Source organism: Streptomyces yaizuensis, assembly GCF_034961445.1.
Classification (GTDB): domain Bacteria; phylum Actinomycetota; class Actinomycetes; order Streptomycetales; family Streptomycetaceae; genus Streptomyces; species Streptomyces yaizuensis.
On sequence record NZ_BSBI01000019.1, the window covers coordinates 56,281 to 112,976 of the forward strand.

The following is a 56,696-nucleotide window of genomic DNA, read 5'->3' on the forward strand; positions in this document are numbered from 1 at the left end:
GTAGCCGCCGCGCACGGTCTTGAGGACGACGGGGTAGCCGTCGCCCTCCGCCGCGAACGCGCTCACATCGGCCGGGTCGCTCACGATGCGGTGGCGGGGGCAGGGCACCCCCAGTTCGCTGAGCCTGGCCCGCATCCGGCCCTTGTCCTGCGCGTACAGCAGGGCGTCCGGGCCGGGACGGACGGCGACACCGTCCGCCTCCAGGGCGCGCAGATGCTCGATCGGAACGTGTTCGTGGTCAAAGGTGATCACATCGCAGCCGCGGGCGAACGCGCGCAGCGTCTCCAGGTCGCGGTGGTCGCCCACGACGACCTCACCGGCGACCAGGGCCGCGGAATCCTCCGGGGTGTCGCTGAGGAGCTTGAAACGGATGCCGAGGGGGATGCCCGCCTCGTGCGTCATACGGGCGAGCTGACCGCCGCCGACCATACCGACTACCGGGAACGTCACCCCCTTAGAGTATCCGTCGGCCCCCGGACGGCTCCGGGCCGTCCGCGCGTCGCCGAGTGTCACGGCTCCGCCACACCATCGTTCAGGTGATCGGGCGGGGGTCCTGGCGGCTGGTTAGCATTGCGGGGTTGGCGGTGTCGAGGTGATGGGGCTGGACTCTCACGATGAGTGAACTTGGCGGAGCGCTGCGCATGCGGTTCGACCGGCTCGTGCGCGAATTCGCCAGGTTCGGGGCGGTCGGCGGCGCCGGGGTCGTGGTCAATCTCGCGGTCTTCAACCTGGTCCGGGCGACCACCGAGCTGCCCGTCGTCCGGGCCTCGCTGATCGCCAACGCCGTCGCCATCCTCTTCAACTACCTGGGGTACCGGTACTTCACCTACCGTGACCGGGACAAGAGCGGGCGCACCCGCGAGCTGTCGCTCTTCCTGCTCTTCAGCGTCATCGGCAGCGTGATCGAGAACGGGATCCTCTATCTGGCGACGTACGGCTTCGGCTGGGACGGTCCGCTCCAGAGCAACGTGTTCAAGTTCATCGGCATCGGGGTCGCGACGCTCTTCCGCTTCTGGTCCTACCGGACGTGGGTGTTCCGGGCGCTGCCCGCACGGGAGGCCGTGCAGACGGCCGAATCGTTCCTGGAGCAGGGGCAGGCGCAGGGGCAGGGGCAGGCGCAGCAGGGCCATGGGCCGGGGCCGGAGCAGGAGCGGCTGCCCGCGACTCCGCCGGCTCCCGCCACCCCCTCGGACCCGCTGACCGCGCCCAACCACTGACCCGGCGCCCACGCACGGCACCCGCACCCCCACCCGCTTGCGGGGTCAGCGGACGGTCGGCGGGTCGTCCGGCCGCTTGCGCGCCACCCTGCTGAGGAAGAGCGCGAACACCGGCGGATGCTGCTGGAGCATCTCCAGCCGGCCGCCGTCCGCCTCCGCGAGATCCCGGGCGACCGCGAGCCCGATGCCCGTCGAGTTCCGTCCGCTGATCGCCCGCTCGAAGATCCGCGCGCCCAGTTCGGCGGGGACGCCGGGGCCGTCGTCGGTCACCTCGATCACCGCCTGGTTCCCGGTGACCCGCGTCCGCACCGCGACCGTGCCGCCGCCGTGCATCAGCGAGTTCTCGATCAGCGCGGCCAGTACCTGCGCCACGGCGCCCGGGGTGCCGATCGCGCTCAGCCCCTGCTTGCCGGAGCAGACCAGCGCCCGGCCCGCGCTGCGGTACGCGGAGCGCCACTCGGCCAGCTGCTGCTGCACCACCTCGTCCAGGTCGAAGACGATCGCGGAGCCGGTGCGGGGGTCGCGGGAGTTGGTCAGCAGCCGCTCCACCACGTCCGTCAGCCGCTCGACCTGGGTGAGAGCGATGCTCGCCTCCTCCTTCACGGTCGCCGGGTCGTCGGTGGCGGAGATCTCCTCCAGCCGCATGGAGAGCGCGGTGAGCGGGGTGCGGAGCTGGTGCGAGGCGTCCGCCGCGAGCCGGCGTTCGGCGGTGAGCATCCGGGCGATCCGCTCGGCGCTCGAATCGAGGACGTCGGCGACCCGGTCCAGCTCGGGGACGCCGTAGCGGCGGTGGCGGGGGCGCGGGTCGCCGGAGCCGAGGCGTTCGGCGGTCTCCGCGAGGTCGGTGAGGGGCGCGGCGAGCTTGTTGCCCTGGCGCACGGCGAGCAGGATGGCGGCGGCGATGGCGATGACGGCGATCCCGCTGATGATCAGCAGGCTCTGGCCGACCTCGTGGGTGATGGTGGAGCGGGGCGCCTCCACGGTGACGGTCTCGCCCTTGGCGCCGGTCTCGTCGGCGGTGATGACCCCGCCCTCGGGGCGTTCGCCGATCTCTATCGGGGGCCGGCCGGGGATCTCGATCAGCGCGTAGTACTGGGTGCCGCTCTGCTCGGTGAGGATGGCGGGGTTGACGGGCTCGCCGCCGATGAGCCGGCCGTCCACGATGGCGGCGAGGCGGACGGCCTCGGCCTCCACCGTCTCCTTGGCGCTGCTGCTGATCGTGCGGGTCTCGACGATGACCAGGGAGACGCCGAAGACGGCGATGACGACGAGCACGACGGCGAGCGTGGATTGGATGAGTCGTCGGCGCACGGGCCCTCCGGGCGGGGTGGGATGTCTCCGGGGTCTCCGGGGTCTCCAGGTTCTCCGGGGAGCCTACGCGCGCGGGCGCCTGACAAACGGGTCCGGGCCGGTCCGGCCGGAGTACGGCGGGACCGGGAAGGTGTCAGCTCTCCTCGAAAAGGTGTCAGCTCTTCTCGAAGCGGAAGCCGACGCCCCGCACCGTGGCGATGTAGCGCGGGTTCGCCGCGTCGTCCCCGAGCTTCTTGCGCAGCCACGAGATGTGCATGTCGAGCGTCTTCGTGGACGACCACCAGGTGGTGTCCCAGACCTCGCGCATCAGCTGATCGCGGGTGACGACCCGGCCCGCGTCCCGCACCAGGACCCGCAGCAGGTCGAACTCCTTCGCCGTGAGCTGCAACTCCTCCTCGCCCATCCAGGCGCGGTGGGACTCCACGTCGATCCGTACGCCGTGGGTCGCCGGGGCCGGGGTCGGCTCGGTCGCGCCGCGCCGGAGCAGGGCCCGGACCCGGGCCAGCAGCTCGGCCAGGCGGAAGGGCTTGGTGACGTAGTCGTCGGCGCCCGCGTCCAGGCCCACGACCGTGTCCACCTCGTCCGCGCGCGCGGTGAGGACCAGGATCGGCACGGTGTGGCCGTCCGCGCGCAGCCGCCGGGCGACCTCCAGACCGTCCATGCCGGGCAGCCCCAGGTCGAGCACGACGAGATCGATCCCGCCGGCGAGCCCGGCGTCGAGCGCGGCCGGTCCGTCCTCCCGCACCTCGACCTCGTACCCCTCGCGCCGCAGTGCGCGCGCCAGCGGCTCGGAGATGGATGCGTCGTCCTCGGCGAGCAGTACTCGGGTCATGGCAGTGATGGTAGTCCGCGGGAGGGACCCGTCGGGGCGTGATCCACAAGCCCTGCGGGTCTCAGGTCGATCATGACTACGACCTTGGATTCAGGGCATACGGTTCCGAGTCGCCCTGTGATCCATGTCTCAAGTCCTTCCATATCCGACACTGTCGTGTCGTATGGTGTCGAGTACGCCTGTAGCACTACACGGAGACCTTTGGCCTGCCGCCCAAGCAGCTAGTAGGAGCGAGCCGCAGCGGCAGATATGCCAGGGGTCTCTTCTGTGCGCGGGCCCGGTGAACCCGGGTCCGATGACAGTGAATGACCTGTGGGCCGGGCCCCGGGCGCAATGACGCTCCCGGGGTGTGGATCCCGGTACGAGATGTCCTTCCGTCCCCGTTCGACGTCGAGCGGGGACGAGCCCCCGGGGCGTGGGGTTGGACAGTTCGCGTACCGGTGCCGGTCACCCCCACCGGGCGCGTCCCGCCGACCGAGCGGCGCGTCCCGACAGCAAGGAACGACCATGGCGTCAACCCTGACGAAGGATTCCGCGGCTCCGGCCGAGAAGACCTTCCTCGGCCACCCGCGCGGCCTGGCCAACCTCTTCCTCACCGAGATGTGGGAGCGGTACAGCTACTACGGTATGCGTGCCCTCCTCGTCCTCTACCTGGTCGCCAACGTGGCCGACGGTGGACTCGGGATGAAGGACGCGACCGCTGTCGCGATCTACTCCGTGTACAACGCCATGGTGTACCTGCTCGCCCTCCCGGGCGGCTGGCTCGGCGACCGCGTGTGGGGCGCCCGCAAGGCGACCGCCATCGCCGGCGTGATCATCATGATCGGCCACTTCCTGCTGGCCATCCCGGTGGACGGGCTCTTCTTCGTCGGCCTCGGCTTCATCGCGGTCGGTTCCGGTCTGCTGAAGTCCAACATCTCCACGATGGTGGGCCAGCTCTACACGGACAAGAACGACCCGCGCCGTGACGGTGGCTTCACGATCTTCTACATGGGCATCAACCTCGGTGCCTTCGTCGCCCCGCTGACCATCGGCTGGGTCGGCCAGAAGGTCGACTGGCACCTGGGCTTCGCCCTCGCCGGCGTCGGCATGGCGATCGGTCTGCTCTTCTACTTCCTGGGCTTCCGCCACCTGGCGGAGGAGTCCTCCAAGGTCCCGGCCCCGCTGTCGGCCGAGGAGCGCTCGTCGCTGATCCGCAAGGCCCTGATCTGGCTGGGCATCGCCGCCGGCGGTTACGCGATCGTCGGCCTGGCCGGTGTCTTCAACGAGGACTGGGTCCTGTGGCCGCTGACCATCATCGGTCTCGTGCTGCCGATCTGGTACCTGTTCAAGATCAAGCGGGACAAGGACCTCTCGGAGCTGGAGCGCTCCCGGATGTCCGGCTTCATCTGGTTCTTCGCCGCCGCCACCGCGTTCTGGACCATCTACGACCAGGGCGGCTCGGTCCTCTCGCTCTTCGGCAAGAACGACACCCAGGACTCGCTGTTCGGCTTCGAGTTCCCGACCACCTGGTTCCAGTCGCTGAACCCGCTGTTCGTGATGGCGCTCGCGCCGGTCTTCGCGATGCTGTGGGTCGCGCTCTTCAAGCGGAACCGGGAGCCGAGCACGATCTCCAAGTTCGCGATCGCGCTCGTCATCATCGGTGGCTCCTTCGGCGTCATGACCGTGGCCCAGATGATGGCCTCGGGCGACACCAAGGTCTCCCCGATGTGGCTGGTCTCCGTCTACTTCCTGATGACCGTCGGTGAGCTGTGCCTCTCCCCGGTCGGCCTGTCGCTGACGACGAAGCTGGCGCCGCAGAAGTACGCCTCGCAGATGATGGGCGTCTGGTTCCTCGCGATCACCACCGGCAGCTCCATCGTCTCCCTGCTCCAGCTGGTGGGCGCGCCGACCACCCACCCGGTCTGGTTCGCCGGCCTGGGCGTGATCGCCGCTCTCGGCGGTGCCGCGATCTTCGCCTCGCGCGACAAGGTCAAGGCGCTCATGGGCGGCGTCAACTGACACCGGTGCCGGGCTGACCGGCCGGGCCGGATCCACCGGATCCACCGGATCCACCGGACTCACCACCGCATCGACAGGGCCGCTGCCCCGGTACACCACCGGGGCGGCGGTCCTTCGCCTTTCCGGCGGCTGTTGTTTCGGCAGGTCCGGCGGGCCGCAGGTGGTCGACCACCGCCATCCCCACCCGGAAGACGGCGGCGGGCGCCACGAGCGCCAGCAGCACCCAGAAGGCCGTCACCCCCCAGGGCCGGCCGACGTCCCAGGGCCGGTCGGCGATGGTCCGCCCGGCGTACCGGACGGCGATCCCGTAGTCGCCGTGGGCGCCCGCCGCCAGTTCCACGTCCAGCGTGATCCTGGCCTTGGCGCCGGGGGCGATGGTGCCCCGCCAGCGGCGCTCCTCCCAGCGCGGGGCGTAGACGCCGTGCGAGACGCCGAGCCGGAAGACGGGGTTCTCGACGGGGGTGGTGCCCAGGTTGCCCACGGTGAGGGAGAGCCGCCGGGACGGCGGGGCGCCGAAGAGGACGAGCAGCCCCGAATCGCCCTCCAGCCGGGCGGTGGTCAGCGCGGCGAGCTTCCCGGGGCCCCGGGGGCGGGGCAGCGGGGCGGTCGGATGGCCCGCGACGGCGAGCACCGCGTTCTCCGCGTGCCGCTCGCCCGTCACGGTGGCGACATGGACCACGCAGGGGCAGGGCCTCGGCGGCGCGACCACGGGGAGCCCCGCGCTGAAGGAGCCGGAGGCGTCGGTGGTGACGGCCCGGCCGTCGGCGTTGGCGCAGGCGTTGGTGCCGCCGATCATGTTCTGGCCGCAGATCAGCAGGGTGAGCAGGGTGCCGGGGCGCCAGCCCGCGCCGCTGACGGTGAGGGTGGCGCCGGGGGCGGCCCGCTGGGCGGAGAGCAGAACGCCGGGCCCCTGGCGGGCGGCGGCCGGCCCGGCGGGACCGGCCACGAGCACGGCGGCGACGGCGAGCACGGCGAGGGCCGCGAGGGCGGCGGCGGTGACCCGCCGGCGGGCGGGGGTGCCCCCGGGCCCGTACCGCCGTAAGTGCTCCGGCGCGGCCCGCCGGTCCGTCCACGTCCGCACAGGCACGGCCCCTCTCCTCCGTACTCCTTCGTACGTACTCCTTCGTGCTCCTTCGACTCTTCGGGCCCCGGGGATACGACGGTGGGGGCTCAGCCCGTGGTCCGCCGGCCGCGCCGGGTCAGCCAGAGCACACCCGCCGCCCCGGTGAGCAGCACCGTGCCGCCGAGGGTGCCGAGCGCGGTGGCCGAGTCGAGCGGTCCGGTACGGGGCAGCTCGCCCCCGCCGGAGGCCGCGCCGCCGGACGCGCTCCCCCCGGACGCGCCGGAGCCGTTCGTACCGCTCGATCCGTTCGATCCGTTCGTACCGCCGGATCCGTTGGCGCCGCTGGAACCGTTGGCGCCGCCCGGGGAGCCCGATCCCGTGACGTCCAGTTCCAGCGAGGGCCGCGGGTTGTTCTTCGGCGTACAGGTCGTGGTCGTCCCCAGGGCCTTGATCGTCAGTACCCCGGCGGTGAAGGTGACCTTCCCGGCCGCCCGTGGCGTGTACGTGCCGGAGAGATCGCTTATCTTGATCGGCGTATTGGCGGGGACGGCCTCCGCGTTGGCCGGGCCGGTCACCGCGACGCTGCCGGTCTCCGCCCCGCCCACCACGATGCTGGCGCTGGGCTTCATCGCGCCCCGGCCCAGCTCCACCGGGCTGGACGAGACGCCCTTGCGGAACGACATCGTCAGCCGGTAGCCGCTCCCGCTCCGCACGGACACGATGTCGATCGGCGACACCGCGGACCGGGGTCCGATCGGGGTCACGCACTGGTAGTCGACGTCCACGACGGCGGCGTGCGCGGCCGGCGCGGCGACCAGCGCCGTCCCGGCCGTCGCCGCCGCGAGTGCGAGAGCCGTCCGATTCCGGTACCTCACCTCACATCACCTCACGTTCCTGCGTACCCGGTACCTGGGTGCCCGCGTCCCTGGGTCCCTGTCGCACCGATTCTGCTGACGTGCCATCAGATCGGGGCTCAAGGTACGCCGGGGGGCCCGGGGAGGGAAGACACATCACGCCCCTCGCCGAATGCTCCACAAGAGATTCGTACGCGCGGGCAGAAGGGGGCCTCGGGCGTGCGCGGGCGCGTCCCGGCACGCCCGGGCGCGCGGGGACGGTGAGGAGAGAAGAGGAAGAGGAGAGAAGAGGAGGAAGGGAGGAAAGGGAAAGGAGACGGGGGCGGGCGGCGGGCTACTCGGGGGCCGCCAGCTCCGCCCAGACCGTCTTCCCGGGCGCCCCCGGGACCCGGACGACCCCCCAGTCCAGGCAGAGCCGCTGGACGATGAACATGCCGTGGCCGCCGGGCCGGCCGGCCCGGTGCGGGGTGCGGGGCGCGGGCTGCCCGGCGCCCCGGTCGGTGACCTCCAGCCGGAGCACCTTGCCGTCGCAGCCGACCCTCAGCTCCTCGGGGCCCTCCGCGTGCAGACACGCGTTGGTGACCAGCTCGGAGACGACCAGCAGGACGTCCTCGGCGGCGGCCCGGCGGTCGGCGGTGGCGGCGGGCAGCCAGCCCCAGTCGTACAGCGCCTGCCGGGTGAAGTCGCGGGCGAGCGGGACGATGCCGCTGGCGCTGCCCAGGGCGATCCGGCGCACCGGGCCCCCGCCCGACGGCGCGCCGGAGGCCTCGGAAGGCCCGGAAGTCTCCGATGTGCCCTCGGTCTCGGGCACGGGCACGGGCACGGAAGGGGCGACGGACGCCGGAGGGGCACCGGACACGGACGTGACGGCGGGCGCGGCCGGGGGCGCGGGCCGTTCGGGCACCGTCCGCCCGGCCACGGACCGCTCGGACACGGGCCGCTCGGACACGGGCCGCTCGGACACGGGCCGCTGTGGTGCGGATGGCGGCAGGGGCCTCCCGGCCCGCACGGCGGGCACGCCGTCAGCGGCCCGCGGTTCGGGACCGCGGTCGCCCGGCTGCTGCGGCCGGGTGGTCATCAGCGCTTCACCTCACCGAATCACCAGTACACCTGTCTGTTCTCTGTCTGTCACCGCGCGGGCCGCCGGACGGTTCCGTGACGGTCGCCACAACCCCGGCATCGGAGTGCCGGAGCGTGCGGGCCCGCGAGGGCCGTGCGGTGGTTCTCCTGCCCGGACGCGAGGTGACAACACTCACGGGGCACCGATCGAACCGGAGCGGCACTGAAGGCCGGTCCGCCGAGCGGGGGGATACGGGTCAGCCGGAGAGGGCTTCGTCGAGGGAGGGGTGGACGGTGAAGACCGCCTCCGCCCCGGTGATCTCCAGCACGCGTGCCACGACGGGCCTCAACCCGGCCAAATGGACCCCTCCCCCGGCCGCGTCCGCCTTCAGCCGGGCGGCGAGCAGCACATTGAGCCCGGTGGAGTCGCAGAACTCCAGCCGCGAACAGTCGATGACCAGACGGGAACGCCCCTGCGCGAGCGCCGCGTCGAGAGGCGTACTGAGCACGTCGGCGGTGTGGTGGTCCAACTCCCCCGCCGGGGTGACGACTTCGCTGTCACCCACGGTCCGCACCTCGACCTGGAGCCGGCCCCGATGTGCGCTGCCGGCCGTCGCGCGGTCCATGTCCGTCCCTCTTCGCCATGTCGTCGTACGCCTGGTGTGACGTTTCTGGTCCATCGCACACTACGCCCCTCCGACACGGACGGGCCAGCGAACTCCCTTATCAAAGCCTTATTCCGGTCAAATGCCACTTGCCAGGGGGCAGGGGGAACAGGTAGCCCTGATAGGGAACGAAACGAGACAGCCACCCCTCAACCGGCTTGGAGGCGCCGCTCACCGCAGCGCAGGCACGGCTTCGGCGGCCCTACGCCGAGCACGATGGAGGAGACCCATGTCACCCCGGCTGGACACCGCCACCACCGACATCCGTACGGACCCCCAGCGGACGGCGTCCGCCGGATCGCCCGCCCCCGATCTCCACTCCCGTCCCGGCCCCGGCACCGGTCCCGACACCGCGCTCGGCACCGGCCTCGGGCCCCTGCCCGGGATCCCGCCCCTGGGCACGATCGGCGCGGTCGACGCGCGGGCCCTCTCCCGGACCCTCTTCGAGCGGCTGGCCCGCCTGGAGGAGGGCACCCATGAGCACGCCTACGTCCGTAACACCCTGGTCGAACTGAACCTGTCGCTGGTCCGGTTCGCCGCGTCCCGCTTCCGCTCCCGCAGTGAGCCGATGGACGACATCGTGCAGGTCGGCACGATCGGCCTGATCAAGGCGATCGACCGGTTCGAGCTGAGCCGGGGGGTGGAGTTCCCCACCTTCGCCATGCCGACCGTGATCGGCGAGATCAAGCGCTTCTTCCGGGACACGAGTTGGTCGGTACGGGTGCCGCGCCGGCTCCAGGAACTGCGGCTCGACCTGGCGCGCGCCGGTGACGAACTGGCGCAGCGGCTGGACCGGGCCCCCACCGTCGCCGAACTCGCCCGCCATCTCGGCATCGGCGAGGACGAGGTGGTCGAGGGGATGGCCGCCAGCAACGCGTACACGACCAGTTCACTGGACGCCCGCCAGGAGAACGGGACCATGGACGGCGCGGACGGCACCCTCGCCGACCGGATCGGGTACGAGGACAGCGGCCTCGAAGGGATCGAGTACATCGAGTCCCTGAAGCCGCTGATCGCCCGGCTGACCGCGCGGGAACGCCGGATTCTCTCGCTCCGCTTCGTTGCCAACATGACGCAGTCGGACATCGGCGAGGAGCTGGGCATCTCCCAGATGCAGGTCTCCCGGCTGCTCTCGCGGACCCTGGACCGGTTGCGCCGGGGACTCACCGCGGACAGCTGAGCGCGCCCCCCGGAACGACCCCTTCCACCCGTCGCCCTGCCCCGCCGCCGGCCATCTTTAGCACGAACGGCGAACGAACGCAGTGACATTCTGATGTGACGTGCCCAACTCATATTCGAACACGGTCCGTTGATCGTAGGATTCGGACTGCTCTCGACACGTCCACGGGAGTCCGGCGCGGGGCCCGCTCCCCAGGGGCCCGGACGCCGTGCAAGCCCTCGTGAAAGGCTCGGTCCTCGTGCTCCTGGTTCACGTCGTGGTCACCCCGGGCGGCGCGGCGCTCCGTGGGCGGCGGTTCCCGTGGTGAGCCCGGACGACGGGAGCCCCGCACCGTCCGGCCCGTCCGGGCTCGCCCTGTGGTGGCCGCCGCTGACGGGCCTCGCGGCCGTCGCCGGCGGAGCGGTCCTCGCCGACCAGTACACCGCCGCGAGCTGGCGCCGGATCCTCGCCTGGGCGTGCGCCGCCCTGGTCCTGATCACCCTGGTCTGGGCGCTCGCCCTGCTGCGGCTGCTGCGCGTCGAGCGCCGGCTGCGCGCCGCCGACCGGCGCACCGCCCGCGCGCGGGGCGCCGAGGTGGAACGGCTCGTGACGCTGCGGCTGCCCGCCATCGCCGACCGGTTGCGCTCCGGCGGGCGGCTGGACACCGTACCGGGACCGCTGGCCCCGGCCGCCGACACCGGGGACGGCTTCGCCCGCGCGCTCGCCACCGTCGTGGACGCCCTCGGCTCCGAGGACGCGGTCCGCAGGGAACGGGCGCTCCGGGACGCCGTCCAGGCCGCGTTCGAGTCCGTCGCCCGCAATATGCACGCCATGGCGACCGTGCAGCAGCAGGTCCTGGACCGGGTCGAGCGCTCCATCGAGGACCCGGCGCTGATGGCGGAGGTGATGAAGGCCGACCACGCCGCCGCGCAGATGACGCGCAAGGCGCAGACGCTGCTGGTGATGTGCGGGGTCTGGCCGGCCCGCCGGGAGACCCGGCCGGTCTCGCTGTACGACTGTGTACGGGGCGCCCAGTCCCGGATCGTCGAGTTCAACCGGATCGAGGTGCACGGCGGTCAGAATCTGTACGCGGTGCCACCGGCCGTCGAGGGCCTGATGCACGCCATCGCCGAACTCCTGGAGAACGCGACCGTGTTCTCCCCGTCCAGTACGCGGGTCATGGTGACCGTGCGGGAGGTCGGCGCGGGCGCGGTGGTCGAGATCGACGACGCGGGCCTGGGCATGCCCCCGGACGTGCTGAGCCAGTCCACGGCCCGGCTGCGCAACGGGCTCGACCTGGCCGAACTGGGCGCGGTGCCCCGGCTCGGGCTGGCCTGCGTGGGCCGCTGGACGCGGGAGCTGGGATTCAGCGTGGAGCTGTCGGGGGCGTCCGCGTACGGCGGCACCCGGGCGGTGGCGTTCGTACCGCACCGGCTGCTGACCGAGCCGCTGCCGCCGCTCCCGGGCCGGGGGCTGCCCCGGCGGGACCAGCGGCGGGAGCCGCACCCGGAGCAGGCGCCGCGGCGGCACCGGGATCCGCGCCCGGCGCACGGCGGTACGGAGCGGCCGGGACCGCCCGCCGCCGCGCGGGAGCGGACGGTGCCCGGCTACCCGTACGACCGGCCTGCTGTCCCGGGCCCGTCCCCGGAACCGGGCCCGGCACCGGCACCGGTCCCGTCGCCCGCGTGGGCCGACCTGCCGGCCCCGGCGCCCGCACCGGATGCGCCGAACGCTCCGTACGCCTCGGGCACCCCACACACCCCGTACACCTCGCACACCTCGGACGCGCCGCAGCACTCGACCGCGTACCAGGAGCCCCACCACCGGCCCCCCGGCGCCGGGCCGTCCCAGCACCCCTCGCCCCAGCACCCCTCGCCCCAGCACGCCTCGCCCCAGCACGCCTCGCCACCGCCCCTCTCGCCCCGCCAGCCGCTGCCGCCCGAGCAGCCGGGGCCGGGGCAAGGTCTGGGTCCGGGGCCGGGGCCGGCGGGGCCCGCCGGCCGGAGCGGGGGCGCCCTGCCGCGCCGCCAGAGCCGCCGGGGTGCCGCCGTCGAGGCCGCCGCCCGGACCGCGCTCCAGCCCGAACCCCCCGCCGCGCCCCCGCTCCCCGTCGACCGGACCGCCTGGACACCCGAGGCGGCACGGGCGTCCATCACCAGCGTGGTGTCCGGCTCCCGGCGCGGCCGGGCCGCCGTCGCGGGCCCCACCGCCCCCGACAGCCCCTTCCGTCCCACCCCAGCCGATTCCCCCGAACCCGACGCGCACCATGGAGGCCGGTCATGACCGGGACCATCACCCGACTCCCCGACCTGGGCTGGATGCTCCGCCCCCTGACCGAGATCCCGGGCGTGCGGCACGCGGTCGTGGTCTCCGAGGACGGTCTGCGCCTCGGCCACGCCTCCGCCGTGAACCTCGGCGGCCCGGTGGCCTCGCTCAGCGTCGCGGAGGCCGAGGCGCTCTCCGCCGCCTGCGCCGCGATGAACATGACGGGCCGCTCCACCGCCGCGCTGCTCTTCGGCCGGGGCGCGGGCGTCCGCCAGCTGATGCTCGAATCCGAACACGGCTTTGTGCTCTTCACCCATGCGGGTGTCGGGGCGCATCTGGGGGTGGCCACCGATACCGAGGCCGACGTGGGGCTGGTCGCACAGCAGATGCAGCTGCTGGTGGCGAAGATCGGCGCTCACCTGTCCACGCAGCCCCGGGATCCGGTCACCGGATCCTCATGACGGACCGTCCGGAGGACCGGACGCCGTCGGCGGTACGTCCGTATGTGATCACCAGGGGACGCGCCGGGGCGGGCGGTGAGCCGCTGGCCTGGGAGACCCTGGTGATGGCGACCGACGCCGCGTTCCCGCCGTCCCTCCAGCCGGAACACCATCAGATCCTGACCCACTGCCAGGGTCTGTTGTCGGTCGCGGAGGTCGCGGCCCACCTGGGCCACCCGCCGTCGGTGGTCCAGGTGTTGCTCGCCGACCTCGTCGAGTGGGGTCTCGTGGTGACCCGCCCGCCCATTCCGCCGGCCGAACGCACCGATGTGACCATGCTCAGAAAGGTCCTCCATGGCCTCGAAAGCCGTCTCTGACGCCCACGAAGGGGCGTCGGGACCACCGGGTCCGCACATAGCGCGGGGCGGCCCGGCCCTCCGGCCGGCCCCGGTCGGACAGCTGCCGGATCCCGGCCCCGGCCCCGTACGCGCGACGGCCCCCGCACACGCGACGGCCCCCGGCCCCGAGCGCGCAGCGGGCCCCGGCACGGCCCCCGTGCCGGGCAAGTACGTCAGCTCCAGCGTGGCAGGCGCGGCGAAGATCCTGGTCGTCGGCCCGCTCGGGGTCGGCAAGACCACCCTGATCGGCACCGTTTCGGAGATCAAACCGCTGTCCACCGAGGCGATGATGACCCAGGCGGGCGCCCGGTTCGACGCCCTCGTGGACAGCGGGAAGACCACCACGACCGTCGCGCTCGACTTCGGCCGGATCACCATCGACGGCGCGCTGGTGCTCTATCTCTTCGGCACCCCGGGCCAGCAGCGGTTCCTGCCCGCGTGGCGGGACCTGGCCCGGGGCGCCCTGGGCGCGCTGGCCCTGGTCGACACCCGTGACCTCGCCTCCTCCTTCGACGCACTGGGCAATCTGGAGGAACTGGGGCTGCCGTTCGCCGTCGCGGTGAACGTCTTCCCCGGCAGCCCCCGCTACCCGGAGGACGAGCTGCGCTCCGCGCTCGACCTGCTGCCGGGGACCCCGCTGGTCGAGTGCGACGCGCGGGACCTGCGTTCCTCGGTACGGGCGCTGATCGCCCTGCTCGGCCATCTGATCGACACCGCGCCCTCCCCTTCGGACGGCGCCGCGCTGACGGAGCGGGCATGAGCGCCCGCCGCTGCCCGATGGGGACAGTGGGTACGGCGAGTACGGCGAGTACGGCCGGGACAGCGGGGGCGACAGGGGTGGCGCTGCACGGCCCCGGGCCCGGCGGGGACGGCCTGGCCGCCTTCCAGGAACGGCTGCGCCGCGACCACGGCCCCGTGGTCCCGGTGACGATCGCCCCCGGCATCGGCGCCTGGCTGGTGATCGGCCACCGGGAACTCCTCCGGCTCACCCGCGAGGAAGGCGACTTCTCGCACGACCCGCGCCGCTGGTCGCTGCTGCGCGAGGGCCGGGTGCCGCCCGACTCGCCGATCCTGCCCATGGTGGGCTGGCGGCCCGCACTGCTCTACGCGGACGGACAGCGCCACCGCCGGATGCGGGCGGCCGTGACCGACGCGCTCGACCGGATCGACGGGCACGAGCTGCGGCGCGGGGTACGGGCCGCGGCGGAACGGCTGATCGCCTCCTTCGCGGGCCGCCGCAAGGCCGACCTGGTCGCCCACTACGCCCGGCTGCTCCCCGCACAGGTGATCACCGAGCTGCTGGGCCTGGACACGGCCACGGGCCAGCGGCTGGAACAGGCGATCGCGGGGCTCACCGCCGTCAACGCGGACTCCGCCGGATCCAGCGCCCGCATGGACGCCATCCTGCGCGAGGTGATCGTCGCCAAGCGGCGGCGGCCCGGCTCCGACCTCACCTCCGCGCTGCTGCTCCACCCGGCGGGGCTCACCGACGAGGAAGTCCTGCACAACCTGGCCGTCGTCTTCGTCATGGGCCGCCAGACCACCGTGAACTGGATCGCCACCACCCTGCGGATCCTGCTGTGCGACCCGGCCTTCCGCTCCTCCCTCGCGGTGGGGCACCTCAGCGTCGACGACGCCCTCGACCTCGTGCTGTGGCGGCATCCGCCCGCGCAGAACGTGCCCGCCCGGTACGCCACCCGCGATCTGGAGCTGGGCGGCCGGCGGATCACCGCCGGGGACATGCTCCTCCTCGGCCTCGCCGGGGCCAACCAGGACCCGGCCGTCCTCCCCGACGACGGCACCCCCGTGGTCGGCAACCGCTCCCACCTCGCCTTCGGGGCCGGACCCCACACCTGCCCGGCACAGGACCCGGCCCGGCTGATCACCCGTACCGCCGTGGACACGGTCCGCCACCGGCTGCCGGATCTGGAACTCGCCGTCCCCGAATCGGAACTGACGTGGGTCTCCACCCCGTGGAGCACCCGGCTGGCGGCCCTGCCCGTACGGTTCACCGAACCCCAGCTGCCGCACGCCGACCTCCTCTGAACGGTCGGGACCGGGGCCCGTGCCGGTGGCGCCGGTTACGCTGAACGGGTCCCGCACAGCATCCCGGTCGTCATGCCGGCCAGCGTCGAAAGAGCCCGGCATGCCCCAGCTCCTCCTGAGCGCCGTCCGGCACGCCCGCGCCGCGCTGCTCCTCTACGCCGGGATCCGCGCCCTCGGCCTCGCCGCCCTCTTCCTCTGGGCGCACCTCGCCGACCGGGATGCCCTGGTGCTGCTCTCGGGGCGGTGGGACTCGCTCTGGTACGTCCGCGTCGTGGAGCACGGCTACGACTTCACCCTCACGGCGCCCGACGGCCGCGTCCTGTCCGACCTGGCCTTCTTCCCGCTGCTGCCCTGGCTGGAGGAGGGCGTCTCGGCGCTCACCCCGCTCTCCCCCGGGCACGCGGGCGTGGTGATCAGCGCGCTGGCGGGGCTCGCGGCGGCCTGGGGGATCTTCCTCCTCGTGACCGAGGTCGCCGGGGAGCGCACGGCCCTGTTCACGGTGGGGCTGTGGGCGGCGCTGCCGGTGGGGATCGTGCAGTCCATGGCGTACAGCGAGGCCCTGTTCACGGCGCTGGCCGCGTGGGCGCTGTACGCGACCGTACGCGGGTCCTGGCCGCTCGCCGGGGCGCTCGCGGCACTCGCCGGGCTGACCCGGCCGGTGGGCATGGCCGTCGCGGCGGCGGTGTGGGCGGGCGCGTATCTCGCCCTGCGCCACGGCACCGGCCGGCGGGCACCGGTGCTGTGGGGCGCGGCCCTGGCACCGCTGGGCGCGGCGGGCTACGTGCTGTGGGTGGGCCACCGCACCGGGAACCTGATCACCGGCTACCTCGATGTCCAGGGCGCGTGGGGCAACGGCTTCGACGGCGGTCTTGCCTTCGGCCGCTTCATCGCGGACCTGCTGCTGGGCCCGGCCTTCCCCGCGGGGCTCGCGCTGCTCGCCGGGGTGGTGCTCCTGGGCCGGCTGTACTGGGCGGGCGTCCGCCAGGGCCAGCCGCCGCCGCTGCTCGTCTACACCGGGATCGTGCTGCTCCTGGCGCTCTGCTCGTCCGCCTACTTCGGCTCCAAGCCCCGGCTGCTGATGCCCGCGTTCCCGCTGCTGATCCCCCTGGCGGCGGCCCTGGCCCGGACAACGGCGGCGCGCGCCCGCGCGGTGCTGGCGGGGATGGCGGCGGGGGCGGCGGTGTACGGGGCGTTCTGGCTGCACGGGTCGGGTCCGCCGTAGATGTCTTCGGGGGAGCAGTCCCCGGGCCCCTGCGCCTCAAGCGTCGGCGAGGCTGGATTTGCTCGGGTTGCCGGTGCCCCCAGGGGTGGGGGTGCGGCTGTTGTGTCGGTCACCCCGGGCGGGGTGGGGGGTCCGTCCTCAAACGCCGGACGGGCTTGATTTGTGCGGGTGATCGTCGGGGACCAGTCCCCGAGCCCCTGCGCCTCAATCGCCGGCGGGGCTTGTTTTGTGCGGGTTGCCGGTGCCCCCAGGGGCTGGTTTGTGCGGGTGATCGTCGGGGGCCAGCCCCCGAGGCCCCCGCGCCTCAATCGCCGGCGAGGCTTGTTTTTGTGCGGGTTGCCGGTGCCCCCGGGGGTGGGGTGCGGGTGGTTGTCCGGTGGCGGGTTGGCGGTGGCCTCCGGGCTCACCTCCTCGGGGTCGGCGGACCGAAGGCCATCCGTCAGCGCGAGCCGGACTTCCCGCCGATCCCCTGCGGGGGCGACCCTGCACCCCCCACCCACAGACCCCAGGAACACTCACCAGCTCACCGCACACAGTGTCATCGGCCCGAACGGGGGGAAAGAACACGGCCAGGCCCTCGTCCGAAGCCCGCCCGGGACGACCCGGGACGAAACCGGGACCCGCACCCCTTTTCCCCCCAGCTGGGGTACCGGCCGCCCTCCGGCTGGTCCGTGGGCGGGGGTGCAGGGTCGCCCCCGCAGGGGATCGGCGGAGACCCACCCGCACAGGACTTGGTGAGTACGCTCGCCGACCCCGAGGAGGTGAGCCCGGAGGCCCCGCCAACCCGCACCACACCCGGACCCGGAACCACCCGCACAAAACCGCCCCGCCACCGTCGACCCGCACACAACCCGCCTCGCCGACGATCACCCGGCAAAATCCAGCCCCGCCGGCGATTGAGGCGCAGGGGTTCGGGGACTGGTCCCCGACAACGGACCCGCACCCCCCGGGTGCACAGACGAACAACCCGCACAGCCCGGCAAAAGGACGGTCAGACCTCCTTGCGCCCCCCGCGCCAGACGTCCGTGACGAGCGGAACCCCCGGCCGGTACGCCAGGTGCACGGTGCTGGGCGCGTCCAGGAGCACCAGGTCGGCGCGGGCGCCCGGGGTGACGCGGCCGATGTCGGTGCGCCGCAGGGCGGCGGCGCCGCCCGCCGTGGCCGACCACACCGCCTCGTCCGGGGTCATGCCCATGTCGCGGACGGCCAGGGCGATGCAGAACGGCACGGACGACGTGAACGACGAGCCCGGGTTGCAGTCCGTGGACAGGGCGAGAACGACCCCCGCGTCCAGCAGCCGCCGGGCGTCGGGCCAGGGCGCCCGGGTGGAGAACTCGGCGCCCGGCAGCAGCGTGGCCACCGTCGAACCGCTCGCGAGCGCGTCGATGTCGGCGTCGGTCAGATGCGTGCAGTGGTCGGCACTGGCCGCGCCCAGCTCCACGGCGAGCCGCACCCCCGGCCCGTGACCCAGCTGGTTGGCGTGGACGCGGGGGGTCAGCCCCCGCTCCATCCCGGCCGTGAGCACCGCACGGGCCTGGTCGCCGTCGAAGGCGCCGCGCTCGCAGAAGACGTCCACCCAGCGGGCGTGCGGGGCGCAGGCGTCGAGCATGGGGCCGGTGACCAGGTCGACATAGCCCGCCGGGTCGTCGGCGTACTCGGGGGCGACGATGTGCGCCCCGAGATAGGTGACCTCGTCGGTGTGACGGGCGGCGATCTCCAGTGCGCGGGCCTCGTCGTGGACGGTGAGCCCGTACCCGGACTTGGTCTCGACGGTGGTGGTGCCCTGGCGCAGCGCCTCGGCGAGATAGCGGGTGAGCCCGGCTTCCAGCTGGGTGTCGGAGGCGGCCCGGGTGGCGGCGACGGTGGTGCGGATGCCGCCGGCCCGGTAGGGCTGTCCGGACATCCGGGCGTCGAACTCGGCGGTGCGGTCGCCGGCGAAGACCAGATGGGAGTGGGAGTCGACGAAACCGGGGAGGGCGGCGCGGCCGCCGGCGTCGTGGACGGCGTCGGCGGCGGGGGCGTCCCGGGCGGGGCCCGCCCACACGAAGCGGTCGCCGTCGATGACGACGGCGGCGTCCGGGACGGGGGCGAGGGGGCCGGGCCCGCAGCCGGGGACGCCGGGGTCGTTGGTGACCAGTACGCCGATGTTGGTGATGAGGGTGGTGCTCATGTGGTCCTCTCGCCGGCCGGTTCCCCACCGGGCCGCCGTGGTCCGGCGGGCCCGTCCAAAGTCACGTCGTCTTCGCCCTCGCCCAGGATCAGGCGCCGGTGCGCCTCCTGGAGCCCGTCGGGGAGTTCGTCCGGGCGGCACCAGCGGGCCTCCAGGATCTCCATCGGATCGATCCGCAGTTCGCCGCCGACGAGCCAGGCCTCGTAGGCGACTTCCGCCCGCAGCCGGTACCCGCTGGTCAGCCGGAGCAGCCGGCCCGTACGCACATCGAGCCCCGTCTCCTCCTTGACCTCCCGTACGACCGTGTCGTGGAACTGCTCGCCCTTGACCGCGTACCCGGTCGGCAGCCCCCAGGGGCGGGACGCGGACCACAGCCGGTGGCGCAGCAGCAGCACCCGCCCCTCGTCGTCCCGGACCAGACCGGTCACGCCGACCATGAACTTCGCGTGGGCCAGCCACATGATCCGCCACTGCGCCGGGCCTCTGATGCCCCGCCACATCCGGGCGATGAGCCGTTTCACTCCGCCGCCGCCTCTCCGCCGGTCGTCACCGCCGCCGTCGTCACCGTCGTCACCTTGTGCGCCCAGCATCACCGCAGGGAGCGGTACGGGTCCAACCGGGGGAACGGGATCAGTCCTTCCGCAGGGCGGCGACGGCCGCGACGAGGGCGCCCGCCGGATCCGGGACGGTGGTGTGCGCTCCGGAGCGGACGACCCTGCGGCCCGCGACCACCACATCCGTCACGTCGGCCGCCGTCGCCGCGAAGACCACCGCCTCGGCCGCGAGCCGGGGGACGGGACCCGCGGTACGGACGGAGTCCAGCGCGACGGCGGCGAAGTCGGCGGCGGCCCCTGGTTCCAGCCGGCCCGCCTCGGGCCAGCCGATGGCGGTGTGCCCGGCCCCGGTCGCGGCCCGCAGCAGGGCGGCGGCGGTCCAGTGGCCCCGTACCCGCGTCCGCAGCCGCTCGTCCAGTTCCAGCGCGCGGGCCTCCTCCAGCAGGTCGATCACGGCGTGGCTGTCGCTGCCGAGCGAGAGCGGACAGCCCGCACGGGCCAGGTCGGCGGCGCGGCCGATGCCGTCGGCGAGGTCGCGTTCGGTGGTGGGGCACATGCACACGCCGGTGCCCGCGTCCCCCAGCAGCCGGATGTCGTCGTCGGTGAGATGGGTGGCGTGGACGGCGGTCACCGTGGGCTTCCAGAAACCGGAGTCGGCGAGCAGCCGGGTGGGGGTGCGGCCGTGGACCGCCCGGCACGCCTCGTTCTCGGCGGGCTGCTCGGAGAGGTGGACGTGGACGGGGACGCCGTCGGTGCGTTCGGCGAAGCGGGCGTAGTCGTCGGCGGCGGAGAACGCGCGTACCGAGTGGACGGCCGCGCCGATCCGCGCGTGCCCGCCGGGCGCGGGCCTCAGCCGGGACCAGCGCTCGTACCAGGCGTCCGCGTCGCCGTCGCCGAAACGGAGCTGCGGGCCCGCGAGCGGGGTGTGGCCGCCCGGTCCGAGACCGCCGTGGAGATAGACCGTGTCGAGGAGGGTGATCCGGACGCCCGCGTCGGCGGCGGCCGCGATCAGGGCCTCGCCCATCGCGTTGGGGTCGGCGTACGGGACGCCGCCGGGGCCGTGGTGGAGATAGTGGAACTCGCCGACGGCGGTGATCCCCGCGAGCGCCATCTCCGCGTACACCGCCCGTGCGAGGGCGTGGTACGCGTCGGGGGTGAGCCGCCCCGCCACCTCGTACATCACCTCCCGCCAGGTCCAGAAGGTGCCGGAGCCGACCTGCACGGTGCCGCGCAGGGCCCGGTGGAAGGCGTGCGAATGGGTGTTGGCGAGGCCGGGGACGGTCAGTCCGCGCAGGATCTCCGCACCGGGCGGAGGCGCCTCGGCCCCGGTCCGTACCGCCTCGATCCGCCCGTCGCGGACATCGAACGCCACACCCGGCTCGACATGGGTGCCGAGCCAGGCGTGTTCGGCCCAGTACGTCGTCAGCGGCACGCCAGTCCCTCCAGTACGTCGGTGAGCGCCGCCACCCCGGCCAGGCAGTCGTCCTCCGTCGCGGACTCGGCCGGGGAGTGCGAGACACCCGTGGGGTTGCGGACGAAGAGCATCGCCGTGGGGACGGAACCGGACAGGATGCCCGCATCATGCCCCGCGCCGGTGCCGAGGACGGGGACCGCGCCGCCCAGGATGCGGTTCAGCTCGTCCCTCAGGGTGTGGGCGAACTCGACCACGGGGGTGAACGACTCCCGTACGACCGCGAGGTCCACGCCCTCGCGCCGGGCGCTCTCCTCGGCGGCCTCCCGCACGGCGGCGACGAGGGCGTCCAGCGTGTCCTGGTCGGCGGCGCGCGCGTCGAGCCAGCCCCGCACGAGGGACGGGATCGCGTTGACGCCGTTGGGTTCGACGGCGACCTTCCCGAAGGTCGCGACCGCGCCCGCCAGCTCCGCCCGGCTGCGGGCCGCCAGCACGGTGGCGGCATAGCCCAGCATCGGGTCGCGGCGGTCGGCGAGACGGGTGGTGCCCGCGTGGTTCGCCTCGCCCGCGAAGTCGAACCGCCAGCGGCCGTGGGGCCAGATCGCGGACGCGATCCCGACGGCGTCACCCGTCAGCGCCAGGGCACGGCCCTGCTCGACGTGCAGCTCCACGAACGCGCCGATCCGGGAGAGCCGCTCCGGGTCGGGTCCGATGGCGTCCGGGTCCTGCCCCGCCGCCTCCATCGCCCGGGCGAGCGTGACCCCGTCCGCATCCGTGAGCGCGTGCGCCGCCTTGCGCGTGAGCCGCCCGGCACTGAGCCGGGAACCCACGCAGGCGAGCCCGAAGCGGGCCCCCTCCTCATCGGTGAAGTTCACGATCCCCAGCGGGCGCACGGGCCGCGCCCGCAGCCCGTCCACCGCCGCGAACGCCGAGACGACACCGAGGGGCCCGTCGAAGGCACCGCCGTCGGGCACGGAATCCAGGTGCGACCCCGTCGCCACGGCATCCCCGTCGGCCGGGTCCCCGAGCCAGGCCCACTGATTGCCGTTCCGGTCGACCTCGTACCGCAGGCCCCGGGCCAGCGCCTGGTCCCGGAACCAGGCGCGGCAGTCGGCGTCTGCGCCCGTCCAGGCGTGGCGGCGGTAACCGCCGCGGGGGTGGCGGCCGAGGGGGGCGAGGTCGCGCCACATCTCGACGAATGTTTTCATGCGGGCTCCTTGTGGTGCGGGTCCCTGGCGGGCGGCGGTGCGGATGCGGTGCGGGTCGGTTGTGCCGGTCACCCCGGGCGGGGTGGGGGTCCGTCCTCAATCGCCGGACGGGCTGAATTTGCTCGGGTTGTCGTCGGGGACCAGTCCCCGAGCCCCTGCGCCTCAATCGCCGGCGGGGCTTGTTTTGTGCGGGTTGCCGGTGCCCCCCGGGGGCGGGGGGCGGGTGGTTGTCCGGTGGCGGGTTGGCGGTGGCCTCCGGGCTCACCTCCTCGGGGTCGGCGGACTACGGGTCATCCGTCCAGCGCAAGCAGGACTTCCCGCCGATCCCCTGCGGGGGCGACCCTGCACCCCCCACCCACACACCCCAGGAACACCCACCAGCTCACCGCACACAGTGTCATCGGCCCGAACGGGGGAAAGAACACGGCCAGGCCCGACGCCTCGTCCAGAGCCCACTCGGGACAACCCGAGACGAAACGCGAGCCCCGGCCCCTTCTTCCCCCAGCGGGGGTACCGGCCACCTCCGCTGGCTGCGTGGGCGGGGGTGCAGGGTCGCCCCCGCAGGGGATCGGCGGAGACCCACCCGCACACAACCCCGTGAACACGCTCGCCGACCCCGAGGAGGTGAGCCCGGAGGCCCCGCCAACCCGCACCACCACCCGCGCCAGGGACAGACCCGCACAAAACCAGCCCCGCCGGCGTTTGAGGCGCGGGGGCCTCGGGGGCTGGCCCCCGACCACCACCCGCACAAAACAAGCCCCCCGTCACGCCCCCCGCCCGGCCACCCCCGGCGCAGGCCCGTCCCCTTCCGCCATGGGGATGCGAACCCCCAACGCCGACGCCACCCCCTCCGCCGCCTCATACCCCGCGTCCACATGCCGCACCACCCCCATCCCCGGATCGTTCGTCAGCACCCGCCGGATCTTCTCCCCGGCCAGCTTCGTGCCGTCCGCGACGGTGACCTGTCCCGCGTGGATGGAGCGGCCCATGCCGACGCCGCCGCCGTGGTGGATGGAGACCCAGGACGCGCCGGAGGCGACGTTCACCATGGCGTTCAGGAGGGGCCAGTCGGCGATGGCGTCGGAGCCGTCGCGCATGGCCTCGGTCTCGCGGTAGGGGGAGGCGACGGAGCCGCAGTCGAGGTGGTCGCGGCCGATGGCGAGGGGGGCCGTGAGTTCGCCGCTGGCGACCATGTCGTTGAAGCGTTCGCCGGCGCGGTCGCGTTCGCCGTAGCCGAGCCAGCAGATCCGGGCGGGGAGTCCCTGGAAGTGGACGCGTTCCCCGGCGAGGCGGATCCAGCGGTGCAGGGATTCGTTCTCGGGGAAGAGGTCGAGGACGGCCCGGTCGGTCCTGGCGATGTCGGCGGGGTCGCCGGAGAGGGCCGCCCAGCGGAAGGGGCCCCTGCCTTCGCAGAAGAGGGGGCGGATGTAGGCGGGGACGAAGCCGGGGAAGTCGAAGGCGCGGGCGTATCCGGCGAGTTTCGCCTCGCCGCGGATGGAGTTGCCGTAGTCGAAGACTTCCGCGCCGGCGTCCTGGAAGCCGACCATGGCTTCGACATGGCGGGCCATGGACTCGCGGGCCCGCAGGGTGAAGTCGGCGGGCTTCCCGGCCGCGTAGGCCGCCATCTCTTCGAACGGAATGCCTACGGGCAGGTAGGCGAGCGGGTCGTGGGCGGAGGTCTGGTCGGTGACGATGTCGACGGGCGCGCCCAGTTCCAGGGCGCGCGGCAGGAGTTCGGCGGCGTTGCCGAGGACGCCGATGGAGAGGGGCCGGCGGGCGTCGCGGGCCTCGGTGGCGAGGGTCAGGGCGTGTTCGAGGGAGTCGGCGCGGACGTCGAGGTAGCGGTGCTCGATGCGGCGTTCGATGGCGCGCGGGTCGCAGTCGATGCAGATGGCGACGCCGTCGTTCATGGTGACGGCGAGCGGCTGGGCGCCGCCCATGCCGCCGAGGCCGGCGGTGAGGGTGATCGTCCCGGCGAGGGTGCCGCCGAAGCGTTTGGCGGCGACGGCGGCGAAGGTCTCGTAGGTGCCCTGGAGGATGCCCTGGGTGCCGATGTAGATCCAGGATCCGGCGGTCATCTGGCCGTACATGGTGAGTCCGAGGGCTTCGAGCCGCCGGAACTCCTCCCAGGTGGCCCAGTCGCCCACCAGGTTGCTGTTGGCGATGAGGACGCGCGGGGCCCATTCGTGGGTCTGCATGACGCCCACCGGGCGGCCGGACTGGACGAGCATGGTCTCGTCCTGTTTCAGCGTGGTGAGGGTGCGGACCATCGCGTCGAAGGAGCGCCAGTCGCGGGCGGCCTTGCCGGTGCCGCCGTAGACGACGAGCTGGTCGGGGTGTTCGGCGACCTCGGGGTCCAGGTTGTTCTGGAGCATCCGCAGGGCGGCTTCCTGCTGCCAGCCCAGGGCGGTCAGTTCCGTGCCGCGCGGGGCCCGTACCGGGCGGGGTCCTGACATGGGCGGTGCCTCCTGGTGACGGTGACGACGACCGTGATGTTGAGGTATCCATTCACATCCTTATTGAGTGAATACTTCTAGTCAACAGCTGCGCCGGGGCCACCGGCCGTGTTTGGCTGGCGATATGAGCACAGAGCACGCAGAACGCCGGAACCATGCCGTACGAGCCGCAGTCGAGCAGGGCCTCCTCGGCGAGGAGGAACCCGTCGTCGCCCTGCTGGACATCGACGGGATCAGGGAGTCCGCCGCAGCGCTGCGGGAGGCGTTCGCGAGTGTCACGGACGCGCCCGTGCTGCACGCCTTCGCCGTGAAGGCCGCACCGCTGGTGCCGGTCCTGGCCCTGCTGAACGCCGAGGGCATCGGCGCCGAGGTGGCCAGCCCCGGCGAGCTGGCCCTCGCCCGCGCCGCCGGCGTCCCGCTGGAGCGGACCGTCCTCGACTCCCCCGCCAAGACCCCCGGCGAGCTGCGCGACGCCATCGGCCTCGGCATCGCCCTCAACGCCGACAACCCGCAGGAACTCACACGTATCGATGAGCTGGCCGGCGGCGCGGACCGGCTGCCCCCGCTCGGCATACGGGTCAATCCGCAGACCGGCGCCGGTTCGATCGGCGCGCTGTCGACGGCGACCGCGACCTCGAAGTTCGGTGTGGCCCTGCGCGATCCGGGCGCGCGCGCCGCCGTCGTCCGGATGTACCGGGACCGCCCCTGGCTGACCCGTCTCCATCTGCACTCCGGCTCGCAGGGCGTCGCGCTCACCCGGATGATCGAAGGCGTACGGGAGGTGTACGCCCTCGCCGAGGAGATCAACTCCGCCGTCGGCCGCCGACAGGTCGACACGATCGACATCGGCGGCGGACTCCCCGTCAACTTCTCGTCCGACGAGGTACGGCCGACCTTCGCCGAGTACGCGGCCCTGCTCAAGCGCGAGGTCCCGGGGCTGATGGACGGACGGTACGGGCTGGTCACCGAGTACGGGCGGGCCCTGCTCGCCAAGCACGGCACGATCCTCGCCCGGGTCGAGTACGCGAAGACCGCCGGCGGCCGCCGGATCGCCGTCACCCACGCGGGCGTCCAGGTCGCCACCCGGACCGTGTACGACCCTGCCTCCTGGCCGCTGCGGATCGCCGCGTACGACGCCACGGGCCGGCCCAGGGACGGCGCCCCGGTCGTCCAGGACATCGCGGGCCCCGCGTGCTTCGCGGGCGACCTGCTGGCGGAGGGCCGGGAGCTGCCGCCGCTGGACCAGGGCGACGTGGTGGCCGCGCTGGACACCGGCGCGTACTACTTCTCCAACCACTACGGCTACAACACCCTGCCCAGGCCCGCCGTGCACGGCTTCACCGCCGACGGCGAGCAGGTCGCGTTCCGGCTGGTACGGGCCGCGCAGACCACGGCGGAGCTGGTGACCGAGGCGGGCGGGGACCTGGCGGACGCGCTGCTGTAGCGCCGCACCGGCCCGGCCGTCGAAGGCTCAGCGGCGGCGGGCGCCGCCCGGCGCCGCGTCCCCCGCCGCGATCCCGGTGGTGCGGAACTCGGTCACCGCCCCGCCGACGGCCCCCGCCGCCGCGGCCCGGTCCGCGCGCACCCAGTACAGCGTCTCCCGTTCGCTCTCCCGGTGCCCGATCCACAGCGCCTTGGCCCACAGGCCCGCGCCGACCCCCGCGAGCAGCAGACCGCCCGCGCCGGGCAGGGCGAAGGAGGAGCCGACGGCCGCGAGGAAGGCGAGCGGATAGACCCAGCGGCGGGCCCGACGGCGGGCGCGCAGGGTCACCCGGCGGTCCTGGAGGATGTCGGTACGCCCGGCGCGGACGGCCCCGTCCGCGAGCCGGGTGTACCGGCCCCGGCGCGCCAGGGCGGTGACGGCGGCGGCGACCAGCAGCAGCGCGGCCCCCGACAGCAGCCCGATCCGGCGGCCCGTCAGCCCCGGCAGCAGCGCGCCGACCCCGGCGGCGAGCAGCCCCAGCCACCACAGGGGCGCCGCCCCGGCCCGTACCACCACCGCGACCCTCGCCAGCGACTGCGCCCCGCGTCCCACGTCCGTACGCTCCCGTCTCTTCCGGCCTGTCGGCCCGTCGACCTGTCGACCTGCCGACCTGCCGACCTGCCGACCTGCCGACCTGCCGACCTGCCGTCGGGCCGGGAGGTTAGTCCCGGTTTCTGAGTGCCGTCTGAGAGAACGTGCCCACGCCGGCGGAGGTCACTCCGGACGGGTACGCGCACACGGGCCCGGGGGCGGTCAGCCGGCGAAGAGGCCGCGTTCCGCCGCCCGCGCGTCGAACTCCTCCAGCCGGGCCTGCGCGTCGGGCAGTTCGTCGCACATCGCCTCCAGGAGCACCCGCCCCAGCAGCATCGGCGCGCACACGGTGTCGAAGGAGAGCCCGGTGCCCACGGCCGCCGGGAGCAGCAGATCGCTGTGCGCGGCGACCGGCGCGAACGGGGAGTCGGCGACCGTGACGACGCTCAGCCCCGCGGCGCGCGCGTACTCCAGCGCCTCCACGACCTCCTTGGGGTGGCGGGGCAGCGCGAAGCAGAGCAGGGCCCCGGCGCCCGCGCGGCGGGCCGCGTCGATCCGGTCCGCGAGCAGGGTCCCGCCCTCGTCCAGGACCCGGACGTCGGGGTGGACCTTGGCGGCGAAGTAGGCGAAGCCGCGCGCCTGGGCGGCGGCGGCCCGCAGGCCGAGGACGGGCAGCGGGCGGGAGGCGGCGAGGAGCCGGCCCGCGCGTTCGACGGGCGCGGGGTCGGCGAGCACGTCCGCGAGCCGGCGCAGGTTCTCGATCTCGGCGTGCACGGCCTGCTGGTACTCGTTGGGCACGTCCTCGGCGGGCGCGTTCCCGGGCGGCGCGATCTCGCGCAGATGACGGCGGAGGGCGGGGTAGCCGTCGAAGCCCAGGGCGACGGCGAAGCGTGTGACGGACGGCTGGCTGACCCCGGCGACCTCGGCCAGTTCCACGCTGGACAGAAACGGCGCCTCGGCCGCCCGCCGGACCATGCTGTGGGCGATCCTGCGCTGGGTGGGGGTGAGCCGGTGCCCCTCGAAGAGCTGTTGCAGTCGTGCGGCAGGGCTGTCGCTCATGCCTTCCCTCTCGTCGCGTCACCAACCGGCCGGGCCGGCCGGGCAGCGTCGCCGCCGCTGTCACATCATCCGTCAGCGGACGGGCCCGGTGGCCCGAAAGGGGGGCTAACCCCACTGACGCGGGCCCGGCGGTTCCGTAGCGTTGGGGACCATGGAAGCCCGTGACCCAGAGCTCAAGAAGGAACTGGACGCCACCCTGCACGCCCGCCGCGAGCTGGGCGAGGAGTACGAGCCGGCGCTCGTCGAATCCTTCCTGGAGAAGGTCGAGCGGCGGATCGACAGCACGGTGGACCAGCGGGTGCGCCGGCAGCTCGCCGAGCAGCAGATGGTGGTGGCACGGGGTGCCCGCTCGCCCCAGCGGCCCGGTGACGGGAATTTCGGCGACCGCTTCGGCTTCGGGGTCGTCTCGCTGATCCTGGCGGTGCCGCTGTCCGCGATCGGAGTCGTCAACGCGGGCCTGCCGGGCCTGATCACGGCCTGGCTGGGGATCGTGGGGGTGAACGCGGTGCACGGGTCGGGGGTGCTGGACCACCTGTGGGTACGGGGCAGGGAGCGGAAGTCGTCCGCGTCCGGCTGGGAGAGCTGAGCCCACGGGCCCACGGGCCCACCAGCCCACCAGCCCACCGGTCCGGGATCCCGGGCGGCGGCGGTACGGGCTGACGCGGGGGCCGCCGCTTCCCCGGCCGCCTGCCGGGGAGCGGGACGACGGCGGGCCCCCGCGTGGGACACGGTCCCGGGTCAGGGCCGGTCTCCGCGTCCGTGGCGTCCGCGGGGTCCGGGAGCCGCTCCGGAGCCCCAGGACACCGCCCGTGGCGCCGACGGCGCCCCTGCACGGGGTCCGTCGGCACCTTCCACTGTGCCCGCCTTGTGTTAAGGCGGTGCTGCGGCGACATGACACGCGCGTACCGATTGCGCGAAGCGGCCCGCGCCGGGGGCCCGGGACCCCGGCGCGGCACCTGGCCGGAAAGGGCCGCCCCCGCAGGCCGGGGCGCCGGGTGCTAGGGTCTTTCGTTTGGATCAGGCTGGGTGAGGGAGCGGGGTCTGGTGCCGTGCATCGCAAGGCGGAGGAATGAGTCCATGCGGAGCATCGGCGATTGACGACAACGCGGCGAGGTGCGGTGCCAGGGCACGCGAGCCCCAGCAAGATCCAAACGAGAGGCCCTAGTTCCCGCTGTCGGCCAGGAACGCCAGCAGGTCCTGCCGGCTCACGACGCCCTTCGGCTTCCCCTCGACCAGGACGATCGCGGCGTCCGCGTGCGCGGCCGTACCGAGGACGGTCATCAGGTCGGCCACCGGCTCGCCCGAGCCGACCTGCGGCAGCGGCGCGCTCATGTGCTTCTCCAGCGGGTCGCCGAGGTGCGCGCGCTGCGTGAAGAGCGCGTCCAGCAGCTCCCGCTCCACCACGGAGCCGATGACCTCGGCGGCCATCACGTCCGGGTGGCCCGCGCCCGGCTTGACGATCGGCATCTGCGAGACGCCGTACTCGCGCAGGACGTCGATGGCCTCGCCGACGGTCTCCTCCGGGTGCATGTGCACCAGGCTGGGGATCTGGCCGTGCGCCTTGTGGCGCAGCACGTCGCCGACGGACGCGGACGGGCCCGGGTCCTCCAGGAAGCCATAGTCGGCCATCCACTCGTCGTTGAAGATCTTGGAGAGATAGCCGCGGCCGCTGTCGGGGAGCAGGACGACGACCACGTCGTCGGGGCCGAGCCCTTCCGCGACCCGCAGCGCGGCGACCACGGCCATGCCGCAGGAGCCGCCGACGAGCAGCCCTTCCTCGCGCGCCAGCCGGCGGGTCATCTGGAAGGAGTCCTTGTCGGACACGGCGACGATCTCGTCCGTGACGTTCCGGTCGTACGCGGTCGGCCAGAAGTCCTCGCCGACGCCCTCGACCAGGTAGGGGCGGCCGGAGCCGCCGCTGTATACAGAGCCCTCCGGGTCCGCGCCGACGACCCTGACCGCGCCGTCGCTGATCTCCTTGAGATAGCGCCCGGTGCCGCTGATGGTGCCGCCGGTGCCGACGCCCGCGACAAAGTGGGTGATCTTCCCCTCGGTCTGCTCCCACAGCTCGGGACCGGTGGTCTCGTAGTGCGAACGGGGGTTGTTCTGGTTCGAGTACTGGTCGGGCTTCCAGGCCCCGGGGATCTCGCGGACCAGCCGGTCGGAGACGTTGTAGTACGAGTCGGGGTGCTCGGGGTCGACGGCCGTGGGGCAGACGACGACCTCGGCCCCGTACGCCCGGAGTACGTTGATCTTGTCGGTGGACACCTTGTCCGGGCAGACGAAGACGCACTTGTAGCCCTTGCGCTGGGCCACGATCGCCAGGCCGACACCGGTGTTTCCGCTGGTCGGCTCCACGATCGTGCCGCCGGGGAGGAGCTGGCCGCTCTCCTCGGCCGCCTCGATCATGCGGACCGCGATGCGGTCCTTGACCGAGCCACCGGGGTTGAAGTACTCCACCTTCGCCAGGACGGTGGCCTGGATGCCCTGCGTGACGCTGTTCAGCCGCACGAGCGGGGTGTTGCCGACAAGATCGATCATCGAGTCGTGGATGCGCACAATGAATCTCCGGGGTCTCCGTAGTGAATGCGGTCAGCGTAAGCGGACCGGGACGGGATTGGGCTACGGCGCCTTCGGGGCAGTCAGCTGATGACCGACCGGTCAGTCGCCGCGGGCGGCGGGCCGGGCACGGGGAGAGGAGGCGGGCGGTGTCGAGGGCGAGGGTGGCACGGCGGATCGCGGCGGGCGCGGCCTACGGCGGCGGGGGCATCGGCCTGCTGGGCGCGGCGACCGTGGGCGTGGTGCTCGCGGAGGTGCAACTGGCGAAACGCTCGGTGGGCGGCGGCATCGCGCCGGTCCCGCCCCGGGGCGAGGGGCTGTACGGGCTGGCCTTCGGCCGGAGGGATCCGCTGCTGCTGGGGATCCTCGGGGACTCGACGGCGGCGGGCCAGGGGGTGCGCCGGGCCGGGCAGACCCCGGGCGCGCTGCTGGCCTCCGGTCTCGCGGCGGTGGTCGAGCGGCCGGTGGAGGTCCGCAATGTGGCCCTGCCGGGGGCGCGCTCGGACGATCTGGAGCGCCAGGTGGGGCTGCTGCTCGGGGACCCGTCCCGCCGGCCGGACGTCTGTGTGGTGATGATCGGCGCGAACGACGTCACCCATCGGATGCCGCCGACGCAGTCGGTTCGCCATCTGGCGTCGGCGGTGCGGCAGCTGCGGGCGGCCGGGGCGGAGGTCGTCGTCGGCACCTGCCCCGACCTGGGCACGATCGAACCGGTCTACCAGCCGCTGCGGTGGCTCGCGCGCCGGGTCTCCCGGCAGCTGGCGGCCGCCCAGACGATCGTGGTGGTGGAGCAGGGCGGGCGGACCGTATCACTGGGCGATCTGCTGGGCCCGGAGTTCGCGGCGAACCCCCGGGAGATGTTCGGGGTGGACAACTACCACCCGTCGGCGGAGGGGTACGCGACGGCCGCCATGGCGATGCTGCCGACGGTCTGCGCGGCGCTGGGGGTCTGGCCGGAGTCGGACCGTCCGGAGGCGGCCCGCGACGAGGGCGTCCTGCCGGTGGCGCAGGCGGCGGCGGAGGCGGCACAGGAGGCGGGGACGGAGGTCACGGGCGTACGGGCGCCGTGGGCCCTGCTCAAGCGGAGACGGCGGCGGAGGCTCCCGGCGGACACGGAAGGGGCAGTGGAAGGGGCAACGGAAGAGGCAGCGGGCCCGGAACCGGCGGAACCGGCACCCGGCACGGAGGACCGGCCCGGGTCGGCGGACGGCGGCGCTCCGGGGAAGGGGAATACGGACGGCGCACGACTCCCACAGAACTGAGCGCTCGCTTAGAATTGAGTCCCGCATCACACCCGGCACCCCGTGACCCCGCCACTACCAACAGGTAACTTCCCAGCGAGCCCACCCCATCCCACCTCCTCGCCCCCTTGGAGCCGTGATGCCCGAAGCCGTCATCGTCTCGACCGCCCGCTCCCCCATCGGACGGGCCTTCAAGGGCTCCCTGAAGGATCTGCGGGCGGACGATCTGACCGCGACCGTCGTCCGGGCCGCGCTGGACAAGATCCCCGGTCTCGACCCCCGGGACATCGACGACCTGATGCTCGGCTGCGGCCTGCCCGGCGGGGAGCAGGGCTACAACCTGGGCCGGATCGTCGCGGTGCGGCTCGGCATGGACCATCTGCCCGGCTGCACGATCACCCGGTACTGCTCGTCCTCGCTCCAGACCTCGCGCATGGCCTTCCACGCCATCAAGGCCGGCGAGGGCGACGTCTTCATCTCGGCGGGCGTGGAGATGGTGTCCCGCTTCACCAAGGGGTCGTCCGACGCGCTGCCGGACACGCAGAACCCGGTCTTCGCCGACGCCCAGGCCCGTACCGCGAAGGTCGCGGAGGGCGGCGTCGACTCCTGGCACGACCCCCGCGAGGACGGGCTGCTGCCGGACGCGTACATCGCGATGGGCCAGACCGCGGAGAACCTGGCCCGGCTCAAGGGGATCACCCGGCGGGAGATGGACGAGTTCGGCGTGCGCTCGCAGAACCTGGCGGAGCGGGCCCTGGCGAACGGCTTCTGGGAGCGGGAGATCACCCCGGTCACCACCCCCGACGGCACGGTCGTCAGCACGGACGACGGCCCCAGGGCCGGGGTCACGCTGGAGGGCGTCGAGGGCCTGAAGCCGGTCTTCCGCCCCGATGGCCTGGTCACCGCCGGCAACTGCTGTCCGCTGAACGACGGTGCCGCCGCGCTCGTCGTCATGAGCGACACGAAGGCGCGGGAGCTGGGGCTGACCCCGCTGGCCCGGATCGTCTCCACCGGGGTCTCGGCCCTCTCCCCGGAGATCATGGGGCTCGGCCCGGTTGAGGCGAGCAGGCAGGCGCTGGCACGGGCGGGGCTGACCGTCGGGGACATCGACCTGGTGGAGATCAACGAGGCGTTCGCCGCGCAGGTGATCCCCTCCTACCGGGAGCTGGGCATCGACCTGGACCGGCTGAACGTGAACGGCGGCGCGATCGCCGTGGGCCACCCGTACGGCATGACCGGCGCCCGCATCACGGGCACCCTGATCAACAGCCTCCAGTTCCACGACAAGCAGTTCGGCCTGGAGACGATGTGCGTGGGCGGCGGCCAGGGCATGGCGATGGTGATCGAGCGGCTGAGCTGAGCGGAGGCGGAGGGTAGGGGTCGCCCGAGGTACGAGGGCGGGACCTGCCCGCCGCCGAGGCGAAGCTCAGCGCGACCACCAACACGAGCGGCTGAGCTGAAGCCCTCCGGCCCAGCGGATCACCACGCGCCCATCACCCGCCCGCCATCGGTCCATCACCTGTCCATCACGTCGTGACAAAAAATCCCCCAGGCTGTGACCTCACACCTGGGGGATCATCATTTCCCCAGGTCAAACCCGCGATTTAGTAAAGCGCGGGCCAAAAGTCCTGTCCACTTGGTGACGTATTGCACTGACCGCGGGGTCCCCACACGGCTCAAGCTGAGGTAGGAAGTCGGGGTGTCGATCGAACCGGGAGTACGTCAGTGAGCGCTCTGCCTCTTGCCCTGCTGCTGACCACCGCCGCCGCGACAGTTGCCGGCGTCGCCGCCGTCCGTTCCGTCCGCGGGCTCCGCGAGCAGCTCGCGGCGCTCCGCTCCGAACTCGCGCGCGCCACCGGTTCGGGGGCCCTGCCCCTCGTACCGCACGCGCGTGCGACCCCCGCCGCCGAGATACGCGCGGCCGTCGCCGAGGCGCTGGCCGAGGAACGCGAACGCGAGCTGGCCGAGGCCCGTGCCTTCTGGGCCGCGCAGGAGGCCCGTGACGCCGCCGAGACGCCCGTGGCCCCCGTGCCCCTGCTGGGCGGCGGCGCCGGGACCGAGGTGCCCCTCGACGACCTGGCCGTCTATGTGCCCCGGCAGACCGATTTCGTCGGCTTCGACTCCCTGGACCTGGAGCCGGTCGACGCGCTGGACGCCCTGGACTCCCTGGACGAGCTGGACGGGCCGGACCGGCGGGACGACGCCGCCGGTCCCGCCACCGCCCTGCCGGAGGCCGACGGGGAGTCGCCCGAGCTGGCCGCCGCCCGCCGCCGGCACCCCTCGCACCCCGATTTCGTCCCCGGCCCTTCGCCGGTGATCAGCGATCACGAGCGGACCGTCACCCGGCTGGAGGCCCTCGCCGAGGCCCGGACCGAGCTGGCCGACGTCCGGCCGGGGCCGCTGGGCACCCTCGATGTCTATGTCTTCGCCGACGGCACGACGCTCTGTATGACCCCGGGCCACCGGGAGACCGCCGAGCGGCTGGCCGAGTCGCTGCGCCGGGGTGAGACGCCGGTGCTGCTGGGCGGCTCGTCGATCTCCGGGGCCTACGCCCTGACCTTCGTCTGCGGCGAGGAGGCCGTCTACATCCTCGCGGACCGGGTCGTCGTCTCTCTCTGAGCCCCGCCCCGGCTCTCCCCCGATACGCCCGATACGCCGGTACGTCTGCTACGTCCGATACGCCGGTACGTCACATTCCGGCGCGCTCCGCCGCCGCCCGGACCAGGGCGACGGCCTCCGCCAGCCCCTCCACGGCACCCGGCGGGGCCGTCCTGAGGGCCTCGGCCAGATCCGTTCCGGCCACAGTCACCTGATCCGCCGCGGCGAAGATCCCCGCGTCGGGCATGATCAGCGGGGCGGAGTCCGGGTTCTCGATGATCTGGGCACGGCGTGCCAATTCCCTGGCCAGCTCCAGTGCCTCCGCGGCCGCCCCCCGCTGGAGGCGGCTCTGCGGGGCGACCCGCAGCCGGTCGGCGAAGCGTTCCACGGCGGTGGTCAGATCGGTCGTATCAAGCACAGCGCGACCCTACGCGCAGGCCCTGGAGTGTTGCCAATACGCGCAGCCTCGGGCACGGTGGCGGGAAGGAGCACACGCGCAACGCGTCCGGAGGCGCCGATGTCCCAAGTCTTCTCCGAAGAGACCCACCGCAACCTCCTCGCCCGTATCCCCCACTGCACCGGTCGTGCGATCTCCGACTGGCTGCGCACCGTCGAGGACGGACCCTCTCTCGTCCGCTTCGAAGAGAAGGTCAGCTGGCTCCGCAGCGAACACGAGCTGTCGCACGGATACGCCAAGGCGATCATCCACGAGTACGACCTGCGGCGGGCCGCCCGCAAGCTGCTGTAGCCGGGCTCGCCCCCCGACCGGGTTCCGGAGATGGCGGAGGGCCCGCAGGCGGCTGCCTGCGGGCCCTCCCGTCCTTCGGCCGGACGGTGTGTGCCGTCCGTGCCTCCCCGCGGATCAGTCGTCGCCCGAGAGGATGGAGACCAGACGCAGCATCTCCAGGTAGATCCAGACGAGGGTCAGGGTGAGGCCGAAGGCCGCCAGCCAGGACTCCTCGCGCGGAGCGCCGTAGGTGAGACCGTCCTCGACCTGCTTGAAGTCCAGGGCGAGGAAGCAGGCGCCGAGGATGACGCCGATGACACCGAAGAGGATGCCGAGGGCACCGCTGCGCAGGCCGAGCCCGTCACCGCCGCCGAAGACGGCGAAGAGCAGGTTGACCGCCATGAGCAGCACGAAGCCGATCGCGGCGGCGCCGACGAAGCCGGCGAAGCGGCGGTTCACCCGGATCCAGCGCATCTTGTAGGCGATGAGCACGCCGGCGAAGACCGCCATCGTGCCGAGGACCGCCTGCGAGACCGCGCCGTCCGCGATGTAGGTGGACACCGCGCTGGAGATCACGCCGAGGAAGACCCCCTCGAAGGCCGCGTAGGCCAGGATCAGCGCGGGGACGGGCTTGTTCTTGAACGACTGGACGAGGGCCAGCACCATCGCGACGAGCGCGGCGCCGATCGCGATGCCGTAGGAACGGCCGAGGTTGCCCTCGTCGACCGGAAGCAGGAACCACGAGAACATCGCGGTGAGGACGACGGTGCCGAGCGTGATCGCGGTGCGCGTCACGACGTCGTCGATCGTCATCACATTGCCGCGGACGGCCGCCTCGGCACCCGGCTGGGTGTCGGCGGGCGCGTACGGGTTGGTGGCGTAGGGGTTGGTGGTGCCCTGCGCGTAGGGGTTACCGGCGACGGGGCTCCCGGCCTGCGGCTGCGCGTTGAAGCCCGCATAGCCGTTGTCGCGGCTGAACCCCCGTCGCGAGAAGACCGGGTTGCTGCTCCTCATCTCACTCCTCCATGGCCGCCGTGCGCGGCCTTGCGTCAAGAGTAATAGGGGCGCAAAGCGCGGACCCTAGTGCTGAGGGAGGATCTTTCCCGATTGTGACCTGTCAGACGCCTCCGGTGTGCTCCGGCGGAGGGGTCCGGCCCGGCCCGGCGGGCGGATCGGCCGGGGCCCGGCGGGCGGGTGCGACCGGCGCCGGCGAGGGCCGGAGGGGGCGCGGACACGGGTCCGGGCGCGGGCCGGGAGGAGGGCCCGGACGGGGGTGCCGACGGGGGTGCCGACGCGGCCCCGGGGGGCGCCGCCGTCCGTGGTCCGGGCGCGTCCCCGGCCGCCCGCCCGCGCCCCCGGGGACGGATCCGCCGGCGCCGGGGGTGGTACAGGATCGGAACAGGGGAGTCCGCTGTCACACCGGGACCGCCCCGGGGGGTGGTGCGGCGGCGTCAGGAGTGCAACTATGTGTCACCTGAAGCAGTCAAGCTTTCAACTACCCATGGCATATATTCGGTCACGCAGAGTGCCCGGAGCCGGACTCGAACCGGCACGGCCATGAAGGCCAGCGAGGTTTAAGCTCGCCGTGTCTGCATTCCACCATCCGGGCCAGACGCGTGGCTCCGCGTAAGCACATGAGCCTATCCGGGTAGATCGATACGCCCGGGCGGCCCGTGGCCCGATGTTGTCTTATTTTATTGCCGCTTGAGGGTGCGTCAGCCCAGGTGGCGATGGATCGTGAGGGGTGCGGCGGCAGAGGCCGGGCGGGACGGGTGCCGCGTGCGATTGACGGAAACTCATCGCAACCGCGAGGGCCGAAGTGGCGTCCGGTGCCCTCCCGGCCCCTCTGCCCCTCTCCTCGCCCTCCCTGCCGCCCGCCTCCACGAGCCCCGCACCCCGGCTCCACCGAACAGTCACGCGTCGCTCACCGGATCGGCCCCGCCGGGCCCTCCCCCGTACAGACGGACGAGGAGCGGTCACCCTCCGCAGTCACCCCCGGGGCGGGCGCACGCCCCCGCCCGCCGATCGCTCCCCCCGGCGCGCCCCGGCGGCTCGGGGGCGCCGTCATACCAAAGGAGGATGAGCGCTTCCCGCGGTGCGACCAAAGGGTGTCCCGGGAACGGGCACCGGGGCTGACGATCCGCGGCCGAACGGGCGACAGGATGGAGTCGTCCCCTTGAGAGACGGTCCCGCAGTGACCGTCCCCCCGGGAACGTCTCTCACGCTCGAACCGCCCCGAACAGGAGTCCCTCCGTGACCACCACGCCCATCGCATACCGTGCCACCGCCGTGGCCGCCCGCGCCACGGATCTGTCCAAGGTGTACGGGGAGGGCGAGACCCAGGTGGTCGCCCTGGACCATGTGACCGTCGACTTCCGGCAGGCCGAGTTCACCGCGATCATGGGCCCCTCCGGTTCGGGCAAGTCGACGCTGATGCACTGCGTCGCCGGCCTCGACACCTTCAGCTCCGGCTCGGTGCGGATCGGCGAGACGGAGCTGGGCTCCCTCAAGGACAAGCAGCTCACCCAGTTGCGCCGGGACAAGATCGGCTTCATCTTCCAGGCGTTCAACCTGCTCCCGACGCTGACCGCGCTGGAGAACATCACGCTGCCGATGGACATCGCGGGCCGCAAGCCCGACCAGCAGTGGCTGGACTCCGTCATCGACATGGTCGGGCTCTCCGGCCGGCTGAGCCACCGCCCCACCCAGCTCTCCGGCGGCCAGCAGCAGCGCGTGGCCGTCGCCCGCGCCCTCGCCTCCCGCCCCGAGATCATCTTCGGTGACGAGCCCACCGGAAACCTGGACTCCCGCTCCGGCGCCGAGGTGCTGGGCTTCCTGCGGAACTCCGTGCGCGAGCTGGGCCAGACCGTGGTGATGGTGACCCACGACCCGGTGGCCGCCTCCTATGCCGACCGGGTCGTCTTCCTGGCGGACGGCCGGATCGTCAACGAGATGGCGAACCCCACCGCCGACATGGTGCTCGACCAGATGAAGGCGTTCGACGCCAAGGGCCGGACCAGCTGAGCCGTACCGCCCCCGCCCAGCACACCCCCGGCCCTTCAGGACCCGCCCGCCCGGCGGGCCCGCTACCCAGGACTTGACTATGTTCCGTACCGCCCTGCGCAATGTGCTCGCGCACAAGGCCAGACTGCTGATGACCGTCCTCGCCGTGATGCTCGGCGTGGCCTTCGTCTCCGGCACCCTGGTCTTCACCGACACCCTCGGCAACGCCTTCAGCAAGCAGTCCGCCAAGAGCTTCGACGACACCGCCGTCGTGGTGGAGAGCCCCACCCGGGACAACGGCTTCGAGTCCAAGGACCTGGGCCTCTCCACCGCCACCCTGAAGAAGATCAGCGCCGTCGACGGCGTCACCGACGCGACCGGACGTGTGTCCGGCTTCGCGGGCGTCGCCGACCAGAAGGGCAAGCTGATCGGCAGCGGCTGGGCCAACCGGGGCGGCAACCACTTCCCCGGCGGGGACGGCAAGGACGCCGCCTACGACTTCGTCCAGGGCTCCGGCCCCAGGACCGGCCAGATCGCCCTCGACCAGGACACCGCGGAGAAGGGCGAGTACAAGGTCGGCGACACCGTGCGGGTCGCGACCAACGGCCCCGTCACCGAGTACCGGCTCTCCGGCGTCTTCACCACCGAGGACGGCGCCGTGAACGCCGGCGGCAGCCTCGTCCTCTTCGACACCGCCACCGCCCAGAAGCTCTACCTCAAGCCCGGTCACTTCAGCCAGATCACCGTGACCGGCGCGGCCGGCGCCGCCGAGGACAAGATCCTGGCCGACGTCAGGAAGGTGCTGCCCAAGGGCGCCGACGCCGAGACCGGCCAGACCCTCGCCGACGACCAGGCCGAGATGATCAAGCGCGAGATGAACGGCCTCAACACGATGCTGCTCGCCTTCGCCGGCATCGCGCTCTTCGTCGGCATCTTCCTGATCGCCAACACCTTCAGCATGCTGGTCGCCCAGCGCACCAAGGAACTGGCCCTGCTGCGCGCCGTCGGCGCCTCCCGCGGCCAGGTGCGGCGCTCGGTGATCCTGGAGGCCGCGGTGGTCGGCCTGCTCGCCTCCGCCATCGGCTTCGTCCTCGGTCTCGGCCTCGCCACCGGGCTCCGCTCCGGCATGGGCTCCATCGGCGCGCAGATCCCCGACGGCCCGCTGATCATCTCCACCACCGCGGTGCTCGCCGCGTTCGGTGTCGGTGTGCTGATCACCGTGCTGGCCGCCTATCTGCCCGCCCGCCGCGCCGCCCGGATCGCCCCCGTGGCCGCCATGGGCAGCGCGCACCTCCCCGCGAGCAACAAGTCGCTGCTGGTCCGGAACATCATCGGCGCGGTCCTCACCTCGATCGGCCTGGTCCTCGTCTTCGCCGGCGCCTCCGCCAAGGGCAGTGAGGGGCGGATGCTCATCGGCGGCGGTGTCTTCCTCGCCCTGATCGGCGTGATCGTCCTGATCCCGCTGCTCTCCCGCCCGGTGATCGGGATGGTGCGTCCGATCCTGGACAAGGGCTTCGGCGTGGCCGGCAAGCTGGCCCGGCAGAACGCCCTGCGCAACCCCCGCCGTACCGGGGCCACCGCCTCCGCGCTCGCCATCGGCCTCACCCTGGTCACCGGCCTCACCGTCATCGGTGTCACCCTCGGCACGGCCATCGACAAGGCGACCACGGAGAACGTCCGCGCCAACTACATGGTCATGATGGCCAACCAGAGCCCGCTGGACCGCTCGGCGCTGACCGCCCTGGAGAAGGCCGACGGCGTCACGGCGGTCTCCCCGATGCAGCTGCTCAGCGCGGAGATCAAGAACTCCGACCGGGACATCACCGCCGTCACCCCCGGCGACATCGAGAAGGTCGCCACCATGAAGGTGGCCTCCGGCTCCCTGGACACCCTCGCCGACGGGCAGATCGCCATCGCCGAGAAGACGGCCGACAAGAACGGCTGGAAGCCCGGCGACACCATCCCGGTGACCTTCACCAAGGGCGGTGACACCGTCTCGAAGGAGACGAAGAAGCTCACCGTCGGCGCGGTGTTCACGGAGAACGAGCTGGTCTCCTCCTACCTCGTCTCCACCGACCTGGTCGCCTCCTACGACCCGAACCCGTACATCAAGGAGATCTGGGTCGCCATGGACGGCGGCGAGTCCTCCGCCAACGAGCAGGCCCTGATCGACGCGCTCGGCGACAACCCCAGCGTGAACATCATGGGCAAGCAGGACATCCGCAATATGTTCGGCGGCATCATCAACACGATGCTGAACATCATGTACGGCCTGCTGGGCATGGCCCTGATCATCGCGGTCCTCGGTGTCATCAACACCATGGCGATGTCGGTCTTCGAGCGTCAGCGCGAGATCGGCATGCTGCGGGCGATCGGCCTGGACCGGGGCCGGGTCAAGCGCATGATCCGCCTGGAGGCCGTGGTCATCTCGCTCTTCGGCGCGGTGGTCGGCATCGTCCTCGGCACCTACATCGCCTGGGCGGTCGGCGAGACCTTCAAGGCCAGCATCCCCGGGTACGTCCTGGTGCTGCCGTGGGGCCGGATCGCGATCTTCCTGCTGCTCGCCGGTGTGGTCGGTGTCCTGGCCTCGCTCTGGCCGGCCCGCAGCGCCGCGCGGCTGAACATGCTGACGGCGATCAAGACCGAGTAGGTCCGAAAGGCCCGTCCCCACGGCGGAGCCCCGTGGCCCGGAGCGGAAGCTCGCGGGCCACGGGGCTTTCTCCATCCCCGGGTACGAGCGTCAGTTCCAGGTACGGGTGCGCAGCGGCAGCCCGGAGGCCCCGTCCGGCCCGGTCCGTACCGCGAGGACCTGGTTGACGCCGATCCGGTTGGCCTCGAATGCCAGCGCCGACGCGGCCATGTAGAGCCGCCAGACCCGGGCCCGCCCCGGCGAGGTGAGCGCGACCGCCCGCTCCCACTCCGCTTCGAGCCGCCCCACCCAGCGGCGCAGGGTCAGCCCGTAGTGCTCGCGGATGGACTCGACGTCCCGGACTTCCAGGCCCGCCTCCTCCAGCGCGGCGACGGTGGTGCCGAGCGGGGACAGCTCCCCGTCGGGGAAGACATAGCGGTCGATGAAGGCGTCCACGTGGTAGCTGGTGCCGGGCTCGGGGCGGCGGGCGATCTGGTGGTTGAGCAGCCGCCCGCCGGGCCGCAGCAGCCGGTGCAGGCGCAGCGCGTACTCCCCGTACCGGACCTCGCCGACGTGCTCGGCCATCCCGACCGACGCGATCGCGTCGTACGGCTCGTCCCGTACGTCCCGGTAGTCCTGGACGCGGATGTCGATCCGGTCGGTGAGCCCGGCTTCGGCGATGCGTTTGCGGGCGTACGCGGCCTGCTCCCGGGAGAGGGTGATCCCGGTGACGCGGGCGCCGTACTCCCGGGCCGCGTGGATGGCCAGGGAGCCCCAGCCGCAGCCGACGTCGAGGAGCCGGGTGTCTTCCGTAAGTGCCAGTTTGCGGCAGACGAGGTCGAGTTTGGCCCGCTGGGCGTCCTCCAGACTCTCCCGCCCGTCCGGCTCTCCCCAGTAGGCGCAGGAGTAGACCATGGACGGGCCGAGGACCAGCTCGTAGAAGTCGTTGCCCACGTCGTAGTGGTGGCTGATGGCGGCCCGGTCGCGGCGCCGGGTGTGGGAGAGCCCGCCCCGGCGGCGGGCCTCCTCGGCGGGCGGGGCCGGCGGGGGCAGTGCCCCGGCCAGGCCGGTCAGGGCCCGCAGTCCCGCGCGGACCTTCGGGTCCCGGGGCGTCAGGCTGCCGGGCATGCCGGCGCCGTAGGCGACGAGCCGCTCCATCGCCGTGTAAAGATCCCCCTCGACGTCCAGCTCCCCGGCGACCCAGCCCCGGGCGAGCCCGAGTTCGCCCGGCCGCCAGAGCAGCCGGCGCAGGGCCCGGCGGTGGCGTACGACGAGGACGGGGCCCTCCGGCGGGCCGGACTCGGAGCCGTCCCAGGTGCGGACCCGGAGCGGAAAAGGACTGCCGAACAGCTCTTCGACAAGGCTCGTCAACCGCAGTGCGGTGTCGGCCATGGCGCACACCTCCGTGGTGGGGTCGATGCGGGTGTCCCGGCGTAGGCCCCCTCCTTCCACGGAACACGTCGCGCACTGTGCGTGCTTCCCGGCGACGGGCCCTCCCCCACGGTTTGTGCCACGGTCCCCCTCGCACGGCGGTGCGCGCGGCGGCCGAGGGGGTGTCCGGGTACGCCGAAGGGCCGCCCGCACCACGGATGGCGGGCGGCCCTTCGGTGTGAAGCGGGGTGCGGCGGAGGTCAGCCGGCCTTGGCCTTCTCCGGCGCCGGGGCGGCGGCGGCCGGGGCGGGCTTGGCGGCCTCGTAGAACTCCTCGCGCGGCGACTGGATCGCGCCGAGCGAGACGACCTCGCGCTTGAGGAACATGCCGAGCGTCCAGTCCGCGAAGACCCGGATCTTCCGGTTGAAGGTCGGCATGGCCATGCCGTGGTAGCCACGGTGCATGTACCAGGCGAGACGGCCACGGAGCTTGATCTTCATCTTGCCCATGACGATCATCGCGACGCCCTTGTGCAGGCCGAGGCCGGCGACGGCGCCCTTGTTCGCGTGGCTGTACTCCGACTGCGGGAAGCCGCGCATACCGGAGATGACGTTGTCGCCGAGGACCTTGGCCTGGCGCAGCGCGTGCTGGGCGTTCGGCGGGCACCAGGCGTTCTCGACGCCGGCCTTGCGGGCGGCGACGTCGGGGATCTGGGCGTTGTCGCCGGCGGCCCAGATGTAGTCGCTGCCCTGCACCTGGAGGGTGGTCTGGGTGTCGACGTGGCCGCGCGGGCCGAGCGGCAGACCGAAGCGGGCGAGCGCCGGGTTCGGCTTCACACCGGCGGTCCACACGATGGTGCTGGCGTCGACCTCCAGGCCGTTCTTGAGCACCACGTGCCCGTCGACGCAGGAGTCCATCGAGGTCTGGAGGTAGATCTCCACCCCGCGGCCCTCAAGGTGCTCCTTGCCGTACTGGCCCAGCTTGGGGCCGACCTCGGGAAGGATCTTGTCGGCGGCGTCGACGAGGATGAAGCGCATGTCCTCGCGCTTGACGTTGCGGTAGTACGTGGCGGCGTCGCGCGCCAGGTCCTCCACCTCGCCGATGGTCTCCGCGCCGGCGAAGCCGCCGCCCACGAAGACGAAGGTCAGCGCCTTGCGGCGGACTTCCTCGTCCGTGGTGGAGTCGGCCTTGTCCAGCTGCTCCAGGACGTGGTTGCGCAGCCCGATGGCCTCCTCGATGCCCTTCATGCCGATGCCCTGCTCGGCGAGGCCGGGGATCGGGAAGGTGCGGGAGACGGCGCCGAGCGCGATGACCAGGTAGTCGAAGGGCAGCTCGTACGCCTCGCCGACCAGCGGCGCGACGGTGGCGACCTTGCGGTCCTGATCGATGGTGGTGACGCGGCCCGTGAGCACCTCGGCCTTGGGCAGCACGCGCCGCAGCGGGACGACGACATGCCGCGGCGAGATGCTGCCGGCGGCTGCTTCGGGGAGGAAGGGCTGGTACGTCATGTACGACCGCGGGTCGACGACCGTGACGGTCGCCTCGCCGTACCGCATCTTCTTGAGGATGCGGCGTGCCGCGTACAGGCCTACGTACCCACCGCCTACAACGAGGATCCTGGGACGCTCCGTGGTGCTCATGCCATCGAGTATCCACCCCCCTGTCGGGGGGTGCTCGTGAGCCCCTTCACAAGAACTACCACACCCCGTGCTACACTACGCGGCCCTTCAAGCCCGGCGGGGTGTCCGAAAACCGGACCATTGACTCTACCGGGCCGGTCACACCCCCTGTGAGCTGGCCTTTAACCGTTCCTTACAACTGGACCACAGGGGCTGTTCACACCCCTGACATATGCCGGGAACGACCCCGACCCGCCACCGCAGGGTCGAATGGCCCAGCGGGACGGGCCTTTTGGCCTTGCGGGGCGCCCATCAGGGGCCTTTTCCTTGTGAAGAACTTCACGAACTTCTTCGCGGGAGGGTGTATCACGTGCGTGAGGGGGCGCGGCCGACGCTTTCGCCCACACTGCGCACCCGGCGGTGTGTACCTTCCTTCCATGGCTCAGCACGAGGTGTCCGTACGGGAGGAAGCGGCCGACGCGCTGCTGGCCCGCGAGGCGGAAGCGGTACTCGCCGAGGGTGGTCCCACCGTGACCATGGCCGAGTTGGTGGCGGACCTGTTCGCCGAGGGCGCCGACGGCGAGGGGTGAGGGGCGGCCGCCGGAGCCCGAAGGCCCCGGCGCCGCGTACGCTGATGGTCACCCGTCGGTGGTGGCCACACTCCACCCGATCCCGTCGGGCAGCGCCGGCCAAGTGCTACTGAAGGTCCTCAGCCACCTTGTAGGCGATCCCGTCCAGGATGTCGTGCTCGCTCACGACCACCTCCCGGGCCCCGGTCCGGTCCATGATCGCGAGGAGGACGAGGGCGCCGGAGACGATGACGTCGACCCGGCCCGGGTGCATCACGGGGATGGCCGCGCGCTGCTCGTGGGTGGACTCCTGGAGGGCGCGGGTGATCTCCGCGACCCGCTCGTAGGGGATCCGGGCGTGGTGGATGGCCGCCGAGTCGTACGCGTCCAGGCCGAGCGCGATCGCGGCGACCGTGGTGACGGAGCCGGCGAGGCCCACCAGGGTGCGGGCCTCGCGTATCGGCACCGTCTTCTCGGCGAGGTCGAGGGCGGCCTCGATGTCGGCGCGGACCGCCGCCAGCTCCGCCGGGGCGGGCGGGTCGCTGCGCAGATGGCGTTCGGTCAGCCGGACGCAGCCGATGTCGACCGAGCGGGCCGCCTCGACGTGCGCGCGGCCGGTGACGAACTCGGTGGAGCCGCCGCCGATGTCCACGACGAGGCGTTCCTCGTCGCCCGGCAGTTCCTTCGTGGCGCCGGTGAAGGAGAACTCGGCCTCCTCCTCGCCGCTGATCACCTCCGGCTCGACCCCGAGGATGTCGAGCACGCCCCGGACGAAGTCGTCGCGGTTCTCGGCGTCGCGGGAGGCCGAGGTGGCGACGAAGCGCACCTTCCCGGCCCCGTGCTCCTCGATGACCGCCGCGTACTCGCGGCACGCGGCGAAGGTGCGCTCCAGCGCCTCGGGGGCGAGCCGGCCGGTGCGGTCGACGCCCTGGCCGAGCCGGACGATGGTCATCCGGCGGTCCAGCTCGGTCAGCGTCCCGGTGACGGGGTCCGCGTCGGCGACCAGCAGGCGGATGGAGTTTGTACCGCAGTCGACGGCGGCGACCCGGGTCATGCGTGGCTCCTCGAAGACGGGGACGGGAGGGTGGTCAGTGGGCGGCGGGCTCCGCGCAGGGCGTGACGCACGGCCCCTTGGCCCACCACTCGGGCAGCATCGCGATGGCCTCGTCGCCCAGCGGGTTGACCCCGGGGCCCGCCGCCAGCGAGTGGCCGACCAGGACGTGCAGGCACTTCACCCGGTCCGGCATGCCACCGGCGCTGGGGAAGCCCGCCAGCACCTCGATGGCGTCGCGGCGCGCGATGTAGTCCTCGTGCGCGGCCCGGTAGGCGTCCGCCAGCTCCGGGTCGGTGGCCAGCCGCGCCTGCATCTCCTTCATCACCCCGTTGGCCTCCAGGGTGCCGATGGCCGACGCCGCCCGGGGGCAGGTCAGGTAGTACAGGGTCGGGAAGGGGGTGCCGTCGGGCAGCCGGGGCGCGGTCTCGACGACGTCCGGCTGACCGCAGGGGCAGCGGTGCGCGATCGCGCGGAGCCCGCGCGGCGGGCGGCCGAGCTGCTGCTCGAAGGCGGCGATGTCCGCGTCGGTCGGCTCGGTCGGTTCGGTGTGGGGAGGAGGGGTTTCCATGCCTGCCTTGGCTCTGCTGTCTCGGTGGTTCTGCGCTCGGTGGTTCTGCTGGTACGGAGGGCGTACCCGGGCACAGAGGGGTACGTGGGCGGCCGGCCCGGTCGGTCAGGGGCGGTCCGCGCGGTCCACGCCGTCCCAGACGTTCGAGTACCAGGGGCGGCCCTCCGCGTCGTCCCCGTCACGGGGCCGTTCGGACGCCCTGGGGTCGATCATGGTGTATCCGGCCTCGCCCGGCAGCACATAGTGCAGATGCTCCCGGGCCAGGCGCCGGATGTACGTGTCGTCCTGGAGCCGGGCCTTCTCGTCCCGCAGGCGTTCGACCTCGCGCTCCGCCTCGGCCATTCTCTCCCGCTGCTCGGCCATGTCGCCGCGCTGGGCCACGTACTGCCGCATGGGGTAGGCGAGCGCCACCACCAGCGAGCAGACGACCAGGGCGAGGAAGGCCGCACGGCCGGTGAGCCGGGAGCGGCGGGCCTGCCGGCGGCTCTGCGAGCGGTGGACGCGGGCGGCGGTCTGCTCCCCGAGCAGTCGCAGCCTGGTCGCGGTGGAGAACCGGTCGCGGTCCTTCCCGGCCATGTCGTGTCCGCCTCCCCTGTACTCCGCCGTCGCACTCCGCCGTGCTCTCCGGCACGCACGCCGACGTGGCGGCGTCCCCGGACACGGTACGGGACCGAGGCCGGGGACGCCGGTACGACGGGGCTGTACTGCCCGGGGGTGCCGCCCCGCGGGGGCTTTGTCAGCCCTTGAAGCGGGGGAACGCGCTGCGGCCCGCGTAGACCGCCGCGTCGTCCAGGATCTCCTCGATGCGCAGGAGCTGGTTGTACTTGGCGACGCGGTCCGAGCGGGCCGGGGCGCCGGTCTTGATCTGGCCGCAGTTCACCGCGACCGCGAGGTCGGCGATGGTGACGTCCTCGGTCTCGCCGGAACGGTGGCTCATCATGCACTTGAAGCCGTTGCGCTGGGCCAGCTCGACGGCGTCCAGCGTCTCGGTGAGCGAGCCGATCTGGTTGACCTTGACGAGGAGCGCGTTGGCCGAGCCCTCCTCGATGCCGCGGGCGAGGCGCTCCGGGTTGGTGACGAAGAGGTCGTCGCCGACGATCTGGACCTTGGAGCCCAGCTTGTCGGTGAGGACCTTCCAGCCCGCCCAGTCGTCCTCGAACAGCGGGTCCTCGATGGAGACCATCGGGTACGCGGAGACCAGCTCCTCGTAGTACTCGGTCATCTCGGCGGCCGAGCGGGACTTGCCCTCGAACTCGTACTTGCCGTCCTTGTAGAACTCGGAGGCGGCGACATCGAGCGCGAGCGCGATCTGCTCGCCGGGGATGTAACCGGCCTGCGTGATGGCCTCGACGATGAGGTCGAGCGCGGCGCGGTTGGACTCCAGGTTCGGGGCGAAGCCGCCCTCGTCGCCGAGACCGGTGGACAGGCCCTTGGTCTTCAGCACCTTCTTGAGGGTGTGGTAGACCTCGGCGCCCCAGCGAAGGGCCTCGGAGAAGGACTCCGCGCCGATCGGGGCGATCATGAACTCCTGGATGTCGACGTTGGAGTCGGCGTGCGACCCACCGTTGAGGATGTTCATCATCGGAACGGGCAGCAGGTGCGCGTTCGGGCCGCCCAGGTAGCGGAAGAGCGGCAGGTCGGACGCCTCGGAGGCGGCGTGGGCCACGGCGAGGGAGACGCCGAGGATGGCGTTGGCGCCGAGGGACGACTTGTCCGGGGTGGCGTCCAGGTCGAACATGGCCTGGTCGATCAGGCGCTGCTCGGTGGCGTCGTAGCCGACCAGCTCGGGGCCGATCTGCTCGATGACCGCGAGGACGGCCTTCTCGACGCCCTTGCCGAGGTAGCGGTTGGGGTCGCCGTCACGAAGCTCGATGGCTTCGAAGGCACCGGTCGAGGCGCCGGACGGAACGGCAGCACGACCGGTGCTGCCGTCGTCGAGGCCGACCTCGACCTCGACCGTGGGGTTGCCTCGGGAGTCCAGGATTTCCCGGGCTACGACGACGTCGATGGACGGCACGAGCATCTCCTTCTGGGATGTGACGCATGGAGTGCAGGGCCGCGATCGGCCTTGCGACAAGAGCCTAACCGGCGGGCGGGGTCCGTCCCCTCGGATGCCCGACCGCTGGGACGAAAAAGATAAAGAAATACAGCAGGGCGGGGCAAAACGCCGCAAAGCTACCGCTCAGTAGCGGTTGGTACGAGGGATCGGGCCCGGGAAAGGCCGGAGCCCCGGTCCGGCGCGAACGGGGGGAAGCGCGCCGGACCGGGGCGGTCCGTGGCCCGGGAAGCACCCGGGGGGCGGGTCAGCGCAGGTGGAGCTGCTGACCCACGTAGATGACGTCGGCGTTGTCGACGATGTCCTCGTTCAGCTGGAACAGCTTCTGCCAGCCGCCCTTGACGCCCTTGGCCTCGGCGATGGAGCTGAGCGTGTCGCCGGCCTGCACCGCGTACTCGCCGTCGCCCTTGAGGAAGCCCTTGGCCGGGGCCTGGGACGGGGCGGACTGCTGCTGCACCGGGGCGGCGGCGGGGGCGCGCTCGGCGGAGCGGGTCACCGGGGCCTCGGCGCGCTGCTGCGGGGCGGCCTGCTGCTGGGGCGCCTGCTGCTGCGGGGCCGGCTTGGTGGCCTGCTTCGGGGCCTGCTGCACCGGGGCGGTGGTGGAGCCGCCGCCGTACGGGGTGCTGGAGAGGCCCACGCCGCACTTCGGCCAGGCACCCTTGCCCTGACCCGCGAGGGTCTTCTCGGCGATGGCGATCTGCTGCGACTTGCTGGCCTTGTCGGCGGTCGGGGCGTAGGCGGTGCCGCCGTACGCGGCCCAGGTGGAGGCCGAGAACTGGAGGCCGCCGTAGTAGCCGTTGCCGGTGTTGATGGACCAGTTGCCGCCGGACTCGCACTGGGCGACCTTGTCCCACTCGGCGGCCGTGGCGGCGGTGGCGGTGCTCGCGCCCATCAGCGGGGCGGCGACAGCGGCGCCGGTGACACCGGCGAAGGTCACGACGCGGACGGCCTTGGACGGACGGCGGTGCTTGCCCTTGCCGGAAAACAGCATGGAGATCTCCCTCACCGACGCCTGCGAAGTGAGCTGTCGGGTTCGGGCCAAGTGAGTTGCCCGGCCGTGCGACTGGCGCACGGCTTCACCCCCAGCCGGTTCGACTGCTGGGCGAACGGTTCACGAACCGTTCGTCAGCGGCCGGGACCGGCGCAAACCTTGGGTCCCCCGCTCCTGCCTCCGGCGCTGTGAGCGTCGTGTTTCCCCCCGACCGACGGCAGGATTCGGCGTGACGGTCGACGGTGCCCGCTGTGGCGAGCGGTCAGACCGTACGCACAGCCCTCCCCGATGTTCAAAGATGAACATCGGGGAGAAATCGCCCATCTCACCACTCCGGATCTTGACGTTTCCGCAGGTGAGGCCTGGAATTCAATATTCCGGATCGAGCCGGGGCAGAGATTTCGCAAAGAGACCCTTGTCTCATTTCTGCAAACCAGGACAAACCCCGGCGCAACTACTGCTGCGCGGCGCTGAGATCCAGGCTCTGACCAGGGTGGATCAGGTCGGGGTCGGCGCCGACCTCCTTCTTGTTGCGCTCATAGAGGGAGTTCCACCCGCCCTCGACCTTCTCGGCCTCGGCGATGGCGGAGAGGCTGTCGCCCGGCTGGACGGTGTACGCGGACGGCGAGGTGCCCGCCGCGCCGGTCCCGACCGTGACACCGGCCTTCTGTGCCGCACCGGACAACGCCGCGCCGTCGCGGGCCGCGTCGCCGCCGCGCGAGGTCTGCGGGGTGTCGGCCGCCCGGTCCCGGACCTCGTCCGAGGCGGCCGTACCGGCCGGTGAGGAGGCGTCGGCCGCCGGGGTGGTGCCGTCGGCCGCCTCGTCGGCGGGTGCGCCCCGGTGCTTGCCGCCGCCCGCCGGGGCCTCGGTACCGGAGCCGGTGGTGCGGTCGGGGCCGTTGCCGACGCCCTGGGTACGGGCCGGCGCGGGGTCGGTCCCCTCGGTGGCGCCCTCCGTGCCCTTGCCGCCGCCCCCGCCCGACGCCTTCGCGTCCGGGGTGGCGGTGTCGCGGGCGGTGCCGCTGTCGGCCGACTTCCCGGCCTCCTGCCCGGCCGCCTTCCCGGCCTTCTCCGGCGCCGTGGCGGACCTCTTGGCCGGCTTCCCGGCCGCGGGGGCCTCCGAGGTGGTCTTCCCGGCCGCGCCCGTGCCCGTACCGGCGTCCGTGCCTGTACCGGTGCCGGAGGCGGTCAGACCGGCCATCTCGGCGCACGTGGCCCACGCCTTGGCGCCCTGGGCCGCGAGAACCTTCTCGGCCACGGCTATCTGCTGGGCGCGGCTGGCGAGATCGGGGCGGTCGGCGATGTCCAGACCGCCGAAGTTCTCCCAGGTCTGCTGCGACAGCTGGAGACCGCCGTAATAACCGTTGCCGGTGTCGGCGCTCCAGGCGCCACCGCTCTCGCATTCGGCCACGCGGTCCCATGTGGCGGACTCGGCGGCGGTCGCCGAGCCGGCGCCCAGGAGCGGGATCGCGATGGCCGATCCTGTCACTCCCGCCGCGACGACGAGTGCCGGAGCCTGACGGGGTCGGCGATGTCGACCATTCCCGGTGAGCATGCGGTTGCCTTTCGCGAGACTGCTGAGACGGGGTGAACGTAGCCGCAGTCGAACATCAGTCACAAGTCGATGCAGCGGAGATCACGCGAACATCACGACCCTGACGGCTCGTCAATTCCCTGCGCTCTCCCGCCGAAATCGAACTCAACGGGCAGGGTGCGCAATCCCCGCATAATCAGGCCACCGCGCCACCGCAAATCGGACGGATCCGCCGCGAGTCGGAGGTCCGGCAACCGGGTGAAAAGGGTCGCCAGCGCGGTCTGCGCCTCCAGCCGCGCGAGCGGCGCCCCGAGGCAGTAATGGATGCCGTGCCCGTACCCCAGATGCTGGCTGTCCCGCCGCGACAGATCCAGCACGTCCGGCCCCTCGAACCGCTCGGGATCCCGGTTCGCCGCGGCCAGCACCACCAGCACCGGATCACCCACCGCGATCGCCTGACCACCGATCACCAGCGGCTCCGTGGCAAACCGCCACGTCGCCATCTCCACCGGCCCGTCGTACCGCAGCAACTCCTCCACCCCGGTCTCCAGCAGACCCCGCTCACCCGCCGCCAGGGACTCCTGGAGCCGGCCCCGCTGCACCGGGTCGCGCAGCAGCGCGAAGGTCCCGTTGCCGATGAGATTGACCGTGGTCTCGAAACCGGCGAAAAGCAGGATGAAGGCCATCGCCGCGGCCTCGTTCTCCGTCAGATGCTCCCCGTGGTCGCTCGCCCGGATCAGACCCGAGATCAGATCGTCCCCGAGATCGCCGCGCTTGCGGTGGATCAGCTCCAGCAGATACCCCCGCATCTTCTTCACCGACCGCGCGACCCCACCGCGCGGCCCGCCCCCGTGCCGGATCATCATCCCGGCCCAGTCCCGGAAGTCGTCCTGGTCCTCCGGCGGGACACCCAGCAGATCGCAGATGGCGTAGATGGGGAGCGGGAACGCGAACTCGTGGATCAGGTCCGCCTCCCCCTTCTGCGCGAACCCGTCGATCAGCCGGTCCGTCAGCTCCTGCACCCGGGGCGCGAACTCCGCCACCCGGCGCGGAGTGAACGCCTTGGAGACCAGCCGGCGCAGCCGTGTGTGATCCGGCGGGTCGATATTGAGCAGGTGCGTCATCAGCTCGGCCTTGCGCTCCCCCGGGATGCCCGTCTTCCCCTTGGCGTGCGCGGGCTCCGCGTGATGCGCCGGATTCTTCGACAGCCGCTGATCGGCCAGCGCCTGCCGGGCATCCGCGTACCGGGTCACGAGCCACGCCTCGACGCCACTGGGCAGCCGGGTCCGGTGCACCGGGGCGTGCTCGCGGAGCCAGGCGTAGGCGGGGTACGGGTCGGTCGCGAACTCCCAGGTGAAGAGTTCGGGGGCGGGGGGAGGGGTTTCGCTCACCCTTCGACGGTATCCGGCCATGGTGGAGAACGGCTGCGGTAGGGGTGTGCGGTGCGGTGGGCCCGCGCCGCCTTCTCCCGGGTACGGGTACGGGGGCGCCCGGCCGCTCCGGCAGCGGTTCACGCGGAGACGGTCATCAACCTGGCCGACCGGTCGAACTCCGGATTCATCGGCAGGAAGCTGGACGGGCTTCGGGAGAGTCTTGCCCCGCTCCTGTCCGATGCCCGAGCCTCGGACCTGGATCACCGAATCGCGGCGCTGTCGCGTACCGCATGACGAGAGGGACACGTGCATGAGTGACGGTCGGATCTTCCGCGAGGCGTGGATTGCCGGTGTGACCAAGCACTACCCCGGCGAGCCGAAGCCCGGTTACGTCACGCCGTGGGACCAGACGCCCGAGTGGGAGCGCGCAGCCGCCGCAGCCGTCTACGGGCAGGTGCGCGACTTCATCACGACCAGCGACGGTCACGCCGCACGGCTCACCCGCGAGCAGAAGGGCCGCTTCGTCGCGATCTGCTGGACCGCGCAGATGTTCAAGCACTTCGAGGACCCGAAGCCCGGGTACGTCGCCGACTGGGCCGACCTGCCCGCGTGGCAGCAGCAGACGGACGCGGACATCTTTGAAGCCATCGAGCGGGCCGTCTGACCCCGGGAATGGCAAGGCCCTGCCCGGCCCGTGTCGGTACGAAGGGCTGCACCCCCTTCCCTGGCACGGGGTACCGGCCGCCCGCGCCCTGCGCGAGGGTGGCCTCGCGCTGCGGGGCCCGTGTCGGTACGGGGTCCCGCACCCCCTTCCCCGGCACGGGGTACCGGCCGCCCGCACCCTGCGCGAGGGTGGCCTCGCGCTGCGGGGCCCGTGTCGGTACGGGGGCCCGCACCCCCTTCCCCGGCACGGGGTACCGGCCGCCCGCACCCTGCACGAGGGTGGCCTCGCGCTGCGGGGCCCGTGTCGGTACGGGGGCCCGCACCTGTCTTCCCCCCGCCTGGGGTACCGGTCCGCCTGTGCCGGCTGTGTGGGTGGGGGGTGCAGGGTCGCCCCCGCAGGGGATCGGCGGAGGCCGACCCGCACAAAACTTGGTGAGTACGCTCGCCGACCCCGAGGAGGTGAGCCCGGAGGCCCCGCCAACCCGCACCACACCCGGTCCCGGGCCGACCCGCACAAACCCGCCTCGCCGTCGACCCGAGCAAAAACCAGCCCCGCCGGCGATTGAGGCGCAGGGGTTCGGGGACTGGTCCCCGACGATGGCCCGCACACTGCGGGACGTTCGCCTGTGCGGCTGGGCAGGGTGCTGGTCCGTCCTCAATCGCCGGACGGGCTGGATTTGTTCGGGTGGTCCCGGGGCCGGGTGTGGTGCGGGTTGGCGGGGGCCTCCGGGCTCACCTCCTCGGGGTCGGCGGACCGAAGGCCCACGGTCAGCGCGAGCAGGACTTCCCGCCGATCCCCTGCGGGGGCGACCCTGCACCCCCCACCCACACAGCCGGCACAGGCGGACCGGTACCCCGAGCCGGGGAAGAAGGGGTACGGGCCACCCCGTCGACGCGGGCGGGCAGGGCCCCGGATTGCGCGTTCCCCCGCCGTCCGGGATGGGCATCTTGGATGGGAAGGGAGACTTCCATGGACTTGACCCCTTTCCGACCGTCACCGGGCCGCCGGTGTGAACACTGTCTCGCAGGCGTCTACTTCTTCGGCCGGTGCGGCCGGTGCGGCAACACCTGGCAGCGCGTCCGCATGATCGGCGCCGTGGTCGAGCTGACCGAGCCGTGCGCCGACCCCGAGTGCCACGGCTCCGTGAAGGTGACGACGGTGTACGACGACGCGGGCCACCCGATGTCCATCGAGCGCGGCCCGTGCTCGTCCGGACTCCACTGACCTGAGGCCGGTGGCGGCCCGTTCCCGCAGGCGATCAGCGGTGGCCCTCAGGCACGGGAGATGCGGATCACTCTGTAGTTCGGGTAGTGGACGGTCTTGTACGGGACGCTGGACCGGTCCCCGAGGTTGTTTCCCAGCTCGGCGGTCCCGCCCTCCCGCAGCTCCGGATCCGTCACGGTGTAGGTCAGAGGTATGTAGTCCGGTGTGTCGGCGTTGGCGTTGTTGAGCGCGTCGATTCTGGCGGTGAGGGTTTGCGCGAACCCCTGAGTGGGCTCGTTGTCGGTCAGCACGGAGGCGTGGCTCGACGGCCCCAGCACATGCTCCAGGCAGGTGGCCAGATCGTTGGGTGCTGCCAAATGGATCCACGGTCCCGGGTGCGGCACGAAAATGTCGGTGTGCGGCACATGGTGGCCGAACTCGGCAATGGACGCCCTGTTCGCCACCACCGAATTCTCGGGGAGCCCCGCAGCGCGGAGGGCCCTGCCGATAAGGGTCTGCGCCATCGGCATCATGTCCGGGTCGTAGGCCGACACCTGCTCACGGTCATTCGCGAGAGCGGCCAGGAAGTTGATCTCGCCAGGAGTGATGCCGTTGATCGCGCCGGTGACGGTGTTACGCACCCTCGCCATCGCCTCGGCTTGCGTGTACATCTCATCTTCATCCGCGGCCATCTCCCCGAGCCGGTTCAGCATGTTCTCGGTAAAGCCACGGTTCGCGAAGTGCGCGAGGGCGTCTCCCCGACTCTCCAGAAACAGCTCTTCGGTCCCGCCGTTCTCCACCGTGTCGTAGATGATCCGCTGGATCGCCGGCTGCCCGGCAACGCGCCCGCCCGTACCCCCGGCCTGCTGCTCCGAGGAGGAGACTGCCGACGGGGGCGACACGGACATCGCCCGTCTCGCGTTGGCCTCGGCCTCGCGTTCGAACCGGTCGGACGGGTCGGAGACGCTGAGGCCGGAGCCGTTGTCCGTCCCCGAGACGGGGCCCTGGCGCTGCTGGATCACGTGGGTGAGTTCGTGCGCCAGGGTGTGTTTGTCCGCGCCGCCGTCGCCGATCACGACATGGGTGCCGGAGGTGTAGGCGCGGGCGCCCACCTCGGCGGCGGAGGCACGGGCGGCACTGTCGTTGTGAATGCGGACATCCGAGAAGTCCGCGCCGAGACGGGCTTCCATGTCGCTGCGCGTCGCCTCGTCCAGGGCCCGGCCGGGGGTCCGCAGCACATCGTGCACGGCGGAACGCTGCACAGCGGGCCCGTTGCCCTGATGCCCGCAGCCGGCGTTGTGCTGATGCTGATCGGGCTGCGCCCCCGGGTGGCCGGCCCTGCGGAGCATCTGCACGACGGCGGCATTGCCCGCCGTCGCCTGGAGACCGGCCAGACCGCCCCATCGCGCGGGCTGCGGCACGGAGGACGGCACACGGGGAGAGGGGCGCCTCTTGTCGGCCCCGGCGGCTTTCACGTTCTCGTGGTCGTGCAAGGCAGTCCCTCATCCGGCGTGGGTTCGTCGACCCTTCCTGGATACAAGGAAGAAGACGCTCGTACCAGGTACGGACGGGCAGCGACGCGTACGACCGGACGGGCAACCATCCGGTCGACTCCGCCTAGAGGATGGGTGTGCCGTGGTGGAGGAGGGGGAGGGATTCGCGGCGTTGTTGGGCGTGGAGGGCGGCTCGGATGCGGCGTTCCTGGTAGGGGCGGGCGTATTCGCCGAGTTGGCCGAGGGGGATCCAGTGGAGGTCTTCGAGTTCGGTGCGGGCGGGTTCGGGGATGGTGGCGGTGGCTGCGTGGGAGCGGGTGAGGGTGCCGCCGTCGCAGACGATGTTGAATCCTTCGGCGGTGCCGGTGGTGGGGTTGGCGGGGATCTGGTCGAGGGCGAGGAAGTGGCTGATCCTCAGCCGGAGGCCGGTTTCCTGGGCGAGTTCGCGTTCGGCGGCCTCGGCGACCGGTTCGCCGGCGTGGGCTCCGCCTCCGGGGAGCTGCCAGCCGGGCTTGTACGTGGGCTTCACGAGCAGGATCCGGCCGGCCGGGTCCTGGACGAGGACCACGGCTCCGATCCGGCGGCGGGGCGGGGCGGTGGGGTCGATGTCGGCGTGTGCCATGAGTGTCTCCTTCGGACACAAGGGGATGAAGGGGGTGGGGCCCCGGCCGGCCCCGGTGCGGGGGAGGGACGGCCGGGGCCCCGGGGCCGCTCACACGCGGGGCAGGCGCGTGAGCGGCGTCTGAGGGAGGTGGGGTCACAGGGCGGGCGGCCTCAGGACCGGGAGCGCCGCCGTGAGCAGCAGGCCGACCGTGCCCAGGTAGAGCGTCACGGCGACCGCCACCCGTACGCGGCGGGATATGAGCCGCCGCAAACGCCGGGCCACCGTCACACCAGCTGCCGGTCGCGCACCGACGCCGGGCGGATCTCCTCCCGCGACGCCTCCCACTCCCGCCCGCCATTCACCGGCCGCAGGAAGTACACCGACCCGTACACCGCCATAACCCTTCCCAACATCTTCGCCACGATGTCGAACGCGAGATCGCCGACCGTCAGTTCACCCTTGAGCACAGCCATTCCTCTCCGTAGCGTGGCCATCGCTGAGTGAAATCAGCGTGGCCCAGGCTCTGGATCGCCGCAAATAGACGGCGCTGCACGAAAAGTTGGTGCCCATGTGGTGAACATCAAGGAACTGAATCCCAACGCCTCGCCGCAAGCAGCGTTTGGAGCACGCATCCGCCGTTTGCGGGAGGAGAGGGGGTGGAACCAGGAAGAGTTGGGGGTACGGATGCAGTACTCCGGCACCCAGATCTCGCACGTTGAAACTGGCCGCAGGATGCCGACTTTGCAGTTCGCGCGCCACGCCGACGAAGCTTTCGGTACTGGTTACAGGTTCAACTCCTTCGAACGCCAGTACCGCGAGATCAAGAATGGGAGCCTGATCGAAGGGTTCCCGGAATACATCGGACTCGAAGGCCGGGCAGCGGAGATCCGGCTGTTCGACACCGGCCTGATCCCGGGGCCGCTTCAGACGCACGCGTACGCGGCATCCCTCGAAGCGGCCAACGTCCGGCGAGGCTCCATCACGGGTGAACAAGCCGCTGAACGAGTCGAGTTCGTGATAGATCGGCAAGCCGCGCTGGTACGGGCCGTGCCACCGCTCATGATCGTGGTCCTGGACGAGAGCTGCATCCGCCGCCCGATCGGTGGGCCCGGCGTCATGAAAGAGCAGTTGGGGCGGCTGATCGAGTTTGCCCAGCAGCCGAACACCTCGCTCCAGGTCGCTCCGTTCACCATGGGGGAACTGCGCCCCTTCAACCGATTGGTGAACCTGCTGACGCTCGCGGACCGATCCATGGTCGCGTATGTCGAATCCCAGACCCAGGGCTACCTGGAGCGCGGCATCACTTCTGTACTGCCGCTGATGAGGGCCTACCATCAACTACAGACAGAAGCGCCCTCCCAAGCGGAGTCTGTCGCCATGATCAGTCAGATACGGAAGGGCACCCCGTGACGACCGAATCCCTCAACTGGATCAAG

General features: G+C 72.3%; 51 protein-coding genes, 1 tRNA gene, 1 pseudogene and 1 riboswitch (2 of these 54 only partly in view). Of the genes and pseudogenes, 22 read left to right on the forward strand and 31 right to left on the reverse strand.

From position 1 onward, the window contains the following. Positions 1-450, reverse strand: partial view of a 5-(carboxyamino)imidazole ribonucleotide synthase gene (locus SYYSPA8_RS33645; RefSeq protein WP_323451223.1) — the 5' end (the start) only. Its footprint begins 690 nt before the window's first position; 450 of the gene's 1,140 nt are visible here — the first part of the coding sequence; the start codon lies at positions 448-450; the stop codon falls past the left edge of the window. Positions 451-614: 164 nt separating this feature from the next. On the opposite strand from SYYSPA8_RS33645, the gene SYYSPA8_RS33650 reads away from it, so the two are divergent. Continuing rightward, entirely contained in the window at positions 615-1,217 is a 603-nt protein-coding gene (locus SYYSPA8_RS33650) for a GtrA family protein (RefSeq protein ID WP_323451224.1), read from the forward strand. 45 nt (positions 1,218-1,262) lie between these two features. Here SYYSPA8_RS33650 and SYYSPA8_RS33655 read toward each other — a convergent pair whose 3' ends face one another. Further along, on the reverse strand, positions 1,263-2,528 hold the full coding sequence (locus SYYSPA8_RS33655; protein ID WP_323451225.1) for an ATP-binding protein: 1,266 nt from the start codon (positions 2,526-2,528) through the stop codon (positions 1,263-1,265). Positions 2,529-2,682: 154 nt separating this feature from the next. Then, positions 2,683-3,360, reverse strand: a complete 678-nt coding sequence (locus SYYSPA8_RS33660) for a response regulator transcription factor (protein ID WP_323451226.1) — start codon at positions 3,358-3,360, stop codon at positions 2,683-2,685. Positions 3,361-3,867: 507 nt separating this feature from the next. Here SYYSPA8_RS33660 and SYYSPA8_RS33665 point away from each other — a divergent pair. Beyond that, positions 3,868-5,361, forward strand: a complete 1,494-nt coding sequence (locus SYYSPA8_RS33665) for a peptide MFS transporter (RefSeq protein WP_323451227.1) — start codon at positions 3,868-3,870, stop codon at positions 5,359-5,361. Here SYYSPA8_RS33665 and SYYSPA8_RS33670 read toward each other — a convergent pair. The 4 genes from SYYSPA8_RS33670 to SYYSPA8_RS33685 all read right to left on the reverse strand — a co-directional run bounded on the left by SYYSPA8_RS33670 (position 5,354) and on the right by SYYSPA8_RS33685 (position 8,963). Next, on the reverse strand, positions 5,354-6,448 hold the full coding sequence (locus SYYSPA8_RS33670) for a neocarzinostatin apoprotein domain-containing protein (RefSeq protein ID WP_407706142.1): 1,095 nt from the start codon (positions 6,446-6,448) through the stop codon (positions 5,354-5,356). The genes SYYSPA8_RS33665 and SYYSPA8_RS33670 overlap by 8 nt on opposite strands. An 83-nt stretch (positions 6,449-6,531) precedes the next feature. Then, on the reverse strand, positions 6,532-7,299 hold the full coding sequence (locus SYYSPA8_RS33675) for a peptidase (RefSeq protein ID WP_323451228.1): 768 nt from the start codon (positions 7,297-7,299) through the stop codon (positions 6,532-6,534). 313 nt (positions 7,300-7,612) lie between these two features. Next, positions 7,613-8,137: an ATP-binding protein gene (locus SYYSPA8_RS33680; RefSeq protein WP_407706149.1), complete on the reverse strand. Its 525-nt coding sequence runs from the start codon at positions 8,135-8,137 to the stop codon at positions 7,613-7,615. A gap of 457 nt (positions 8,138-8,594) precedes the next feature. After that, on the reverse strand, positions 8,595-8,963 hold the full coding sequence (locus SYYSPA8_RS33685) for an STAS domain-containing protein (protein ID WP_323451230.1): 369 nt from the start codon (positions 8,961-8,963) through the stop codon (positions 8,595-8,597). A gap of 268 nt (positions 8,964-9,231) precedes the next feature. On the opposite strand from SYYSPA8_RS33685, the gene SYYSPA8_RS33690 reads away from it, so the two are divergent. The 7 genes from SYYSPA8_RS33690 to SYYSPA8_RS33720 all read left to right on the forward strand — a co-directional run bounded on the left by SYYSPA8_RS33690 (position 9,232) and on the right by SYYSPA8_RS33720 (position 16,532). Further along, positions 9,232-10,182 (forward strand): RNA polymerase sigma factor SigF, encoded by a 951-nt coding sequence (locus SYYSPA8_RS33690; protein WP_323451231.1) that lies wholly within the window; start codon positions 9,232-9,234, stop codon positions 10,180-10,182. A gap of 303 nt (positions 10,183-10,485) precedes the next feature. Continuing rightward, entirely contained in the window at positions 10,486-12,444 is a 1,959-nt protein-coding gene (locus SYYSPA8_RS33695) for an ATP-binding protein (protein WP_323451232.1), read from the forward strand. Next, positions 12,441-12,887, forward strand: a complete 447-nt coding sequence (locus tag SYYSPA8_RS33700) for a roadblock/LC7 domain-containing protein (protein ID WP_323451233.1) — start codon at positions 12,441-12,443, stop codon at positions 12,885-12,887. The genes SYYSPA8_RS33695 and SYYSPA8_RS33700 overlap by 4 nt, the downstream gene beginning before the upstream one ends. Then, a complete protein-coding gene (locus SYYSPA8_RS33705; protein WP_323451234.1) occupies positions 12,884-13,243 on the forward strand; it encodes a DUF742 domain-containing protein in 360 nt (119 codons plus the stop codon). The genes SYYSPA8_RS33700 and SYYSPA8_RS33705 overlap by 4 nt, the downstream gene beginning before the upstream one ends. A 205-nt stretch (positions 13,244-13,448) precedes the next feature. Continuing rightward, positions 13,449-14,024 carry a GTP-binding protein gene (locus tag SYYSPA8_RS33710; protein ID WP_323451325.1) on the forward strand — a complete coding sequence of 192 codons (576 nt, stop codon included), beginning with the start codon at positions 13,449-13,451 and terminating at the stop codon, positions 14,022-14,024. Beyond that, positions 14,021-15,310, forward strand: coding sequence for a cytochrome P450 (locus SYYSPA8_RS33715; protein WP_323451235.1), 1,290 nt, complete (start codon positions 14,021-14,023; stop codon positions 15,308-15,310). Before SYYSPA8_RS33710 ends, SYYSPA8_RS33715 begins: the two co-directional genes overlap by 4 nt. A 100-nt stretch (positions 15,311-15,410) precedes the next feature. Next, complete coding sequence (locus tag SYYSPA8_RS33720; protein ID WP_323451236.1) at positions 15,411-16,532, forward strand: glycosyltransferase family 39 protein; 1,122 nt, start codon at positions 15,411-15,413, stop codon at positions 16,530-16,532. Between the two features lie 991 nt (positions 16,533-17,523). On the opposite strand, the gene hutI is transcribed toward SYYSPA8_RS33720, so the two are convergent. The 5 genes from hutI to hutU form a co-directional block, all read right to left on the reverse strand. Next, positions 17,524-18,702 (reverse strand): imidazolonepropionase, encoded by a 1,179-nt coding sequence (hutI, locus tag SYYSPA8_RS33725; RefSeq protein ID WP_323451237.1) that lies wholly within the window; start codon positions 18,700-18,702, stop codon positions 17,524-17,526. Then, entirely contained in the window at positions 18,699-19,202 is a 504-nt protein-coding gene (locus SYYSPA8_RS33730) for an NUDIX domain-containing protein (RefSeq protein ID WP_323451326.1), read from the reverse strand. The genes hutI and SYYSPA8_RS33730 overlap by 4 nt, the downstream gene beginning before the upstream one ends. Before the next feature lie 130 nt (positions 19,203-19,332). Further along, a complete protein-coding gene (locus tag SYYSPA8_RS33735) occupies positions 19,333-20,688 on the reverse strand; it encodes a formimidoylglutamate deiminase (RefSeq protein ID WP_323451238.1) in 1,356 nt (451 codons plus the stop codon). Beyond that, positions 20,679-21,875 carry an allantoate amidohydrolase gene (locus SYYSPA8_RS33740; protein WP_323451239.1) on the reverse strand — a complete coding sequence of 399 codons (1,197 nt, stop codon included), beginning with the start codon at positions 21,873-21,875 and terminating at the stop codon, positions 20,679-20,681. Before SYYSPA8_RS33740 ends, SYYSPA8_RS33735 begins: the two co-directional genes overlap by 10 nt. 764 nt (positions 21,876-22,639) lie before the next feature. Continuing rightward, entirely contained in the window at positions 22,640-24,331 is a 1,692-nt protein-coding gene (hutU, locus tag SYYSPA8_RS33745; protein WP_323451240.1) for a urocanate hydratase, read from the reverse strand. A 124-nt stretch (positions 24,332-24,455) separates the two neighbouring features. Here hutU and SYYSPA8_RS33750 point away from each other — a divergent pair, with 124 nt between their 5' ends. Further along, positions 24,456-25,775, forward strand: coding sequence for a type III PLP-dependent enzyme domain-containing protein (locus SYYSPA8_RS33750; RefSeq protein WP_323451241.1), 1,320 nt, complete (start codon positions 24,456-24,458; stop codon positions 25,773-25,775). A gap of 27 nt (positions 25,776-25,802) precedes the next feature. On the opposite strand, the gene SYYSPA8_RS33755 is transcribed toward SYYSPA8_RS33750, so the two are convergent. After that, positions 25,803-26,366, reverse strand: coding sequence for a hypothetical protein (locus SYYSPA8_RS33755; protein ID WP_323451242.1), 564 nt, complete (start codon positions 26,364-26,366; stop codon positions 25,803-25,805). A 201-nt stretch (positions 26,367-26,567) separates the two neighbouring features. Then, entirely contained in the window at positions 26,568-27,404 is an 837-nt protein-coding gene (locus SYYSPA8_RS33760) for a MurR/RpiR family transcriptional regulator (protein WP_323451243.1), read from the reverse strand. 151 nt (positions 27,405-27,555) lie between these two features. Between SYYSPA8_RS33760 and SYYSPA8_RS33765 the strand changes: the two genes are divergently transcribed. Further along, the gene (locus SYYSPA8_RS33765; protein WP_323451244.1) at positions 27,556-27,990 is read left to right on the forward strand and encodes a hypothetical protein; all 435 of its coding nucleotides are present in this window, start codon (positions 27,556-27,558) and stop codon (positions 27,988-27,990) included. A gap of 575 nt (positions 27,991-28,565) precedes the next feature. Here the strand turns inward: SYYSPA8_RS33765 and SYYSPA8_RS33770 are convergent. Next, positions 28,566-29,963: a cystathionine beta-synthase gene (locus SYYSPA8_RS33770; RefSeq protein WP_323451245.1), complete on the reverse strand. Its 1,398-nt coding sequence runs from the start codon at positions 29,961-29,963 to the stop codon at positions 28,566-28,568. Between the two features lie 149 nt (positions 29,964-30,112). Here SYYSPA8_RS33770 and SYYSPA8_RS33775 point away from each other — a divergent pair, with 149 nt between their 5' ends. From SYYSPA8_RS33775 to SYYSPA8_RS33785, 3 genes are all read left to right on the forward strand, one after another. Further along, positions 30,113-31,225 (forward strand): SGNH/GDSL hydrolase family protein, encoded by a 1,113-nt coding sequence (locus SYYSPA8_RS33775; RefSeq protein ID WP_323451246.1) that lies wholly within the window; start codon positions 30,113-30,115, stop codon positions 31,223-31,225. Between the two features lie 118 nt (positions 31,226-31,343). Then, positions 31,344-32,564: an acetyl-CoA C-acetyltransferase gene (locus SYYSPA8_RS33780; RefSeq protein ID WP_323451247.1), complete on the forward strand. Its 1,221-nt coding sequence runs from the start codon at positions 31,344-31,346 to the stop codon at positions 32,562-32,564. Positions 32,565-32,929: 365 nt separating this feature from the next. Further along, positions 32,930-33,823 carry a hypothetical protein gene (locus SYYSPA8_RS33785; RefSeq protein WP_323451248.1) on the forward strand — a complete coding sequence of 298 codons (894 nt, stop codon included), beginning with the start codon at positions 32,930-32,932 and terminating at the stop codon, positions 33,821-33,823. A 70-nt stretch (positions 33,824-33,893) separates the two neighbouring features. Here SYYSPA8_RS33785 and SYYSPA8_RS33790 read toward each other — a convergent pair whose 3' ends face one another. Next, entirely contained in the window at positions 33,894-34,220 is a 327-nt protein-coding gene (locus tag SYYSPA8_RS33790) for a hypothetical protein (RefSeq protein ID WP_323451249.1), read from the reverse strand. 99 nt (positions 34,221-34,319) lie between these two features. On the opposite strand from SYYSPA8_RS33790, the gene SYYSPA8_RS33795 reads away from it, so the two are divergent. Further along, positions 34,320-34,550, forward strand: coding sequence for a DUF4287 domain-containing protein (locus SYYSPA8_RS33795; RefSeq protein WP_323451250.1), 231 nt, complete (start codon positions 34,320-34,322; stop codon positions 34,548-34,550). A 114-nt stretch (positions 34,551-34,664) separates the two neighbouring features. On the opposite strand, the gene SYYSPA8_RS33800 is transcribed toward SYYSPA8_RS33795, so the two are convergent. Together SYYSPA8_RS33800 and SYYSPA8_RS33805 are read right to left on the reverse strand one after the other, a co-directional pair. Beyond that, positions 34,665-35,543: a Bax inhibitor-1/YccA family protein gene (locus SYYSPA8_RS33800; protein WP_323451251.1), complete on the reverse strand. Its 879-nt coding sequence runs from the start codon at positions 35,541-35,543 to the stop codon at positions 34,665-34,667. A gap of 512 nt (positions 35,544-36,055) precedes the next feature. Continuing rightward, a tRNA-Leu gene (locus SYYSPA8_RS33805) sits at positions 36,056-36,138 on the reverse strand. A 644-nt stretch (positions 36,139-36,782) separates the two neighbouring features. Between SYYSPA8_RS33805 and SYYSPA8_RS33810 the strand changes: the two genes are divergently transcribed. Next, positions 36,783-37,553: an ABC transporter ATP-binding protein gene (locus SYYSPA8_RS33810; protein ID WP_323451252.1), complete on the forward strand. Its 771-nt coding sequence runs from the start codon at positions 36,783-36,785 to the stop codon at positions 37,551-37,553. Positions 37,554-37,632: 79 nt separating this feature from the next. Further along, positions 37,633-40,182, forward strand: coding sequence for an ABC transporter permease (locus tag SYYSPA8_RS33815; RefSeq protein ID WP_323451253.1), 2,550 nt, complete (start codon positions 37,633-37,635; stop codon positions 40,180-40,182). Between the two features lie 90 nt (positions 40,183-40,272). Here SYYSPA8_RS33815 and SYYSPA8_RS33820 read toward each other — a convergent pair whose 3' ends face one another. Both SYYSPA8_RS33820 and SYYSPA8_RS33825 read right to left on the reverse strand, forming a co-directional pair. Next, the gene (locus tag SYYSPA8_RS33820) at positions 40,273-41,553 is read right to left on the reverse strand and encodes a cyclopropane-fatty-acyl-phospholipid synthase family protein (RefSeq protein WP_323451254.1); all 1,281 of its coding nucleotides are present in this window, start codon (positions 41,551-41,553) and stop codon (positions 40,273-40,275) included. Positions 41,554-41,792: 239 nt separating this feature from the next. Then, complete coding sequence (locus SYYSPA8_RS33825; RefSeq protein WP_323451255.1) at positions 41,793-43,172, reverse strand: NAD(P)/FAD-dependent oxidoreductase; 1,380 nt, start codon at positions 43,170-43,172, stop codon at positions 41,793-41,795. 443 nt (positions 43,173-43,615) lie between these two features. Here SYYSPA8_RS33825 and SYYSPA8_RS33830 point away from each other — a divergent pair. Further along, positions 43,616-43,741, forward strand: a pseudogene (locus SYYSPA8_RS33830) (type II toxin-antitoxin system Phd/YefM family antitoxin); the annotation flags it as partial. Between the two features lie 106 nt (positions 43,742-43,847). Here SYYSPA8_RS33830 and SYYSPA8_RS33835 read toward each other — a convergent pair. From SYYSPA8_RS33835 to SYYSPA8_RS33865, 7 genes are all read right to left on the reverse strand, one after another. Beyond that, complete coding sequence (locus SYYSPA8_RS33835) at positions 43,848-44,774, reverse strand: Ppx/GppA phosphatase family protein (protein ID WP_323451256.1); 927 nt, start codon at positions 44,772-44,774, stop codon at positions 43,848-43,850. 34 nt (positions 44,775-44,808) lie between these two features. Further along, complete coding sequence (locus tag SYYSPA8_RS33840) at positions 44,809-45,342, reverse strand: DUF501 domain-containing protein (protein ID WP_323451257.1); 534 nt, start codon at positions 45,340-45,342, stop codon at positions 44,809-44,811. A gap of 105 nt (positions 45,343-45,447) precedes the next feature. Further along, complete coding sequence (locus tag SYYSPA8_RS33845) at positions 45,448-45,918, reverse strand: FtsB family cell division protein (protein ID WP_323451258.1); 471 nt, start codon at positions 45,916-45,918, stop codon at positions 45,448-45,450. Positions 45,919-46,078: 160 nt separating this feature from the next. Next, positions 46,079-47,365 (reverse strand): phosphopyruvate hydratase, encoded by a 1,287-nt coding sequence (gene eno, locus SYYSPA8_RS33850; protein ID WP_323451259.1) that lies wholly within the window; start codon positions 47,363-47,365, stop codon positions 46,079-46,081. Positions 47,366-47,645: 280 nt separating this feature from the next. Then, positions 47,646-48,389 (reverse strand): transglycosylase family protein, encoded by a 744-nt coding sequence (locus SYYSPA8_RS33855; protein WP_323451260.1) that lies wholly within the window; start codon positions 48,387-48,389, stop codon positions 47,646-47,648. 3 nt (positions 48,390-48,392) lie between these two features. After that, positions 48,393-48,585, reverse strand: a riboswitch (cyclic di-AMP (ydaO/yuaA leader). Between the two features lie 258 nt (positions 48,586-48,843). Continuing rightward, entirely contained in the window at positions 48,844-49,878 is a 1,035-nt protein-coding gene (locus tag SYYSPA8_RS33860) for a transglycosylase family protein (protein WP_323451261.1), read from the reverse strand. A 158-nt stretch (positions 49,879-50,036) separates the two neighbouring features. Further along, positions 50,037-51,335 carry a cytochrome P450 family protein gene (locus SYYSPA8_RS33865; RefSeq protein WP_407706144.1) on the reverse strand — a complete coding sequence of 433 codons (1,299 nt, stop codon included), beginning with the start codon at positions 51,333-51,335 and terminating at the stop codon, positions 50,037-50,039. A gap of 271 nt (positions 51,336-51,606) precedes the next feature. On the opposite strand from SYYSPA8_RS33865, the gene SYYSPA8_RS33870 reads away from it, so the two are divergent. Together SYYSPA8_RS33870 and SYYSPA8_RS33875 are read left to right on the forward strand one after the other, a co-directional pair. After that, positions 51,607-51,960, forward strand: coding sequence for a hypothetical protein (locus tag SYYSPA8_RS33870; RefSeq protein WP_323451263.1), 354 nt, complete (start codon positions 51,607-51,609; stop codon positions 51,958-51,960). Between the two features lie 969 nt (positions 51,961-52,929). Continuing rightward, entirely contained in the window at positions 52,930-53,184 is a 255-nt protein-coding gene (locus tag SYYSPA8_RS33875; RefSeq protein WP_323451264.1) for a hypothetical protein, read from the forward strand. 47 nt (positions 53,185-53,231) lie between these two features. Here the strand turns inward: SYYSPA8_RS33875 and SYYSPA8_RS33880 are convergent, their stop codons facing one another. The 4 genes from SYYSPA8_RS33880 to SYYSPA8_RS33895 all read right to left on the reverse strand — a co-directional run bounded on the left by SYYSPA8_RS33880 (position 53,232) and on the right by SYYSPA8_RS33895 (position 55,733). Beyond that, positions 53,232-54,656, reverse strand: coding sequence for an eCIS core domain-containing protein (locus SYYSPA8_RS33880; protein WP_407706145.1), 1,425 nt, complete (start codon positions 54,654-54,656; stop codon positions 53,232-53,234). Positions 54,657-54,780: 124 nt separating this feature from the next. Then, positions 54,781-55,278: an NUDIX domain-containing protein gene (locus SYYSPA8_RS33885; protein ID WP_323451265.1), complete on the reverse strand. Its 498-nt coding sequence runs from the start codon at positions 55,276-55,278 to the stop codon at positions 54,781-54,783. A gap of 135 nt (positions 55,279-55,413) precedes the next feature. Then, positions 55,414-55,542 (reverse strand): hypothetical protein, encoded by a 129-nt coding sequence (locus SYYSPA8_RS33890; RefSeq protein WP_323449373.1) that lies wholly within the window; start codon positions 55,540-55,542, stop codon positions 55,414-55,416. A gap of 2 nt (positions 55,543-55,544) precedes the next feature. Beyond that, entirely contained in the window at positions 55,545-55,733 is a 189-nt protein-coding gene (locus SYYSPA8_RS33895) for a hypothetical protein (RefSeq protein ID WP_323449374.1), read from the reverse strand. Between the two features lie 100 nt (positions 55,734-55,833). Here SYYSPA8_RS33895 and SYYSPA8_RS33900 point away from each other — a divergent pair, with 100 nt between their 5' ends. Together SYYSPA8_RS33900 and SYYSPA8_RS33905 are read left to right on the forward strand one after the other, a co-directional pair. Further along, complete coding sequence (locus SYYSPA8_RS33900) at positions 55,834-56,670, forward strand: helix-turn-helix domain-containing protein (protein WP_323451266.1); 837 nt, start codon at positions 55,834-55,836, stop codon at positions 56,668-56,670. After that, a protein-coding gene (locus tag SYYSPA8_RS33905; protein ID WP_323451267.1) for a DUF397 domain-containing protein crosses the window boundary here: on the forward strand, positions 56,667-56,696 show its 5' end (the start). 171 nt of this gene lie beyond the right edge of the window; the window shows 30 of its 201 coding nt (coding positions 1-30); its start codon is at positions 56,667-56,669; its stop codon lies off the right edge, out of view. The genes SYYSPA8_RS33900 and SYYSPA8_RS33905 overlap by 4 nt, the downstream gene beginning before the upstream one ends.

Coding starts and splice junctions, on each gene's coding strand:
- SYYSPA8_RS33650 (WP_323451224.1), top strand. CDS start 615: ATGAGTGAACTTGGCGGAGCGCTGCGCATGCGGTTCGACCGGCTCGTG.
- SYYSPA8_RS33660 (WP_323451226.1), bottom strand. CDS start 3,360: ATGACCCGAGTACTGCTCGCCGAGGACGACGCATCCATCTCCGAGCCG.
- SYYSPA8_RS33665 (WP_323451227.1), top strand. CDS start 3,868: ATGGCGTCAACCCTGACGAAGGATTCCGCGGCTCCGGCCGAGAAGACC.
- SYYSPA8_RS33685 (WP_323451230.1), bottom strand. CDS start 8,963: ATGGACCGCGCGACGGCCGGCAGCGCACATCGGGGCCGGCTCCAGGTC.
- SYYSPA8_RS33690 (WP_323451231.1), top strand. CDS start 9,232: ATGTCACCCCGGCTGGACACCGCCACCACCGACATCCGTACGGACCCC.
- SYYSPA8_RS33700 (WP_323451233.1), top strand. CDS start 12,441: ATGACCGGGACCATCACCCGACTCCCCGACCTGGGCTGGATGCTCCGC.
- SYYSPA8_RS33705 (WP_323451234.1), top strand. CDS start 12,884: ATGACGGACCGTCCGGAGGACCGGACGCCGTCGGCGGTACGTCCGTAT.
- SYYSPA8_RS33715 (WP_323451235.1), top strand. CDS start 14,021: ATGAGCGCCCGCCGCTGCCCGATGGGGACAGTGGGTACGGCGAGTACG.
- SYYSPA8_RS33720 (WP_323451236.1), top strand. CDS start 15,411: ATGCCCCAGCTCCTCCTGAGCGCCGTCCGGCACGCCCGCGCCGCGCTG.
- hutI (WP_323451237.1), bottom strand. CDS start 18,702: ATGAGCACCACCCTCATCACCAACATCGGCGTACTGGTCACCAACGAC.
- SYYSPA8_RS33730 (WP_323451326.1), bottom strand. CDS start 19,202: ATGTGGCGGGGCATCAGAGGCCCGGCGCAGTGGCGGATCATGTGGCTG.
- SYYSPA8_RS33740 (WP_323451239.1), bottom strand. CDS start 21,875: ATGAAAACATTCGTCGAGATGTGGCGCGACCTCGCCCCCCTCGGCCGC.
- hutU (WP_323451240.1), bottom strand. CDS start 24,331: ATGTCAGGACCCCGCCCGGTACGGGCCCCGCGCGGCACGGAACTGACC.
- SYYSPA8_RS33750 (WP_323451241.1), top strand. CDS start 24,456: ATGAGCACAGAGCACGCAGAACGCCGGAACCATGCCGTACGAGCCGCA.
- SYYSPA8_RS33760 (WP_323451243.1), bottom strand. CDS start 27,404: ATGAGCGACAGCCCTGCCGCACGACTGCAACAGCTCTTCGAGGGGCAC.
- SYYSPA8_RS33765 (WP_323451244.1), top strand. CDS start 27,556: ATGGAAGCCCGTGACCCAGAGCTCAAGAAGGAACTGGACGCCACCCTG.
- SYYSPA8_RS33780 (WP_323451247.1), top strand. CDS start 31,344: ATGCCCGAAGCCGTCATCGTCTCGACCGCCCGCTCCCCCATCGGACGG.
- SYYSPA8_RS33795 (WP_323451250.1), top strand. CDS start 34,320: ATGTCCCAAGTCTTCTCCGAAGAGACCCACCGCAACCTCCTCGCCCGT.
- SYYSPA8_RS33800 (WP_323451251.1), bottom strand. CDS start 35,543: ATGAGGAGCAGCAACCCGGTCTTCTCGCGACGGGGGTTCAGCCGCGAC.
- SYYSPA8_RS33815 (WP_323451253.1), top strand. CDS start 37,633: ATGTTCCGTACCGCCCTGCGCAATGTGCTCGCGCACAAGGCCAGACTG.
- SYYSPA8_RS33820 (WP_323451254.1), bottom strand. CDS start 41,553: ATGGCCGACACCGCACTGCGGTTGACGAGCCTTGTCGAAGAGCTGTTC.
- SYYSPA8_RS33825 (WP_323451255.1), bottom strand. CDS start 43,172: ATGAGCACCACGGAGCGTCCCAGGATCCTCGTTGTAGGCGGTGGGTAC.
- SYYSPA8_RS33835 (WP_323451256.1), bottom strand. CDS start 44,774: ATGACCCGGGTCGCCGCCGTCGACTGCGGTACAAACTCCATCCGCCTG.
- SYYSPA8_RS33840 (WP_323451257.1), bottom strand. CDS start 45,342: ATGGAAACCCCTCCTCCCCACACCGAACCGACCGAGCCGACCGACGCG.
- SYYSPA8_RS33845 (WP_323451258.1), bottom strand. CDS start 45,918: ATGGCCGGGAAGGACCGCGACCGGTTCTCCACCGCGACCAGGCTGCGA.
- eno (WP_323451259.1), bottom strand. CDS start 47,365: ATGCTCGTGCCGTCCATCGACGTCGTCGTAGCCCGGGAAATCCTGGAC.
- SYYSPA8_RS33855 (WP_323451260.1), bottom strand. CDS start 48,389: ATGCTGTTTTCCGGCAAGGGCAAGCACCGCCGTCCGTCCAAGGCCGTC.
- SYYSPA8_RS33865 (WP_407706144.1), bottom strand. CDS start 51,335: ATGGCCGGATACCGTCGAAGGGTGAGCGAAACCCCTCCCCCCGCCCCC.
- SYYSPA8_RS33870 (WP_323451263.1), top strand. CDS start 51,607: ATGAGTGACGGTCGGATCTTCCGCGAGGCGTGGATTGCCGGTGTGACC.
- SYYSPA8_RS33875 (WP_323451264.1), top strand. CDS start 52,930: ATGGACTTGACCCCTTTCCGACCGTCACCGGGCCGCCGGTGTGAACAC.
- SYYSPA8_RS33885 (WP_323451265.1), bottom strand. CDS start 55,278: ATGGCACACGCCGACATCGACCCCACCGCCCCGCCCCGCCGCCGGATC.
- SYYSPA8_RS33895 (WP_323449374.1), bottom strand. CDS start 55,733: ATGGCTGTGCTCAAGGGTGAACTGACGGTCGGCGATCTCGCGTTCGAC.